This window comes from Clostridium sp. 1001283B150225_161107_B6 (assembly GCF_015556325.1).
In the GTDB taxonomy this organism is placed as follows: domain Bacteria; phylum Bacillota; class Clostridia; order Lachnospirales; family Lachnospiraceae; genus Enterocloster.
Genome location: NZ_JADNMD010000012.1, coordinates 115,343 through 173,013 on the forward strand (window position 1 = coordinate 115,343; position 57,671 = coordinate 173,013).

Annotated in this window: 46 protein-coding genes (2 of these 46 running past the window's edge); 39 read left to right on the top strand and 7 right to left on the bottom strand. The window is 52.3% G+C overall.

What is annotated here, in order from left to right; all coding sequences use genetic code 11:
• From I2H39_RS22650 to I2H39_RS22705, 12 genes are all read left to right on the top strand, one after another.
• A protein-coding gene (locus tag I2H39_RS22650) for a sugar ABC transporter ATP-binding protein (protein WP_195627590.1) crosses the window boundary here: on the top strand, positions 1-990 show its 3' portion. Its footprint begins 525 nt before the window's first position; the window shows 990 of its 1,515 coding nt (coding positions 526-1,515); the start codon falls outside the window, past its left edge; its stop codon occupies positions 988-990.
• On the top strand, positions 990-2,042 hold the full coding sequence (locus I2H39_RS22655) for an ABC transporter permease (protein ID WP_138310938.1): 1,053 nt from the start codon (positions 990-992) through the stop codon (positions 2,040-2,042). The genes I2H39_RS22650 and I2H39_RS22655 overlap by 1 nt, the downstream gene beginning before the upstream one ends.
• Complete coding sequence (locus I2H39_RS22660) at positions 2,042-3,067, top strand: sugar ABC transporter permease YjfF (protein WP_195627591.1); 1,026 nt, start codon at positions 2,042-2,044, stop codon at positions 3,065-3,067. The genes I2H39_RS22655 and I2H39_RS22660 overlap by 1 nt, the downstream gene beginning before the upstream one ends.
• Positions 3,068-3,493: 426 nt before the next feature.
• Positions 3,494-4,672: a multiple monosaccharide ABC transporter substrate-binding protein gene (gene chvE / locus I2H39_RS22665; RefSeq protein ID WP_138310940.1), complete on the top strand. Its 1,179-nt coding sequence runs from the start codon at positions 3,494-3,496 to the stop codon at positions 4,670-4,672.
• Positions 4,673-4,752: 80 nt separating this feature from the next.
• Complete coding sequence (mmsA, locus tag I2H39_RS22670) at positions 4,753-6,300, top strand: multiple monosaccharide ABC transporter ATP-binding protein (RefSeq protein ID WP_195627592.1); 1,548 nt, start codon at positions 4,753-4,755, stop codon at positions 6,298-6,300.
• A gap of 2 nt (positions 6,301-6,302) precedes the next feature.
• Positions 6,303-7,472 (top strand): multiple monosaccharide ABC transporter permease, encoded by a 1,170-nt coding sequence (mmsB, locus tag I2H39_RS22675; RefSeq protein WP_138310942.1) that lies wholly within the window; start codon positions 6,303-6,305, stop codon positions 7,470-7,472.
• 9 nt (positions 7,473-7,481) lie between these two features.
• Complete coding sequence (locus tag I2H39_RS22680; protein ID WP_138310943.1) at positions 7,482-8,588, top strand: GntR family transcriptional regulator; 1,107 nt, start codon at positions 7,482-7,484, stop codon at positions 8,586-8,588.
• Positions 8,588-8,872 (top strand): hypothetical protein, encoded by a 285-nt coding sequence (locus I2H39_RS22685; protein WP_138310944.1) that lies wholly within the window; start codon positions 8,588-8,590, stop codon positions 8,870-8,872. The genes I2H39_RS22680 and I2H39_RS22685 overlap by 1 nt, the downstream gene beginning before the upstream one ends.
• Before the next feature lie 24 nt (positions 8,873-8,896).
• On the top strand, positions 8,897-10,393 hold the full coding sequence (gene araA / locus I2H39_RS22690; protein ID WP_138310945.1) for an L-arabinose isomerase: 1,497 nt from the start codon (positions 8,897-8,899) through the stop codon (positions 10,391-10,393).
• 94 nt (positions 10,394-10,487) lie between these two features.
• Positions 10,488-12,098, top strand: a complete 1,611-nt coding sequence (locus I2H39_RS22695) for an FGGY-family carbohydrate kinase (protein WP_138310946.1) — start codon at positions 10,488-10,490, stop codon at positions 12,096-12,098.
• Positions 12,099-12,144: 46 nt separating this feature from the next.
• On the top strand, positions 12,145-12,837 hold the full coding sequence (locus tag I2H39_RS22700; protein WP_195627593.1) for an L-ribulose-5-phosphate 4-epimerase: 693 nt from the start codon (positions 12,145-12,147) through the stop codon (positions 12,835-12,837).
• Positions 12,838-13,066: 229 nt separating this feature from the next.
• Positions 13,067-13,420 carry an MGMT family protein gene (locus I2H39_RS22705; RefSeq protein ID WP_195627594.1) on the top strand — a complete coding sequence of 118 codons (354 nt, stop codon included), beginning with the start codon at positions 13,067-13,069 and terminating at the stop codon, positions 13,418-13,420.
• Here I2H39_RS22705 and I2H39_RS22710 read toward each other — a convergent pair.
• A complete protein-coding gene (locus I2H39_RS22710; protein WP_195627595.1) occupies positions 13,383-13,949 on the bottom strand; it encodes a PadR family transcriptional regulator in 567 nt (188 codons plus the stop codon). The two genes, I2H39_RS22705 and I2H39_RS22710, sit on opposite strands and share 38 nt — an antisense overlap.
• A gap of 123 nt (positions 13,950-14,072) precedes the next feature.
• Between I2H39_RS22710 and I2H39_RS22715 the strand changes: the two genes are divergently transcribed.
• The 6 genes from I2H39_RS22715 (at position 14,073) to I2H39_RS22740 (ending at position 22,543) form a co-directional block, all read left to right on the top strand.
• On the top strand, positions 14,073-15,416 hold the full coding sequence (locus I2H39_RS22715; protein ID WP_195627596.1) for an MATE family efflux transporter: 1,344 nt from the start codon (positions 14,073-14,075) through the stop codon (positions 15,414-15,416).
• A 477-nt stretch (positions 15,417-15,893) separates the two neighbouring features.
• Positions 15,894-16,595, top strand: a complete 702-nt coding sequence (locus tag I2H39_RS22720) for an ABC transporter ATP-binding protein (protein ID WP_138311551.1) — start codon at positions 15,894-15,896, stop codon at positions 16,593-16,595.
• A 2-nt stretch (positions 16,596-16,597) separates the two neighbouring features.
• Positions 16,598-18,967: a hypothetical protein gene (locus I2H39_RS22725; protein WP_195627597.1), complete on the top strand. Its 2,370-nt coding sequence runs from the start codon at positions 16,598-16,600 to the stop codon at positions 18,965-18,967.
• Positions 18,964-20,337: an ABC transporter permease gene (locus I2H39_RS22730; protein ID WP_195627598.1), complete on the top strand. Its 1,374-nt coding sequence runs from the start codon at positions 18,964-18,966 to the stop codon at positions 20,335-20,337. The genes I2H39_RS22725 and I2H39_RS22730 overlap by 4 nt, the downstream gene beginning before the upstream one ends.
• Positions 20,338-20,499: 162 nt before the next feature.
• Entirely contained in the window at positions 20,500-21,210 is a 711-nt protein-coding gene (locus I2H39_RS22735) for a response regulator transcription factor (protein ID WP_195627629.1), read from the top strand.
• On the top strand, positions 21,203-22,543 hold the full coding sequence (locus tag I2H39_RS22740) for a HAMP domain-containing sensor histidine kinase (protein ID WP_195627599.1): 1,341 nt from the start codon (positions 21,203-21,205) through the stop codon (positions 22,541-22,543). The genes I2H39_RS22735 and I2H39_RS22740 overlap by 8 nt, the downstream gene beginning before the upstream one ends.
• A gap of 56 nt (positions 22,544-22,599) precedes the next feature.
• Here the strand turns inward: I2H39_RS22740 and I2H39_RS22745 are convergent, their stop codons facing one another.
• The 3 genes from I2H39_RS22745 to I2H39_RS22755 all read right to left on the bottom strand — a co-directional run bounded on the left by I2H39_RS22745 (position 22,600) and on the right by I2H39_RS22755 (position 25,901).
• A complete protein-coding gene (locus tag I2H39_RS22745) occupies positions 22,600-23,802 on the bottom strand; it encodes an MFS transporter (RefSeq protein ID WP_195627600.1) in 1,203 nt (400 codons plus the stop codon).
• 360 nt (positions 23,803-24,162) lie between these two features.
• Positions 24,163-25,230 (bottom strand): HAMP domain-containing sensor histidine kinase, encoded by a 1,068-nt coding sequence (locus I2H39_RS22750; protein WP_195627601.1) that lies wholly within the window; start codon positions 25,228-25,230, stop codon positions 24,163-24,165.
• Positions 25,227-25,901, bottom strand: coding sequence for a response regulator transcription factor (locus I2H39_RS22755; protein WP_195627602.1), 675 nt, complete (start codon positions 25,899-25,901; stop codon positions 25,227-25,229). Before I2H39_RS22755 ends, I2H39_RS22750 begins: the two co-directional genes overlap by 4 nt.
• Before the next feature lie 288 nt (positions 25,902-26,189).
• Between I2H39_RS22755 and I2H39_RS22760 the strand changes: the two genes are divergently transcribed.
• The 4 genes from I2H39_RS22760 to I2H39_RS22775 all read left to right on the top strand — a co-directional run bounded on the left by I2H39_RS22760 (position 26,190) and on the right by I2H39_RS22775 (position 32,791).
• Positions 26,190-27,305, top strand: coding sequence for an efflux RND transporter periplasmic adaptor subunit (locus tag I2H39_RS22760; protein WP_138311538.1), 1,116 nt, complete (start codon positions 26,190-26,192; stop codon positions 27,303-27,305).
• 3 nt (positions 27,306-27,308) lie between these two features.
• Positions 27,309-30,314, top strand: coding sequence for an efflux RND transporter permease subunit (locus tag I2H39_RS22765; RefSeq protein ID WP_195627603.1), 3,006 nt, complete (start codon positions 27,309-27,311; stop codon positions 30,312-30,314).
• Between the two features lie 18 nt (positions 30,315-30,332).
• Positions 30,333-31,493 carry a TolC family protein gene (locus I2H39_RS22770; RefSeq protein WP_195627604.1) on the top strand — a complete coding sequence of 387 codons (1,161 nt, stop codon included), beginning with the start codon at positions 30,333-30,335 and terminating at the stop codon, positions 31,491-31,493.
• A gap of 77 nt (positions 31,494-31,570) precedes the next feature.
• Positions 31,571-32,791 (top strand): TolC family protein, encoded by a 1,221-nt coding sequence (locus I2H39_RS22775; RefSeq protein WP_195627605.1) that lies wholly within the window; start codon positions 31,571-31,573, stop codon positions 32,789-32,791.
• Positions 32,792-32,824: 33 nt separating this feature from the next.
• Here the strand turns inward: I2H39_RS22775 and I2H39_RS22780 are convergent, their stop codons facing one another.
• The gene (locus I2H39_RS22780) at positions 32,825-34,702 is read right to left on the bottom strand and encodes a sensor histidine kinase (protein WP_138311534.1); all 1,878 of its coding nucleotides are present in this window, start codon (positions 34,700-34,702) and stop codon (positions 32,825-32,827) included.
• Positions 34,699-36,255, bottom strand: coding sequence for a response regulator (locus I2H39_RS22785; RefSeq protein WP_195627606.1), 1,557 nt, complete (start codon positions 36,253-36,255; stop codon positions 34,699-34,701). The genes I2H39_RS22780 and I2H39_RS22785 overlap by 4 nt, the downstream gene beginning before the upstream one ends.
• 161 nt (positions 36,256-36,416) lie before the next feature.
• Between I2H39_RS22785 and I2H39_RS22790 the strand changes: the two genes are divergently transcribed.
• Together I2H39_RS22790 and I2H39_RS22795 are read left to right on the top strand one after the other, a co-directional pair.
• Positions 36,417-37,445 carry a substrate-binding domain-containing protein gene (locus I2H39_RS22790; protein WP_227146058.1) on the top strand — a complete coding sequence of 343 codons (1,029 nt, stop codon included), beginning with the start codon at positions 36,417-36,419 and terminating at the stop codon, positions 37,443-37,445.
• A gap of 210 nt (positions 37,446-37,655) precedes the next feature.
• Positions 37,656-37,883: an HPr family phosphocarrier protein gene (locus I2H39_RS22795; RefSeq protein ID WP_002565147.1), complete on the top strand. Its 228-nt coding sequence runs from the start codon at positions 37,656-37,658 to the stop codon at positions 37,881-37,883.
• A gap of 99 nt (positions 37,884-37,982) precedes the next feature.
• Here I2H39_RS22795 and I2H39_RS22800 read toward each other — a convergent pair whose 3' ends face one another.
• Entirely contained in the window at positions 37,983-38,642 is a 660-nt protein-coding gene (locus I2H39_RS22800) for a GntR family transcriptional regulator (RefSeq protein WP_138311532.1), read from the bottom strand.
• A 398-nt stretch (positions 38,643-39,040) separates the two neighbouring features.
• Here I2H39_RS22800 and I2H39_RS22805 point away from each other — a divergent pair, with 398 nt between their 5' ends.
• The 15 genes from I2H39_RS22805 to I2H39_RS22875 form a co-directional block, all read left to right on the top strand.
• Positions 39,041-40,441 carry an alpha-glucosidase/alpha-galactosidase gene (locus I2H39_RS22805; RefSeq protein WP_195627607.1) on the top strand — a complete coding sequence of 467 codons (1,401 nt, stop codon included), beginning with the start codon at positions 39,041-39,043 and terminating at the stop codon, positions 40,439-40,441.
• Between the two features lie 17 nt (positions 40,442-40,458).
• Positions 40,459-41,355, top strand: a complete 897-nt coding sequence (locus tag I2H39_RS22810) for a sugar ABC transporter permease (RefSeq protein ID WP_138311530.1) — start codon at positions 40,459-40,461, stop codon at positions 41,353-41,355.
• A gap of 4 nt (positions 41,356-41,359) precedes the next feature.
• Positions 41,360-42,208 carry a carbohydrate ABC transporter permease gene (locus I2H39_RS22815; protein ID WP_138311529.1) on the top strand — a complete coding sequence of 283 codons (849 nt, stop codon included), beginning with the start codon at positions 41,360-41,362 and terminating at the stop codon, positions 42,206-42,208.
• A gap of 34 nt (positions 42,209-42,242) precedes the next feature.
• Positions 42,243-43,661 carry an ABC transporter substrate-binding protein gene (locus I2H39_RS22820; RefSeq protein ID WP_138311528.1) on the top strand — a complete coding sequence of 473 codons (1,419 nt, stop codon included), beginning with the start codon at positions 42,243-42,245 and terminating at the stop codon, positions 43,659-43,661.
• Between the two features lie 79 nt (positions 43,662-43,740).
• Positions 43,741-44,835, top strand: a complete 1,095-nt coding sequence (locus I2H39_RS22825; RefSeq protein ID WP_138311527.1) for a mandelate racemase/muconate lactonizing enzyme family protein — start codon at positions 43,741-43,743, stop codon at positions 44,833-44,835.
• Positions 44,836-44,855: 20 nt separating this feature from the next.
• On the top strand, positions 44,856-46,154 hold the full coding sequence (locus tag I2H39_RS22830) for a 3-isopropylmalate dehydratase large subunit (protein WP_195627608.1): 1,299 nt from the start codon (positions 44,856-44,858) through the stop codon (positions 46,152-46,154).
• A gap of 4 nt (positions 46,155-46,158) precedes the next feature.
• A complete protein-coding gene (locus I2H39_RS22835) occupies positions 46,159-46,674 on the top strand; it encodes a 3-isopropylmalate dehydratase small subunit (protein WP_138311525.1) in 516 nt (171 codons plus the stop codon).
• Positions 46,664-49,090, top strand: coding sequence for a nickel-dependent lactate racemase (gene larA, locus I2H39_RS22840; protein ID WP_195627609.1), 2,427 nt, complete (start codon positions 46,664-46,666; stop codon positions 49,088-49,090). Before I2H39_RS22835 ends, larA begins: the two co-directional genes overlap by 11 nt.
• Before the next feature lie 231 nt (positions 49,091-49,321).
• Positions 49,322-50,074, top strand: coding sequence for a GntR family transcriptional regulator (locus tag I2H39_RS22845; RefSeq protein WP_138311523.1), 753 nt, complete (start codon positions 49,322-49,324; stop codon positions 50,072-50,074).
• 196 nt (positions 50,075-50,270) lie between these two features.
• Positions 50,271-51,605, top strand: coding sequence for an NCS2 family permease (locus tag I2H39_RS22850; RefSeq protein ID WP_195627610.1), 1,335 nt, complete (start codon positions 50,271-50,273; stop codon positions 51,603-51,605).
• 49 nt (positions 51,606-51,654) lie between these two features.
• Positions 51,655-53,412, top strand: a complete 1,758-nt coding sequence (locus I2H39_RS22855) for an adenine deaminase C-terminal domain-containing protein (RefSeq protein WP_195627611.1) — start codon at positions 51,655-51,657, stop codon at positions 53,410-53,412.
• Positions 53,413-53,619: 207 nt separating this feature from the next.
• Positions 53,620-54,807, top strand: coding sequence for an SLC13 family permease (locus tag I2H39_RS22860; protein WP_195627630.1), 1,188 nt, complete (start codon positions 53,620-53,622; stop codon positions 54,805-54,807).
• A 121-nt stretch (positions 54,808-54,928) separates the two neighbouring features.
• The gene (gene amrA, locus I2H39_RS22865; RefSeq protein ID WP_195627612.1) at positions 54,929-56,335 is read left to right on the top strand and encodes an AmmeMemoRadiSam system protein A; all 1,407 of its coding nucleotides are present in this window, start codon (positions 54,929-54,931) and stop codon (positions 56,333-56,335) included.
• Positions 56,332-57,159 carry an AmmeMemoRadiSam system radical SAM enzyme gene (gene amrS / locus I2H39_RS22870; RefSeq protein ID WP_195627613.1) on the top strand — a complete coding sequence of 276 codons (828 nt, stop codon included), beginning with the start codon at positions 56,332-56,334 and terminating at the stop codon, positions 57,157-57,159. Before amrA ends, amrS begins: the two co-directional genes overlap by 4 nt.
• A gap of 87 nt (positions 57,160-57,246) precedes the next feature.
• Positions 57,247-57,671 carry the beginning of a collagen-like protein gene (locus I2H39_RS22875; RefSeq protein WP_195627614.1) on the top strand. It continues 1,051 nt past the right edge of the window, so only the first 425 of its 1,476 coding nucleotides appear in the window; its start codon is at positions 57,247-57,249; its stop codon lies beyond the right edge, outside the window.

The following is a 57,671-nucleotide window of genomic DNA, read 5'->3' on the forward strand; positions in this document are numbered from 1 at the left end:
GACGACGGTGAGGTGGAGAAGCTGTTTGTGCTGATGCGGCAGCTTAAGGCCAAGGGAATCGGAATCATTTTCGTTACCCACTTCCTGGAGCAGGTATATGCTGTCTGCGACCGGATTACGGTTCTCAGAAACGGCGCCCTGGTAGGGGAATTTAAGGTGGAGGAGCTGCCGAGGGTGCAGCTGGTGGCCAGGATGATGGGCAAGGATTTCGATGATTTGGCAGCCATCAAGAAGGAAGGCGTGTCCACGGTCAAGGAGGATGTCATCATAAGCGCCAAAGGGCTGGGGCACAAGGGTACCATCAAACCCTTCAGCCTGGATATCCATAAAGGCGAGGTCATCGGCCTTACAGGGCTTCTGGGCTCAGGCCGTTCTGAGCTGGTCCGCGCCATATACGGCGCCGATAAGCCGGACAGCGGCGAGCTGGAGGTAAAGGGAAAGAAGCTAAAGGTCAATGCGCCCATTGACGCCATGATGGAAGGCATGGCTTACCTGCCTGAAAACCGTAAGGAGGAGGGCATCATCGCAGACCTGTCCGTGAGGGAGAACATCATCATTGCCCTCCAGGCCAAGAAGGGCATGTTCAAGCTTATGAGCAGGAAGGAACAGGAGGAATTCACGGACAAATACATCGACATCCTTCAAATCAAAACAGCGGACAGGGAAACTCCCATCAAACAGCTCTCCGGCGGCAACCAGCAGAAGGTGATTCTGGGGCGCTGGCTGCTGACTAATCCGGATTTCCTGATACTGGATGAGCCCACAAGGGGAATCGATATCGGTACCAAGACAGAGATTCAGAAGCTGGTGCTGAAGCTTGCAGAGGACGGCATGTCCGTGGTGTTTATTTCATCGGAGATTGAGGAGATGCTGCGCACCTGCAGCCGCATGGCGGTCATGCGTGACGGCGAGAAGGTGGGAGAACTTAAGGAAACCGAGCTGAGCCAGGATTCCATCATGAAAGCAATTGCGGGAGGAGGGGAAGAATAATGGGAAAACTTAAAAAGCTGACAGGTTACAGGCTGTTTCTCCCGCTGTCCTGTCTTATCATAGTACTGTTAATCAATCTGATTACCACACCCACGTTTTTTAGAATAACCATCAATAACGGCGTCCTCTACGGGTATATCATCGATGTCATCAACCGGGCCAGCGAGCTGGTGGTGCTGGCCGTGGGCATGACTCTGGTGGTGTCCGCCTCCGCCGGAACCGATATTTCCGTGGGCGCTGTCATGGCGGTGGCTGCCGCAGTGTGCACCAGGGTCCTGGCAGGCGGCGAGGTGTCTGTCAATGAATATGCCAATCCCTACATCCTGGCCGTGCTGGCGGCCCTGGCAGTGGCGGTGGTGTGCGGCGGCTTTAACGGGCTGCTGGTTGCCAAGCTTAAGATACAGCCCATGGTGGCAACCCTGATTCTGTTTACCGCAGGCAGGGGCATCTCCCAGCTGGTGACAAACGGTCAGATTACCTACATCCGCGTGGACGGATATAAGCTGCTGGGCAACAACATACCGGGAATACCCATTCCCACCCCCATCTTTGTGGCTGTAATTGTGGTGGTCCTCACCTATGTGCTGCTGAAGAAAACAGCCATGGGCATGTACATCCAGTCCGTGGGCATCAATGAGAGGGCGTCCCGCCTGGTGGGCCTTAAATCAGTGAAAATTATCTGGCTGGCCTATGCATTCTGCGGACTGTGCGCGGGAATCGCCGGACTGGTGGCGTCTTCCCGTATCTATTCCGCGGACGCCAACAACATTGGCCTCAACATGGAGCTGGATGCCATTGCGGCAGTGGCCTTAGGCGGCAACTCCCTGGGCGGCGGCCGGTTCTCCCTGCTGGGCTCTGTAATTGGCGCCTATACCATCCAGGCACTGACCACAACCCTCTATGCCATGAGCGTGCCTGCGGACCAGATTCCGGTATACAAGGCCATTGTGGTTATCCTGATTGTAGCTGTACAGTCGGATGAGCTTAAGAAGTTCAGAAAGCGTCTGGCTGCCAGGCACACATCCAAAAACGTGGAAGGAGGAGTGGCATAATGAAAAACAGAAGTGAAAAGAAAAAGCTGGACGGCAACTCCTTCCTGCTGGCTGTCACCATCATATTATTCTTTGTGATGTACATAGTGGGCATCATCATGTTCGGCGGAAGGGGATTTGCAAAGGTACAGAACTTCCTGAACCTGTTTATATCCAACGCCGGCCTGATTGTGGTGGCAACGGGCATGACCATTGTCATGATTACAGGCGGCATCGACATTTCCGTTGGCTCCGTGGTGGCCATGGTGTGCATGATGCTGGCCTGGATGATGGAAAGGGGAAACATCGGCGCATTTCCCGCCATCTTTATCGTGCTGGTTACCGGGTGCATATTTGGTCTGGTACAGGGATTTCTGGTGTCTTACCTTAAGATACAGCCCTTTATCGTGACCCTGGCAGGCATGTTTTTTGCGAGAGGCATGACATCTATTATCAGCCAGGAGATGATTAGCATTACCAACAAGACATTTACCGGTATTGCCACCTTTAAGATGTACCTGCCCTTTGGCGGCTATCTGAATAAAAAGGGGGTCATGATTTACCCTTACGTATACCCAAGCGTTATCATTGCCCTTGTGGTTCTGGCCATTATTTTCGTGGTCCTTAAGTATACCAAGTTCGGCCGTTCTATTTACGCCATCGGCGGAAACGAGCAGTCTGCCCTGCTGCTGGGCCTGAATGTAAGGCGAATCAAGCTTCAGGCGTATGTGCTGGACGGATTTCTGGCAGGGCTGGGCGGACTTTTGTTCTGCATGAACACATGCTCCGGCTTCGTGGAGCAGGCCAAAGGATTTGAGATGGACGCCATCGCTTCCTCCGTTATCGGCGGAACCCTTCTGACAGGCGGCGTGGGAAATGTCATCGGAAGCCTTTTCGGCGTTCTGATTAAGGGCACCATTGAATCCTTCATCACCTTCCAGGGTACGCTGTCCTCCTGGTGGGTGAGAATCACCATTGCAGCCCTTCTGTGCTTCTTTATCGTACTTCAGAGCCTGATAGCAGCCCTGAAGAGAAAGAATAAGTAATGACGGCTGAAAATGTAACAAATCATTGAATGTAACAAATCATCGTGCCAGCAAGCGGGCCGTCGGCTTGCTGGCATTTTTTTGCATTGGGGGTTGGTATTTCGGATATATTCACATGGGAAAAAGAAGGTTTCTGGTCGAAAATGGGTAAAATGTTGCATAAGTTGTACGTACAAGAATAAAAAATATAAAAAAGTAATAAATACCTATTGACAAATGAAGAACAAAAATGTATAGTGTATTTAAAGAAAAACGTAAGAAAAATTGACGAAACCCACAACACAAACTGGATAAAAACTGCGAAACTGCAAATTAATCCAAAATGACCGGATGAAACAGGACAAGGCTTAGCTGAATTAACGAAAGTACAAGCTTGCAAACATGTATGCAAGTTGTATGTATAAATTAAACCATGGGAGGTAACATATGAAACGAAAAATTTTAAGCATGATTCTGGGGACGGCAATCGCGGCTTCACTGTTAACAGGATGCGGCGGCTCACAGCAGACATCAGTAACCACAGCGGCAGGGGACACCACCGCGGCAGCGGCAGATTCCACCGCAGCAGCTGATGCGGCTACCGAGGCAGCCAAGGCAGCAACCGGCGAGGGCCAGAAGGTAGGCGTGGCCATGCCGACACAGTCATCCGAGCGCTGGATTAACGATGGCGCCAACATGAAGAAGCAGCTGGAAGCCCTTGGATACGAAGTAGACCTTCAGTATGCAGAGGATGATGTACAGATGCAGGTTTCCCAGATTGAGAACATGATTGCATCCGGCGTCAACTGCCTGGTAATCGCATCCATCGATTCCTCCGCACTTGTAAACGTTGAGGAGCAGGCCAAGAGCGCAGGCATCCCAATCATTGCTTATGACCGTCTTCTGATGGACACCGACGCGGTTTCCTACTATGCAACCTTTGACAACAAGGGCGTTGGTACCGCAATCGGCAACTACATAAAGGAAGCCAAGGACTTAGATGCAGCCAAGGCAGCCGGAGAGTCCTACACCATCGAGTTCTTTATGGGCTCACCGGATGACAACAACGCGCTGTTCCTGTACAACGGACTGATGGAAGTCCTTCAGCCATACCTGGATGACGGAACACTGGTATGCAAGTCCGGACGTACATCCTTCGAGGATACATGTATCCTGAGATGGTCCCAGGAAACAGCCCAGCAGAACTGTGAGAACTATCTGACCGGATTCTATGCAGACGAGAAGCTGGACATCTGCGCAAGCGCATTTGACGGTTTCGCATACGGCTGTAAGGCAGCGCTGGAAGGCGCCGGCTACAAGGTTGGCGAGGACTGGCCTCTGATTACAGGACAGGATGCAGAGCTGATGGCAGTTAAGAACATCATTTCCGGTTACCAGACAGCAACCATCTACAAAGATACACGTCTTCTGGCTGAGAAGTGCGTAACCATGGTACAGGCTGTTCTGGAAGGCGCTGAGCCTGAAATCAACGATACCGAACAGTACAACAACGGCAAGGTTGTGGTTCCTGCTTACCTGTGCACACCGGTGGCAGTAGACAAGGACAACTATAAGGAAATTATCGTGGACGGCGGCTACTACACAGAGGAGCAGCTGGCACAGTAAAGATGATTCGGGCGGCGGCATGGGTGCCGCCGTCCGATTGCGCTTTTACAGAGTATCTTTCAAGAAAAGGAGTTGAAAAGATGTCCGATTATATTTTGGAGATGAACCACATCACGAAGGAATTCTCGGGCGTGAAAGCCTTGGACGATGTCAATATCAAGGTAAAACGCGGTGAGATTCATGCGCTGTGCGGTGAGAACGGGGCTGGAAAGTCCACCCTGATGAATGTGCTGTCCGGCGTTTACCCCTTTGGTTCATACAGCGGGGATATCGTGTATAACGGCAATGTGTGTCAGTTCCACAGCATCAAGCAGTCTGAGGCCAAGGGCATTGTTATCATTCACCAGGAGCTGGCCTTAAGCCCATACATGTCGGTGGCTGAGAACGTGTTCCTGGGAAATGAGCAGAAGGCGGCCAAGGGAATCATCGACTGGACCCTGACCCATAAAAAGGCCCAGGAAATGCTTGAAAAGGTTGGACTGGGCGGAGAAAACCTGAATGCGCCCATCAGCAGCCTGGGCGTTGGAAAGCAGCAGCTGATTGAGATTGCCAAGGCCATGGCCAAGAAGGTGGAGCTGCTGATTCTGGATGAGCCAACGGCCGCACTCAACGATGAGGAGAGCCGCCGGCTTCTGGACATCATGCTGGACCTCAAATCACATGGAATCACCAGTATCATCATTTCCCATAAGCTGAACGAAATCAGTTACGTGGCAGATTCCATTACGGTTATCCGGGATGGAAAGACCATTGAGACTCTGGAGAAGGGCAGGGATGATTTTACGGAAGACCGCATCATCAAAGGCATGGTGGGCCGTGAGCTGACCAACCGTTACCCGGAACGGCACTGTGAAATTGGTGATACGATTTTCGAGATAAAAAACTGGAATGTGTACCATCCCGACGATGCCCAGAGACAGATTATCAAGGACGTTTCCCTTCATGTGCGCAAAGGCGAGGTAGTTGGCCTGGCAGGACTGATGGGCGCGGGCCGTACCGAACTGGCCATGAGCGTATTCGGCAGGTCCTACGGACAGAAAATCAGCGGCACCATTAAGATAAACGGAAGAGAAATACATATTAAGGATGTTAAGGACGCCATCAACAATAAGCTGGCGTACGTGTCCGAGGACAGGAAGAATTACGGACTTGTTCTTATCAAGGATATCAAGTGGAACATGACCCTGTCCGCCATGCGGAATTTCTTTTCCAAAAACGGCGTTCTCAATGAAAATGATGAAATTCTGGCTGCAGAGGATTACAAGAAGAAAATCAACATCAAGTCTAATTCCATTAACCAGACCGTGGGCTCCCTTTCAGGCGGCAACCAGCAGAAGGTGGTTCTTGCCAAGTGGATGCTGACACAGCCGGATGTGCTGATTCTGGATGAGCCTACCAGAGGTATCGACGTAGGCGCCAAGTATGAGATTTACTGCGTTATCAATGACCTGGCAAAGGCGGGCAAGGCAGTAATCGTCATCTCCTCTGAGATGCAGGAGGTAATCGGTACCTGTGACCGCGTATACGTTATCAACGAGGGACGGATTGCAGGAGAACTGACCAGGGAAGAGGTCACCCAGGAACGAATCATGAAGTGTATTATGGCGGATAATGGAAAGGAAGCGTAGAGATGGATAAGAAGAAAACAGTTAATATTGATATGAAGCAGTATGGCATGGTGCTTGCTTTAATCGCAGTGTTCTTGATTTTCGCAGTCATGACCGGCGGAAAGAACATGTCGCCGGCCAACATCAACAACCTAATCATGCAGAACGGATACGTGGTTATCCTGGCAGTCGGTATGCTGTTATGCTGTCTGACCGGCAACATTGACCTGGGCGTCGGCTCCATCGTGGCCCTGTGCGGCGCAACCGTGGGTATCCTGATGATTGACTACCACACCAACATGTGGGTGGCTATCCTGGCTGCCCTGGCAGTAGGCGCCCTGGCCGGTATGTTCGTAGGCCTGTTCGTATCCAAGCTGAGCATCCCGCCTTTCATCGTGACCCTGGCAACCATGCTTATGGGACGCGGACTTACATACACCCTGTTAAAGGCGCAGACAAAGGGACCTCTTCCCACCAATTATACCTATATCGGCGCAGGCTTCCTGCCCACCATGAAGATTCCCTTTGGAAACGGCACTCTGGACCTGATTTCCATTATTGTGGCAGGCGTAGCCACGGTGCTGGTGGTCATGGCGGAGCTTAAGAGCCTCAACACCAAGAAGAAATACGGTTTTCCAACCAATCCGTTATGGCAGACCATTGTAAAGGAAGCTGTCATACTGATGATTGTATGGTTCTTCTTCTACAAGCTGTCACGCTACAACGGCATCCCCTTTGTATTGGTTATCATGGGCGTACTGGTGGGCCTGTATCATTTCATCACCAGCAAGACCGTTGCAGGACGCCAGATTTACGCCCTGGGCGGCAATGCCAAGGCGGCAAAGCTTTCCGGTATCAACACAGAGAAGGTATTCTTCTGGGTTTACACCAACATGGGTATCCTGAGCGCCATTGCAGGTATTGTGCTTTCCGCACGTAATGCGTCCGCAACCCCCAAGGCCGGCGACGGTTTCGAGATGGATGCCATTGCCTCCTGCTACATCGGCGGCGCAGCTACCAGCGGCGGTATCGGTACTATTATCGGAGCCGTAGTAGGTGCTTTCATTATGGGTATCCTGAACAACGGTATGTCCCTCTACGGATGGTCCACCGACATCCAGAAAATCGTAAAAGGCGCTGTACTTTTAGGCGCTGTTACGGTAGACTTATTATCAAAGAGGAAAAAAGGATAGGTTTTGATTATGAGTACACAGGAGCTGAAATATAGAGCAGTTTATAACTGGGTGTTGGACAACATTAACAGCGGAGCTTTGAAGGTAGGCGAAAAGCTGCCTTCGGAGAATGAACTCAGCGAGCGTTTCGGGCTGAGCCGCCAGACGGTACGCCATGCCGTGGATATCCTGGAGCAGCAGAAGCTGGTATTAAGGGTTCGGGGCAGCGGTACCTATGTGGGCGGCAACGGCAAGGCGGAACGCCAGGAACGTTACATGAACATCGCTGTAATCAGTACCTATGTGGACAGCTATATTTTCCCTCCTGTGGTGAGAGGAATCGAGAGAGTGCTCTCCAGAAAAGGTTATACCACCCAGATTGCCTTTACCGGCAACCGGGTGAGCAGGGAACAGGACATACTGAATAATCTTATTGATAAAGACATCATAGACGGACTGATTGTGGAGCCGGCCAAAAGCGCTCTTCCCAATCCAAACCTGCATTACTACCAGGAACTCAAGGAACGGGGGATTCCGATTCTGTTCTTTAACAGCCGGTACCCGGAGCTGGAGCTGCCATGCGTGTCCATGAACGATGAGCAGGTGGGAAAAAAGGCAGTGGAATATCTGATTAAGAACGGCCACAGGAGCATCGGAGGCGTGTTTAAAAGCGACGACGGACAGGGCCATTTGAGGTACAAGGGGTTCCTGTCCGGTATGCTGGAGGCAGGCATCAAGGTTAAGGATGCCAATGTGGTATGGCTGGACACGGAAGATTTCCTGGACCTGGACCAGTGGTCGGATTATCTGTTCCGCAGGCTGGAAAGCTGCACGGGCGTGGTATGCTACAACGATGAAGTGGCATACGTGCTGTCCGGGCTCTGCGAGAAGCGGGGAATTGCCATCCCGGACCAGCTGTCCATTGTCAGCATTGACAACTCGGACCTGGCAACCCTGGCCGGCGTGAAGCTGACCTCCTTCCCCCACCCCATGGAGGCGCTGGGCAGAAAAGCAGCAGAGAACATGATAGGTATGATTGAGAATCCCTACTTTGACGGTAATTATCTGTTTGACTCGGATATCATTGAGCGGGATTCGGTAAAGGTCCTGGAGGGGCCCCATAAGGAGGAATTATAATGGGTGCAAAGAAAGACAAAAATGCCGAAAAACCGGCTCAGATAACCGTAATACTGCGTCTGGCTGCAGGAGGCTACCTGGTATACCTGGCCTTTGGTCTGCTGCAGGAGTATTTGAAGCCTGCCGGCGGAGGCAGGATGGTACAGATTGGCTGTGCGGTATTCTTTGGCATAGCAGGCGCATTCCTGGCCGGCTGGTCCCTTAAGAAATTCATAAAAGGCGAGTATGTTAAATACGGCGAGATTCCGGATGATGACGAGGAAGAGCAGACGGATGATATTTAGCAGCATTTAAGGAGGATGAGAGATATGATAGCAGTAAAGAATTATAAGTTCTGGTTCTGTACAGGTTCACAGGACCTCTACGGAGATGAGTGTCTGGCACATGTGGCGGAGCATTCCAGAATCATTGTGGACAGTCTTAATAAATCAGGCATCCTGCCCTATGAGGTGGTGTGGAAACCCACGCTGATTACCAATGAGCTGATACGCAGGACCTTCAATGAGGCCAATGCGGATGACGCGTGCGCAGGCGTTATCACCTGGATGCATACATTTTCCCCTGCCAAGTCCTGGATTCTGGGACTGCAGGAATACAGAAAGCCTCTTATGCATTTCCATACACAGTTTAACCAGGAGATTCCCTACGATACCATTGACATGGATTTCATGAATGAGAACCAGTCCGCTCACGGGGACAGGGAATACGGCCACATGGTGACCCGCATGGGCATTGAGAGAAAGGTCATAGTGGGACACTGGAGCGATGAAAAAGTAGTGGGCCGCATTGCCGGCTGGATGCGCACCGCGGTGGGCATCATGGAGAGCAGCCATGTACGGGTGGCAAGATTCGCGGACAACATGAGGAATGTGGCTGTCACCGAGGGAGACAAGGTGGAGGCCCAGATGAAATTTGGCTGGGAAGTGGACGCTTATCCGGTCAATGAGCTGGCTGAGTATGTGAAGGCTGTGCCCAAGGGAGATATTACGGCCCTGGTAGACGAATACTACAGCAGGTACACCATCCTGACAGAGGGCAGGGACCCGGAGGAGTTTAAGCGCCATGTGGCGGTACAGGCCCAGATTGAGGCTGGCCTTGAGAAGTTCCTGCTGGACAAGGATTACCACGCCATTGTTACCCATTTTGGGGATTTGGGAGAGCTGCAGCAGCTGCCCGGCCTGGCTATCCAGCGCCTCATGGAAAAGGGATACGGATTCGGGGCAGAGGGAGACTGGAAGACGGCAGCCATGGTAAGACTGATGAAAATCATGACCCAGGGCGTGAAGGATGCCAAAGGAACCTCGTTTATGGAAGATTATACATATAACCTGGTGCCGGGCAGGGAGGGAATCCTGGAAGCCCACATGCTGGAGGTGTGCCCCACCATTGCAGACGGGGAAATCAGCATCAAGGCATGCCCGCTGTCCATGGGCGACAGGGAAGACCCGGCCAGGCTGGTATTCACATCCAAGACAGGCCATGGAATCGCCACATCCTTAGTGGACCTGGGCACAAGATTCCGTCTGATTATCAACGATGTGGAGTGCAGGAAAACAGAAAAGCCCATGCCTAAGCTTCCTGTGGCAACTGCATTCTGGACACCGGAACCCAATCTGGCAACCGGGGCAGAGGCGTGGATTCTGGCAGGCGGCGCGCACCACACCGCATTCTCCTATGACCTGACGGCAGAGCAGATGGGAGACTGGGCGGACGCCATGGGCATAGAGACAGTCTATATTGACAAGGATACCAGCATCCGCGGGCTTAAGAACGAGCTTCGCTGGAACGCGGCTGCTTACAGGTAGGATTAGGAACAGGATATATGGGGCGGACCCTGGGGGCATGTGTTCAACGTGTTCTTAACGGCCCGCTCCTTAATGAGCAAGTGGAGGGGAATTCATGAGTTTAGATATAAATAGCATAAGAGAACAGATTGAGCATGGAAATACTTCCCTGGGCATAGAGCTGGGCTCCACCAGGATTAAGGCGGTCCTCATCGGCGGGGACCACACACCCATTGCCTCCGGCAGTCATGACTGGGAAAACAGGTACGTGGACCATATCTGGACCTATACCCTGGAGGACATCTGGAACGGCATCCGGGACTGCTACGGTAAGATGGCTGAGGATGTACAGAAAACATACGGCATTACCCTGACCACCATTGGTTCCATTGGTTTTTCAGCCATGATGCACGGCTATATGGCATTTGACAAGAACGGAGAGCTTCTGGTGCCCTTCCGCACCTGGAGAAATACCATTACAGGACCTGCCGCTGAAAAGCTGACAGAGGTATTCCGGTACAATATACCCCAGAGATGGAGCATTGCCCACCTGTACCAGGCCATTCTCAATAAGGAAGAGCATGTGAAGGATATAGATTATCTTATCACGCTGGAGGGCTATGTGCACTGGAAACTGACCGGCAGACGCGTCCTCGGCATCGGCGACGTGGCAGGCATGTTTCCGGTGGATATCCATGCCAGGGATTTTGACCAGAAGCGTGTGGAGCAGTTTGATGAACTGGTGGCAGGGGAGAATTTCCCGTGGAAGCTGCGGGATATCCTGCCCAAGGCCCTGGTGGCGGGAGAGGATGCAGGCGTCCTGACCGAAGAAGGCGCAAAGCTGCTGGATGTGTCCGGAAACCTGAAAGCAGGCATTCCCATGTGTCCGCCTGAGGGCGACGCGGGCACCGGCATGGCGGCCACCAACAGCGTGGCTGTCCGCACCGGCAATGTGTCCGCGGGTACCAGCGTGTTTGCCATGGTGGTACTGGAGAAGGAGCTGGAGCATGTGTATCCGGAGATTGACCTGGTGACCACTCCGGCAGGCGACATGGTTGCCATGGTGCACTGCAACAACTGTACATCGGACCTGAATGCATGGGTGAACCTGTTTAAGGAGTTTACAGAGGCAATGGGCGTGAAGGCGGACATGAACCAGCTTTACGGTACCCTTTACAACAAGGCCCTGGAGGGCGACCCTGACTGCGGCGGTCTGCTGGCCTACAATTATTTCTCAGGGGAGCACATTACCCACTTTGAGGAAGGCCGTCCCCTGTTTGTGCGCACGCCGGACAGCCGGTTTAGCCTGGCGAATTTCATGAGGGTGCACCTGTACACCTCCTTAGGCGCCCTTAAGACAGGCATGGATATCCTGCTTAAGCAGGAGCATGTGAAGGTGGACAGCCTTCTGGGCCATGGCGGCCTCTTTAAGACAAAGGGCGTGGGCCAGAGAATCCTGGCGGGAGCCATGAACGCGCCGGTTTCTGTCATGGAGACAGCCGGGGAAGGAGGAGCCTGGGGCATTGCCCTGCTGGCCGCCTATATGAGGTGCAGGGAAGAGGGCGAAACCCTGGACGCTTACCTGGCAGACAAGGTCTTTGCAGGAGACAAGGGAACCAGAATGGAGCCTGTGAAGGAGGATGTGGAAGGATTCGAGGCATTCATGAAGCGGTATGCAGAGGGCCTTGCCATTGAGAAGGCTGCTGTGGAGCATATGAAGGATTAAGCTGTGAGCATAGAAGGATTAACAGGAACGGGAGCGGATACAGACTATGTTAGAAGAACTGAAACAAAAGGTATATGAAGCCAATATGGAGCTGCCCCGCAGGGGCCTCATCACCTACACATGGGGTAATGTCAGCGGCATTGACCGGGAAACGGGATTGTTTGTCATAAAACCCAGCGGCGTGGATTACGATGTATTGAAGCCATCTGATATGGTGGTTATGGATCTGGAGGGCAATAAGGTGGAGGGGGAGATGAATCCTTCCTCTGACACAGCCACCCATGTGGAGCTGTACAATGCATTTAAGGAGATAGGCGGTATTGTCCATACCCATTCCCCTCATGCAACGGCCTGGGCGCAGGCGGGCAGGGCCCTTCCCTGCTATGGCACCACCCATGCAGACTATTTTTACGGTGAGATTCCCTGTGCCAGAAACCTGACGGCAGAGGAAATCGAGGATGGCTATGAGAAAAATACGGGAAGGGTCATCATAGAGACATTCCAGGGTAAAAATCCGGTTTATATTCCGGCTGTTCTGTGCAAGAACCACGGTCCCTTTACCTGGGGAAAGGATGCGGCTGAGGCTGTCCACAATGCGGTTGTGCTGGAGGAGATTGCCAGGATGAATTTCATGACGGAACTTATCAATCCCCAGGCAGGGCCAGCTCCCCAGTGTATGCAGGATAAGCATTTCATGCGCAAGCATGGGCCGAATGCTTATTATGGACAGGGAAAGTAAATGATACCGGCTGACGCCTGGCTGTTTAGCAGGCAGATGAATGTGCGAAATATAGTAAGAAGGCCCGCAGAGGCAGTCCCCGGGTTCCGGGGATTTGTCCTGCGGGCCTTCTTTGTTGTTTGCCGGGTCTGTTAAAACAGCACCCGCCATGGTACAATGTTGATATGTTTTTATAATGAGGAGTCTGATGGCGGGCTTACAGAATGTCTGTTGCAGGAGGATGGAAAAGATGGATTTTTATAAAAGGGTTGGGATTGCGGTGAGGGCGGTGCCGGAAGGAAAGGTGGCCACCTATGGTCAAATCGCCCTGCTCTGCGGAAAACCGAAAAATGCAAGGCAGGTGGGATACGCGCTGAACCGCGGACTGGCTGGAGAAGTTCCGGCCCACCGTGTGGTCAACGGACAGGGATATCTGACCGGCGCAGCGTCCTTTGAACACCCGGACCTGCAGAGAATGCTTCTGGAGGAGGAAGAGGTCCTGGTATCGGCAAAAGGACGTGTGGACATGAAACGGGATGGCTGGAGGAATACGCTGGAGGACGCCCTCAGGCTGAAGGAGATGTTTGCTCGGGAAGGGATATGAATTCCGGCAAAGTACTTCTCAGGGAGGCAATCCATGATTCAATTGCCTGGGCCAGGATGAACTGCTGCTGCAGTACTGCCTTTCCTGTCTCAGGAATCTCCGGCAAATGTTCCTTCAGCGATATGTTCTCTTCCAGGTATGTCTTTAAAATGTTTACGTTCTGTTCAATTCTGTCCAGGCAGGATGCCTGCTTTTCCGGGGGCAGGCTTGACAGATTCACAATGACGGCATTGAAATCCAGAAAGATGTGGATGGGTTTGGACGCAAGTTCCAGCATCAGGCTTTCAAATGCCTGTTCACCGGTTTCTGTCAGGGAATAGACCGCTTTTTCGGGCATTTTTCCTTCTTTTATCATATTGCTTTTAATGTATCCTTTTTCTTCCAGCTGGATTACCTTTTTATAGATGGATGGGGTACTGATTTTTACCCATTTCGAGATATTCCGGTATTCTACTAATTTCTGAATATCATAGGCACTCAGGGATTCTTTTTTTAAAATACCCAGCACAATTAAATCTATGGTTGCCATGACGACCTCCTTTTTTCTCTTGACAAATACTATAATTTATAGTAGTATGTGCCCTATGGCCAAATTGCTATAAATTATAGTACTATATTTTACAACTTGTGTCAAGTGAAAGGAGAGTACAAGATGGAAGGACGTAATAAGAAAATGGAGCTGCTGGGAAGCGCGCCCATACCAAGGGCGCTGTTAGCCATGGGACTTCCCACCATGGTTGGAATGATGATTAATGCGCTGTATAACCTGGTGGACGCATATTTTGTGGGAGGACTTGGAACCAGCCAGATGGGAGCGATTTCAGTGGCATTTCCACTGGGGCAGGCAGTGGTTGGATTGGGCCTGCTCTTTGGAAACGGCGCAGCATCCTATATCTCACGGCTGTTAGGCAGCGGGGACCGGGAGACTGCTGACAGGGTGGCAGCCACTGCCCTGTACAGCAGCATGTTGGTCGGCGGGGCGGTTATTGTCTGCGCAGTGGTTTTTTTGAAGCCAATCTTAAGATGCCTGGGGGCAACGGACAGTATCCTTCCCTATGCCGTTACATATGCAGGGATTTATGTGGTATCATCCATATTTAATGTGTTTAATGTCGCCATGAATAATATTGTAACCAGCGAGGGCGCTGCCAGGACAACCATGTGCGTCCTGCTGACAGGGGCTGCCCTGAATATAATTCTGGACCCTGTTTTTATCTATGTCCTGAATCTGGGAGTGGCCGGAGCAGCCATTGCAACGGCTATCTCACAGGCAGTCTCCACTCTGGTCTACCTGTATTACATCATCTGTAAAAGAAGTATCTTTTGTTTCAGCTTCAGAAAGTGCTGTTTTTCCAAAGAGATTATGTCTGAGATACTGAAAATAGGTATTCCTACCCTGGCCTTCCAGCTGCTGACCAGCCTGTCCATCACTATGATTAATATGGAGGCAAAGCAGTACGGGGATTCTGTGATTGCCGGAATGGGCGCTGTCACCAGGGTGATTTCCCTGGGAAGTCTGATGGTGTTTGGATTTATCAAAGGTTTTCAGCCCATTGCAGGTTATAATTACGGTGCGGGAAACTATAAGCGCCTTCATGAGGCAATCAGGACATCCGTGGTGTGGTCCACCCTGTTCTGCGGTGTATTCGGATTGACCATGGCTGTTTTCTCCGGACCTGTTGTTTCGCGGTTTACAAAGGATGATATGGAGATGATACGCACAGGGCAGAGGGCTCTCAGGGCCAACGGATTATCCTTTCTGCTGTTTGGATTCTACACCGTGTATTCTTCCCTGTTCCTGGCCCTGGGAAAGGCCGGGGAGGGATTTTTTCTTGGAGCCTGCAGGCAGGGAATCTGTTTTGTTCCCATTATCCTGGTTCTTCCGGCTCTGTGGGGATTAAACGGCATTCTGTATGCGCAGCCGGCGGCGGATATTATTTCCGCAATTGCAGCCCTGTATATGGCAATCCGTCTGAATCGGAATATAAGAGGATGAACAGGGCTGTTTGGGGGTGAGCAGTGATACAGCAGGATGAAACAGGAGAGTAAGAAATGAACCCTGAAAAGGAGAGGAGCCGGCGCGATGGGAGTCGTGCCGGCTGAGTATGAAAAAGCTATATATTGTATTAATAGGATGTTTTGTTTATCTATAATTCAAGTATAGGGTTCAGTTATGTCAAAAGTTTGAGCAGCCTATTAATAAAATATGAAAATATTTAATAATTACTTATGAGAATCTTATTTTTGGCAGCAGTAATTCTGAGGCCGTGCCCAATGGACCTTAAATCCGGCGGCACGGCCTTTTCCGTCTGCAGGCCGCAGTCTGCCGTCCATTGATATGGAACCATTATAGAAAAGAGCCATCCAAAAATACAGGCAAGAGGGAAATTAAGATTTCTTAAGATTTATATGAGGTAATTTCCATGGGATTATTTTCTATGATAGAGCCCATGAAAAGAGGAGTGACAAGATGATGGAGCATGGAAAACCGATTATATATGTTAAAAATGTACGGAAGGTTTACCGGATGGGGGATGAGGAAGTGGTAGCCCTCAAACGGATTAATCTGAAGATTTATAAAGGCGAGGTCTGCTGTATTTTCGGCACGTCCGGTTCTGGCAAGAGTACGCTTTTGAATCAGCTGGCCGGGATGGAAAAGCCCACGGACGGACAGGTGTTTATCCGGGGAAAAAGTATTTCCCGGATGAGCGAGGAGGAGCTGGCTGCCTTCCGGCAGGAGCACATGAGCTTTATCTTTCAGTCCTATAATCTGCTGCCGTCCATGACAGCGGTTGAAAATGTGGCCATGCCCCTGATGTTTAAGGGGATGGAACGGAAGAAGCGGGAGGCCATGGCAGAAGAACTGCTGAAACGCGTAGGGCTTTCACACCGGCTTCACCACTATCCCTCACAGATGTCAGGCGGACAGCAGCAGCGGGCCGGGATTGCCCGGGCATTTGTGTCCAGGCCTGAGGTGGTGTTTGCAGATGAACCTACCGGTAATCTGGATACAAAAACAACAGCGGAAATCATGGACATGGTCATGGGATTTGCCAGAAGGTTCAACCAGACCATCATACTGGTAACTCATGACCCGGGCATGTCCAGGTATGCAGACCGAATCGTGACGCTGGTGGACGGAATCATAACGGGAGACGAAAGGAAAGGACGGTAAGGATGGAGATAGCGGGAAGGATAAAAAGGGCGGCAGCCGTGATGATTTCAGTTATTATGATAATTGGACTGTGCGGCAGCGCCATGGCAGAGGAGGCAGGCAGTCCGGCGGCGCAGGAACATATTGCCGCCGCAGGGACGGATGGTGAAACCGGTCCTGCCGGGACAGAAGGTGCCGGGGCCGGGGCAGAAGGTGCCGGGGCCGGGACAGAAGATGCCGGGGCTGGGGCATCTGAAACAGGAACAGTACAGCCAGGCAGAGACATGGAAAGTTCCGGCTCTGATTCCGGCAATGCAGTGCAGGGGGGAGAAAGTCAGGGCAGCGAAGGAAACGGCAGCCTGTGGGTGAGTGAATATGAGATTTTTGCCCTGGGCGGTTCAAAAGACGCCCTGGATGTGCTGCGCAAAGGACGTCAGGCAAAGGTGGTGGTCAATGTAAGAAGCAATGGGGTCAGGACAAGTGAGGTGGGGAGACGGGGCATAACCGTAACAAAACTGAGTGACAGTTTCCGGAATGGGGAAAATCCAAAGGTAAAGATTACATCGGATAAGGAGGATGGCCTGGAGTTTACCGTGACATTTTCCAAGCTTACCTATACGGGCAGGGGGGATGCCCTGAGACTGAAGGTGGGATTTAAGAGTTCGGGAATTCCTCCTGAACAGCTGGAGGTGAACATTTCGGAATGCGAGGAGTCGGCTCCCAGGGAAAATGGGGATACGGGAAGCACCACGGGACAGCCCATCATAAGAGTCAGAAGAATCTCACCGCAGAATCCGGTGGGGCCCGGGGACCATTTCACGCTGGAAGTGGAGCTTGAGAACACCAGCAGGGATGCGGATATTGAGGATATGGTGGTCAATGTGACACCGGGAGGTTCCCTGTTCATAGGAGATGACACCAACGCAAGAATCATTAACCGTCTGGATACCGGGAGAACCGGACAGGTCAAATTCAACCTGATTGCAGGACAGGATATTTCCGGCCCCAGCCAGCTCATTGATTTGGAATTAAAATATAACTATTATTCAGGCGGACAGCTGACATCAGCCACCTCTTCCCAGAAGGTGCTTCTGCCTGTAAAAGGAGGAACCGCCGCGGGCCAGCCGGTTCTGCGCATAGACAGAGGACCTATGGGGCCGGTCAATTCCGGCCAGCCGTTTCAGATTCTTTTAAAACTGGAAAATACGGACACGGTCAAAGGAATCAGGAATCTCACGGCCACCTTTGAGCCCAATGACCAGATATCCCTTCTGGAAGCAACGGACACCCGGCAGATTGGGGAGATAGGGGCAGGCCAGTCCGTGGATGTGCCGGTGAACCTTAAAGCAGGAGCAGAGCTGTCGGCTGCGGCATCCCAGCTTCTGGGGGTCACATTAAAATTTGACTACGATACAGATAAGGGAACGGTCCAGGGCACCTATTCAGAGCGTATTGTGGTGCCCACCAATGGCAAGGCGGCCACACCGGGAGCCCCCACGCCCAATATCATACTCACCAATTATACATATGGCGATAAAGTCTCAGCGGGACAGGTGTTCCATCTGAGCATGGAGTTTATGAATACCAGTCAGGTATCGCCCATTGAAAATGTAGTCATTTCCCTGGAAACAGGAGAGGGATTATCCATCAACTCGTCATCCAACACATTTTACGTTCCAAAGATGGGACCCGGGGAGAAAAAAGCGCAGCAGGTGGATGTCCAGGCATTATTCCAGACAAAGGATTCCAAGGTACAGTCCCCGAAAATAACCATATCCTGCAAATACGAGTATATTGATAAGACAGAGAGAAAACAGTCCACTGCCGCCGAGACCATTGCAGTACCTGTTTACCAGCCTGACCGGTTCCATGTGAGTCCTCCTTCTTTTGTGGAGGAAATACGTCAGAATGAAGAAACCACCATCTCACTTCCCTATGTGAATAAGGGGAGAGGACAGGTCTACAATGTGGAGGCAAGTCTGGAAGGCGATATCCAGGTGATTGACAGAAGCCTGAACCTGGGGAATTTTGATGCCGGAAAAAGCGGGACCATTGACTTTATAGCAACCCCGAAAAAGACAGGAACCTTTGAGGGCAAGGTAAAGGTGACATATGAGGATGAGTCCATGGAGATACGGACTATGGAGATTCCTGTGACATTCCAGGTGAAAGAAGGCGCTGCCGAGGAACTGGCAGGTGCGGATATAATGGACGGGGAAACGGATGGAGGAAGGAAAATGGACTGGAAGCTGCCGGCAGGTATGCTTACCGCCGTATTGCTGGCAGGAGTCCTGTGGATAAAGAAAAAGAAAGTCGGGAGATTAGATGTTCAAAGGGAAAATCCCGGTCAGAATGGCTGGGATGAGCTGGAAGAAGAGGATGATGAATCATGAAAACAAAGGATTTATTTACCATATGTATCCAAAATCTGACCCGTCACAAGAGCAGGACATTTCTCACTGTATTGGGAGTTATCATCGGCTGCTGTTCCGTGGTCATTATGATATCCATTGGAATTGGAATGAAGGAGGCCCAGAAGAGCATGCTGGCCCAGATGGGAGACCTGACCATCATCAATGTTTATGCGGCCGGCAAAGGGAGCCGTTCGGCAAAGCTGGATAACCAGGCAATCCGGCGTTTAAAGGAAATGGAGTCAGTGGAAGCAGTGACGCCAAGGCTTACGGCGGAAAACATCCCCATCACCCTGTATGCAGGACGGAACCGCCGCTACAAGTCAACCTACACCAGCATAGTAGGGATTGACATAAAGGCGGCCCAGGCCATGGGATACAGGCTGACAGACGGGGCATGGGATAAGGCGGGAAGAGACAGTGTCTTTGTGGGGGAGAATTTTGCTTATATGTTTGAGGACACCAAGAGGCCCCCGGGCAGGAATACGGTGGACATGTACAGCGGATATGATAATCTGGATAAAAACGGAATGCCTGTGAAGCCCCCGCCTTATTTTGATTCCATGAAAGAATCTTATACATTGGATATCAGCAGTGATAAGGAAGACGACAGGAAAATCACCCGCCGGCTGGAAGCCGCAGGAAGGATGAAGGAGGATTACGGAAAAGGCGAGGAGACATCCATGGGCCTTGTGATGGACCTGGAAATGCTTAAGACTCTGCTGGACCAGCAGGCAAAGCTTAACGGAAAAAAACCGGAGTGGAAAAAGGGGTATTCAGGCGCCCTGGTCAAGGTAAAGGATATGAACCGGGTGGCGGAGGCGGAGGCGGAAATAAAGCGTATGGGATTCCGGACCAGTTCCATGGAAACCATCCGCAAGCCCATGGAACAGGAGGCCAGACAGAAGCAGATGATGCTGGGCGGCCTGGGTGCCATTTCCCTGTTCGTCGCTGCCCTGGGAATCACCAATACCATGATTATGTCTATATCTGAACGGACCAGGGAAATAGGCGTCATGAAGTCACTGGGGTGTTTTGTCAGGGACATAAGGAGAATATTCCTGCTGGAAGCAGGCTGTATCGGGCTTTTTGGGGGAGTGGCAGGTACTGTGTTCAGCTACGCCATATCATTTATCATGAATATGACCTCCAAAGGCATGTCATCCTCTTCCATGGTCATGGGAGTCATGGACACGGACATGGCGGACACGCCCTCCGGATTATCTGTGATACCGTGGTGGCTTTCCCTGTTTGCGGTCCTGTTTTCCATAGCAGTGGGCGTGGGGGCCGGGTATTATCCGGCCAGCAAAGCAGTGAAGATTTCAGCGCTGGAGGCAATCAAACATGACTGACAGGAAAGGGCGTCAGGAAAGGGCAGCAAAAAAGATGAAAGAAAATAGTTAAATGTATCCGTTTATTCTGGTGGAAGAGATGGTATGTCTGAGCTATAATGGAAGATAGCTTTACATGGCTGATACATCCCATGTGAAAAGATGTACGGTAAAAGCGTGATTATGGAGAGAGGTGTCAGGTTGGACAAACGGAAGATATTATTTGCAGATGATGACCCCGAAATACGGGAGGTAGTGAGAATCCTGCTGGAGAGTGAGGGGTACCAGGTTGTGGAAGCAGAGAACGGGGAGCAGGCGGCATCCATGGCAGACGGCACATTCGATTTAATCATACTGGACGTGATGATGCCGGGCCGCAATGGGTTCTCAGCCTGTGCAGAGATACGCAGAAAGTTAAACACTCCCATCCTGTTCCTTACGGCCCGCACCCAGGATTCCGATAAGACAATGGGATTCGGGGCAGGGGGTGACGACTATCTGGCAAAGCCATTTTCCTACGCAGAGCTGGCTGCCAGGGTAAAAGCCATGATACGCCGGTATCATGTGTACAAGGGAAAAGAGGGGGACGGAGCGGAGACGATAGCCATACAGGACCTTGTCATTCAGAAAACATTCAACGAGGTCATGAAAAACGGAGGGGAGATTTTTCTCACAGACCTGGAATACCGTATCCTTTTGCTGCTTGCGTCCAACCGGGGCAAACTGTTTACCATTGAGAATATCTATGAGAGCGTGTGGGGGGAGGCGTACTTTTACAGCGCCAATAATACGGTGATGGTCCATATCAGAAATCTCCGAAGAAAGCTGGAGACAGACCCAAAGAATCCCAAATATATTGTAAATGTATGGGGAAAGGGGTACCGGATTGAATAGAAGAAGGAGTATCAGCAGACTGGGAACAGAGCTTGCACTGGCAGCAGTGGCATCTGCCCTTGTGTCCCTGGCTCTCTATATGGCCCTTAACACCTTGTTTTTTAGCTTTCTGGACCAGGTGGTTTACAGCGAAGAGAGAATGAACCTGAGGGAGCAGGCAGGCGTGGAACGGCTTCAGGCTTATGTGACGGAAAACAGGCTGTCCGTGCATGACAGTAAGATGCTGGATAAGTGGGCCTCAGGGGAAAAGAATCTTCTCATATCCATTTATAAAGACGGCAGATTTCAGTACAGTAATGATGCCAAGGTGATGGTGATGGTTCCTGACATGGATGAATGGGAGGATACCGCGTGGCTCTATGAGGTGAAATTTGCAGACGGAACAGCCCAGGCAGGAATCAGCTATTATATGGAGTACGGTTACTATACTGCTGCCAGCGTGCTGGGCGGTGTGATATCCATGGCAGTCTTTGCCCTTGTACTGGTCATGCTGATTCGCGGAAAAATCAGATATATAGATTTAATGGAACAGGAGATACAGATACTGAAGGGCGGGGACCTGGATTACCGGATTACGGTGAAGGGAAAGGATGAGCTTGCCTCCCTTGCATGGGAGATTGATGCCATGCGCTGTGCCATCAAAGAACGGCAGAAGAAGGAGGAGGAAGCAGGAAAGGCAAACCGTGAACTGGTCACAGCCATGTCCCATGACCTGCGGACCCCCCTGACCAGCCTGTTGGGTTATGTGGACATACTTCAGATGGAAAAGGAGGAAGACAGGGGACGGCAGAGAAGGTATCTGAATTCCATCCGGGATAAAGCATACCAGATAAAGGAGCTTTCGGATAAATTGTTTGAGTATTTCATTGTATATGGAAGAGAACGGGAGGAGCTGGAGGCAGAGGAGGTCAATGGGGCTGAGTTCCTGGGACAAATCGTGGAGGAGAGCCTTTTTGACATGGAAAGCGAGGGGTTTGACATCAGGCGCAGCTCCGATGAAATCAACTGCAGGCTTTGGGCGGACATCAATCTGTGCCGCCGGGTATTCGGAAACATCTTTTCCAATCTTTTAAAATATGCGGACAGGGACCGCCCGGTAACCGTGTCCTACCGGCAGCGGGCGGATTGTCTCGTCATCTGCATTGGCAATTACGCGGCAGAGAATGCGGAGGCAAAGGAGAGCAGCGGAATCGGCCTTAAGACCTGCGCTAAAATCATGGAGGCCCACGGAGGAAGCTTTTTCAGCGGACAGGAGGGTGATTTCTTCCGGACGCAGATAAGCTTTCCGCTAGGGTGTGCAGATGGAGGAAATGAGTTTTCTGACAGGCCATAGTACGGCGTTGTGTAAGACAGCAGGTGCCATATCACGGTTAACTGTACAATGCTGTACTAATCATTTCCTGAAAGGCCGCATACAGCCACAACCGCCAGGATACCGATTCCAGCCACCAAAAACCACATATTTACCCCGAAAATCTGGGCCACAGGGCTGGATATAAGGAGGCCCACAGGCATGGCCAGGGACATGATGCTTCCCAAAAGGGAGAAGGCCCGCCCCTGGGCTTCGGCAGGTATGGTTTCCTGCAGATAGGCTATGAATGGTATATTGTAAACACTGCCTGAGCCGCCCATGAACATGCAGGTCACTGCAAAGACGTACCAGGCCCGCATATCAGGGGGCAGGATGCCGCAGATAAAACAGGTGATGCCGCTTCCTGCCAGTCCAAGGTAGGAGGCTTTCAGTTTATTATTTACTTTTCCCAAGCTGCCGAATATCATGGCGGATACCATCATGCCAAAGGCATAGAGGAATTCCACTGCGCTGCCATGCCATGCGCTGGCCTTAAAATAAGTGCTGGACATCAGGGGGTAATAGGAGGCCAGGGGCAGGTAGAACACCATGGTAATGGCTGCGGCCGCAGTCAGTTTCATCAGTCTTCGGTCACTCATGCAGATACCCAGGCCCTCCTTCATCTCACGGATTAAATGAGGGGGTCCCTGATGGCTGTGTTCCGGCTCCGGTATGGTTACTGCTGCCATGGTAAGGCTGGCAGCTGCTGCACCGATAAAATCAGTCAGCAGGATGACGGGAAGAGGCAGCGCGGCATACATGGCGGCTCCTATGACAGGTCCCAGCATAAAAGCGCCGGACTGCATGAACTGGTTCCACCCATTGGCCCGGACCAGTTTGTCCGGAGGCACCAGCTGGGGTACGATGGACTGAATGGCAGGCGTATGGAATACGCCTCCCACGGCCCGTATGCCCAGAACCGCGCAGGCAGACCAGTACGGGGGATGGCCCAGCCACAGGAGGACGGCAAAGACCACGGCTGTCAGGCCGATGAACATATCCGCAGCAATGGCCACATATTTACGCTTCAGGCGGTCAATCCACACTCCGGCAAAAGGACCAAGAAAGATTTGGGGCAGAAATGCCACCAGGCCGGATAATGCCATCATTAAAGGGGAGCCGGTTTCGCTGGCCAGCCACCAAATCAGCGCAAACTGGACAGCGGAGCTTCCGATAAGGGAAACAGTCTGGCCCGCTGCAATGGTCAGGAACTTTTGTTTCCATTTTGAATAGTCATTCATATGAAAGTATCCTTTCTGTATTAAATCAGTTTCAAACACCTAAAAAGGCAGATAAAACCAATATGGTCTTATCTGCCTTGCCTGCATACGGAAAGAAAACTGTCCCCGGGGTCAGCGGCGGACAATTCACATAATATACGAAATGATATCAGGCGTATCTGCATCTCATCCGTAAAACAGGCACAACAAAAAAACCATGTAAGGTTTTATTTACTTGCTGCTTATCTTAAACGAATGGATAAATACATCAAACGCCCTCCTCTTTGTAAAGTACAGTTATCATATCAGAAAATGCGGGATATGTCAAAAGGAATTGATTCCAGGTAAATGTATCCGGGGTGATAATACCCCAGAACAGACTTACAGGCTGGAAGGTGAGGGTTCAATGGGAAGGTCTACCGTGAAGGTGGTGCCGATGCCAGCCTCGCTGATGACCTGGATGCTGCCCTTGTGGAGGTGGATGATTTTTTCCACCACAGTCAGGCCGATACCGTTCCCTTCCGTTGTATGGGAACTGTCACCCTGGTAGAACCGGTCAAATATATGGTCTTTTGTCTCTTCATCCATACCGCATCCATTATCCATAATCTGGAAAACAATCTGGTCCTTTATCCGGTGCAGCTTCAGCTTTATTTTTCCGTTTTGCGGGGAAAATTTGACGGCATTGTCAATCAGGTTAATCCATACCTGGTTCAGAAGCGCCTTGTTTCCATGGTATTCCAGTTCATCCAAGTCAATAATCAGTTCTAGTTCCTTTTTCTGCCATTTTGATTCCAGCAGCAGGATGGACTGGCGTATTTCTTCCGACAGGTCAAAGGTTTCCATATCGGACAGGATGCTCATTTTCTCTATCTTGGACAGGTTCAGCACGTTGGTGGAGAGCTGGGACAGGCGGTTGGATTCGTTTATAATAATATCCAGATATTCGTCCCGTTCCTCCTTGGTGAGACTGTCATTTTTCAGTATCTTGGCAAAGCCCCTCAGGGATACGATGGGGGTTTTGAATTCGTGGGAAAAATCATTAATGAAGTCTGAGCGCAGCAGCTCCGTATTCTCCAGCTCCTGGGCCATGCGGTTAAAGCTTTCGGACAGCCGTTCAAATTCCCGGTTCAGCTCCAGATGGATGCGTACCTTGAAGTTGCCGTCCGCCAGCTGGTTGATGGCTTCAATCAGGTCCCGGATGGGTTTGAGGGGGATGCGGCTCAGGAGCAGGGTGAGTCCGGCACCCACCACGGCGCTGAGCACGGCCAGTAAGGGGATGGGGCGCCAGAACTGGGGAATGGGGATGTCAGCCTGGTAGAAAATCCTCCAGTATAAATACATTAAAAATCCCTGCAGGGTCATGACCGTGAGCATGATTAGGAAAATCCCTGCAGTCAGGATGAGGGTCATGGTACCCAGCGGCTTGCGGCCGTTTTTGTGTCTCATAGGTTTTTCACCGCCTTATAGCCCAGGCCGCGTATGGTTTCAATTGTAAACTCAGGATAGTCCTCAAAACGCTTCCGCAGCCGGTTTATGTGTACATTGATGGTATTGTCGTCTGATTGGGACTCCATGCCCCATATCTCATCCATGAGCTGGATTCGGGTAAATATCTTGCCGGGATAGGACAGGAGCTTGTAGAGAAGATAAAATTCCTTGCGGGGCAGGGTCTGGCTCTCATTCCCCCGGCTTACGGTCAGGGAATCGTAGTCCAGGCACACATCTCCCATGGTGATGCGCCGTTCGCTTACAATCTGGGCCCTGCGAAGCAATGCACGGATGCGCAGAATCATTTCCTCCTCATCCACGGGCTTTGTCATATAATCATCTGTTCCCACGATGAAGCCCTTCCGCTTGTCCTCAGGCAGCAGCTTGGCAGTGACCATGAGGATGGGCAGGGTGTAATCCGTTGCCCTCAGCTGCCTGGTGAGCTCATAGCCGTCCATGCCGGGCATCATGATGTCCAGGATTACCAGGTCCACATGATGGGTATCTAATAATTTCAAGGCCTCCAGGCCGTCGCATGCCAGGATGGGATGGTATCCGTGTTCCTTCAGCACAGCCTCCATCAGCCTTCGGGTGTTCCTGTCATCTTCCGCAACCAGTATCTGAAACATGTTCCGTTACCTCCCTCTTACACTTCATTATACATATATAACACCTTTTTATAAAGTAAACATAAACGAATTGTCAGGAAATCGAAGAATATTCATTTTTTAATCAAGAGATTGGCTTATTAGAAGTTTTATGAATCAGAACTAAAAGGCAGACACACAGTAAAGTCACAAAAAATTCACAGAATAAGGCGAAATAAATGGCTCACAGGCTGGTTTTGTTAATGTTGAATTAATCTTCAACCTTTAATATTAGGAATCAGTTGAGTAAACCAGCAAAGGAGATTGGATATGAGCAAAAGCAGAAAAATCAAGATTGGCATTGCGGCCGGAATCATCGTCATACTGGCTGCGGCCTTGATTGCTATGAAAGGCGGAAATAAATCAAAGGGCGGAATGCCTATGGGACAGGAGGCTTCGGTCACAGTGGTGAGGGCGGAGCAGCCGTCCATAGGAGATATCATTCTTACCACAGGGCTTACCGGCACAGTGGAGCCCTCTGACGTGGTTCATATCTATGCAAAAGCAGCAGGAGATGTAACGGCAGTGTATGTGAAGGCAGGGGACGTGGTGACACAGGGCCAGGTCCTGTTTGAGATTGATACGGAGCAGGTGGAGACAGCTAAGAACTCCATGGATTCTGCTTCCGTATCCCTTTCAGAGGCCCAGAGCAACCTGAGAAGGATGCAGATTCTCTACAGCGGCGGGGATTTGTCAGAGCAGGAATACGAGCAGTATGTCAATGCGGTGAAATCTGCGCAGCTCCAGTATGAGTCCGCCAAGCTGGCCTACGAACGGCAGGTGCAGTACAGTTCCATCACCTCTCCCATTAACGGAAAGATTGAAAGCTTTGACGTGGAGGTCTATGACAGGGTGAGCCAGTCCCAGGATTTGTGCGTGATTGCCGGAGAGGGTGAGAATATAGTTTCCTTCTACGTGACCCAGCGCATGATGCAGAATGCCAATGTGGGCGATGAGCTGGAAATCCAGAAGAACGGTACTACATACAAAGCATATATCAGTGAAATCAATTCCATGGTAGATGCAGACACAGGGCTGTTTAAGGTAAAGGCCCAGATTGAAAACACCCAGGAAATCGCAGCAGGGAGCACGGTAAAATTAAACCTTGTAACGGAACGCGCATTGGATACAATGGTGGTACCCATTGATGCCATCTATTACAGCGGGGGCAATGCCTATGTTTATCTGTACCAGGACGGCGCCGCTGCCATGGCCCAGGTGGAAGTGGGGCTGGAAGACGAAGAGCATGCCCAGATTCTTTCCGGCCTGTCAGCCGGCGACATGGTGGTGAGCACATGGAGTTCCAACCTGTATGAAGGGGCAAAAATCCGTTTAAGGGATGAAGACAGCAAAGATACGCAGTCACAGGCAGAACAGGAGGCATAAACCATGGGATTGACAAAGTTTGTATTAAAACGTCCGGTGGCGACGGTCATGGCACTGCTTTGCCTTTTGGTATTCGGTATATCTTCCGTATTCAATGCCACGCTGGAGCAGATGCCGGACACGGACCAGCCAATGCTGATTATCATAGCCTCTTATTCCGGCGCAGGTCCTGAGGACATTGATGAACTGGTGACCCAGCCCATAGAAGACCAGGTGGGAACCATAGAGGGCGTAAAAAGCATGAGCTCCACCTCCAGCGAGAACAGGGCCATGATTATGCTGGAATATGATTACGGAACCGATATGGACGACGCATACAATGATTTATCCCAGAGTCTGGACGCACTGAGCCGTCAGCTTCCTGACGATGCGGAAACCTCTGTCATGGAGATGAATAACAATGCGGGCACCACCATGATGCTTTCCATATCCAATCCCTCCCAGGAGGATTTGTACGACTATGTGGACCAGACCGTGGTGCCCCTGCTGGAGCAGATTTCCTCTGTGGCGGAGGTGGAGGCCATGGGCGGAAAGTCGGAATACTATAAAATCGAGCTTCAGTCCGATGAGATGGCCCAGTATCAGGTGACTATGAACGACGTGTCCACAGCCATGAGTACGGCCAATCTTTCCTATCCTTCCGGCGATGCCGTATCCGGAAAGCTGGAGCTTTCTGTCTCCACCTCCCTGGAGCATGAGACCATAGAGGCCCTGAAGGAAGTCCCCATCACCACCTCCAGCGGAAAGATTGTATATCTGGAGGACATTGCCAGGGTTTATGAGGCAGAAGAGAGCAGGGGAGGCATTTCCCGCTATAACGGCGAGGACACCATCTCTATTTCCATTACCAAACAGCAGAGCAGTACTGCTATGGATGTGTCATCCGGGGTGCAGGAGGTCATAGAGAGCCTGGAGGCGAATGATGAGAATCTGAATATCCGGATAGTCAGGGACAGTGCGGACAGCATTCTCAGTTCCCTTAAGGATGTGGCCCTTACCCTGGTGCTGGCAGCTGTTATTTCCATGATTATCATATTCATTTTCTTTGGAGATTATAAGGCCTCCCTGATAGTGGGAAGCTCCATACCCACCTCTATCCTGGTATCCCTGATTCTGATGACGGGCGCTGGCTTTTCCCTGAACATCATTACCATGAGCGGTCTGGTGCTGGGCGTAGGCATGATGGTGGATAACTCCATTGTTGTGCTGGAGAGCTGCTTCAGGGCCATAGAGACAGAGGAGGACAAGGGGCTGCTGGGATATGCCAGGGCTTCCCTGTCCGGCACCAACATTGTGCTGCAGTCTATCCTTGGTTCCACGGCCACCACCTGCGTGGTTTTCCTTCCCCTGGTATTCCTGCAGGGAATGTCGGGGCAGATGTTCGGCTCCATGGGATATGTCATCGTATTCTGTATGTGCGCTTCCTTCCTGTCGGCCATTACCATTGTCCCCCTTACCTATATGGCCTATAAACCGCAGGAGAGGATGCAGGCGCCCATGTCCCGGCCCATGGAGCGGATACAGAACGGATACCGCCGCATCATGCCCGGACTTTTAAACCACAAGGCCGTCATCATGATTGCATCTGTAATCCTTGTGATTGCAGCCTATTTTCTGGCCAGCGGGATGGAAACCGAGCTTATGACTGCGGATGATACGGGAACGGTCAGCGTTTCCATAGAAACAAGGCCGGGCCTGCTGTCGGAAAATGCCGACGCCATGCTGACCCGTGCAGAGGAGATTGTCAAAGGACATCCGGATGTGGAATCCTACATGCTGCGCTACAACAATGACAGCGGTACCATAACAGCCTATCTGAGGGATAACAGGGAGATGAGTACCGATGAGGTGGTGGAGCAGTGGGAAACAGAGATGGCGGACCTGGATAACTGCACCGTGACAGTGGATGCATCCTCATCCATGAGCTTCATGAGCAGGAGCAGGGAATATGAAGTCATTCTCAACGGCACGGATTACGATGAACTTCAGGAAGTCAGCAATAAGATTGTGGCGGAGATGACGGCCAGGGACGATGTAAAGAACGTCCATTCCAGTATAGAAAATACAGCGCCTGTGGTCACTGTAAAGGTGGACCCGGTACTGGCGGCGGCAGAGGGGCTTACGGCATCCCAGATTGGTTCCCAGGTAAAACAGATGATGGACGGCGAGGAAGTGACCACCCTGGATGTGGATGGCAGGGAAGTCAGCGTGATGGCGGAATATCCGGAGGATGAGTACCGGACTGTCAGCCAGATGAAGGATATCATACTCTCCAAGCCTTCCGGGGGTTATGTGGGCCTGACGGATGTGGCGGAGATTTATTTTAAGGACAGCCCGGCTTCCATTTCCAAGACGGATAAGGCATATGAGATAACCATTACAGCAGATTATACAGGGGGAAATGTCCAGTCAGCCATAGACAGCGAGGTCATAAGCCCTAACTTAAGCGGCACCATAAAGAAAGGCGTAAACTCCATGAACCGTATGATGCAGGAGGAATTTGCAGCCTTGTACCAGGCCATTGCCGTTGCTGTATTCCTGGTATTCGTGGTGCTGTCGGCTCAGTTTGAGTCCCCCAAGTTTTCCTTTATGGTAATGACTACCATACCCTTCAGCCTTATAGGCTCCTTTGGCCTTTTGCAGATTACGGGAGTCAGCATCAGCATGACTTCCATACTGGGATTCCTGATTCTGGTTGGAACAGTTGTAAACAACGGTATCCTGTACGTGGATACGGTGAACCAGTACCGCATGACCATGGATTTAAAAACAGCCCTGATTGAGGCGGGAGCCACACGTTTAAGGCCCATCATGATGACCAGCCTTACCACCATACTGTCCATGATTCCCATGGCCCTGGCCATAGGCGACAGCGGTTCCACCACCCAGGGCCTGGCCATTGTCAACATCGGCGGGCTCAGCGTGGGCGTGGCAGTGGCCCTGTTTATCCTGCCGATTTACTATGCATTGATGAACGGTGATAAGAAGCGTGTGGTGCTGGATATCTAAGAAAGAGGTGTCAATTAAATGAGATATGGAAAGATAGGGGCCGGGTGCCTGGCCGCGGCATTGTGCCTTGGCGCCATGCCGGTGCAGGCGTGGGCCGGTACCCCGGAGTTTGCCTATACCGCAGAGCAGTGGGCTTCCCTCAGGGATAACCAGCTGGAATTTACGGAGATAGCTGACCTGATTCATGTATACAATAACACGGTGATTCAGAACCAGCTGGAGTATGAGGATTTCCGGGGAGAGGATGCGGATGATATTGCGGATGATTACTATGATGCTGCCGATGATATATACGGCAGCCTGGAATATCCGGATTCGTCGGATTCAGACTATGCCAGCCGCCTGTCCTCCTATTTGAGCAGCCAGATTCAGGCGGATAACCTGCGGGAGCAGGGAGATGACAATGTGGAGGACGGGGATATCAAGAAGCTGGGATACGACCAGACTGAGGCAGGTCTGGTGAAGGAAGCCCAGGAGCTGATGATAAGCTACTGGAGCCAGACATACAGCCTGGAGAGCCTGGAACAGAATAAGATACAGGCCCAGTCATCCTATGACCAGACGCTTACCCGCCTGAACGCCGGTATGTCAACCCAGGCCCAGGTACTGTCTGCCCAGGAAGCCGTCACATCAGCGGATGCCTCCCTGCTGTCGGCCCGGAGCAGTCTGGGACAGACAAAAGAAAATCTCTGTCTCATGCTGGGATGGACCTACGGCGCCCAGGTGGATATAGGAGATGTGCCGGAGCCGGATTTGGAGGGAATGTCAGACATCAGCCTGGAGGAGGATGTATCCAGGGGAGTGGAAAATAATTACAGCCTGAGGATACTGGAAAAGAAAATAGCCAATGCAAAAAGCGGCACCAACAAGTCCAGCCTGGAGCAGAGTTTAAAGAGCCAGAAGGAGACAGCTGCTTCCAGTATAAAGAATGCGTATGAGAGCATGATGATATCCAAATCCGACTACGAGCAGGCTCTTAAGGCGTATGAGATTGAGGCGGCAGCCATGGAGACAGCAGAGCGCAAGATGGCGGCCGGGACCATGACAAGAAACAATTATGTTACGCAGCAGTCCTCCTTCGCAGCTGCCCAGGTCAATGTGCGGACACAGAAGCTGGCCCTTCTCAAGGCACAGCTGGATTACCGGTGGTCGGTGGACGGACTGGCATCCGTGTCGTAGAGAGAGGGAGATTTGTAGGCAGCTGAGAAACAGGTAAGGCGCAGGAACATGTCAGATGGAACAGAGGTGAGACAGAAATGAAGAACCGAAGTAATGAAGAGAGCAGCATGGATAAGAGCAGCAGGAATAAGGGAAACAGGGCGCAGATGTTCCTTTTAGCCGCGGTCCTGTGCCTGTGGGGAACAGGCATGCGGGCTGTCTATGCTGCCCAGGATACAGTCCAGGCTGCGGCCCAGGATACAGTCCAGGCCGCAGCCCTGGATAACACAGAAAATACAGCCGATGTCATACACATAGAATACAGCAACCTGAGAGAACTGCTGAAACAGGGAAACCTGTCCTTAAAAGAGAGCATAGAGGATTATGAGGACAATGTAAACGCCTATCAGGAAATATGGGATACCCTTAAGCGGGAGCAGGACAACATGGAGGATAAGGCAGAGGATATGGATGATGAGGACAGCCAGACAGCCGGAGTTTACGCCTCCAATGCAGCCATGTTAAAATCCTTGGCCAGCCGTATATACAGCCAGCTGGATACCATGACCAGCGAAAAGAGCACACGGAGCCTGGAGAAGTCTGCGGACACATTTACCATGACAGCCCAGACCCTGATGAATTCCTACAACCAGATGGTGCAGAACGTGGAATATCAGGAAAAGAGGGCGGAATCCCTGCAGGCAGCCTGGGAGGCCATGGCGAGAAAGCAGGCAGCCGGTTCCGCCACCCAGGCCCAGCTAAAGGAAGCACAGAAAAGCCTGGACACGGCCAGGAATTCCCTGGAATCCCTCAATCTCCAGGCCAGGGAGCTGAGGCAGCAGCTGCTTACCATGCTGGGACTTGAAGCCAGCAGCCAGGCGGTCATAGGGACCATACCGGAACCGGATATGGCAGCCATTGAAGCTGTGGATTATGAAAGCGATAAAGTCAGGGCCATGGGAAATGACAAGAGTGTGCAGAACGCCCGTCACACCTCAGCCAGCAGCACCACTGAAATCAACATCAGGTTTAAGCTGGTGGATGAAGCGGAGGGGACAAAGGAGGCGGCGTTCCTGGCTTCCTACCAGGAATTACAGGCCAGGAAGACTGCCTATGAGGCGGCCCTCACTGCGTTCCGGAGCGCGCAGCTGTCCTATGAAGGACTCCAGAGAAAACAGCAGGCAGGACTGCTGACCAACACGGAATACCTGGAGGGCCAGGCATCCTATCTGGAGAAAAAGGCGGCAAAAGAAACCGCCTCCATGAATCTGGTGGCGGCCTATGAATCTTATTGCTGGGATGTAAAAGGTATCAGTTAAATGGATTGGATAAAAATGCGTACTCTCCGGGCATCAGCCGGACGTGATATGCCTGGCCGGAATCCGCACCGTTACCTCCGTGCCCCTGCCCAGGGTGCTGGTAAAGGAAAGGCCGTAGGCTTCGCCATACAGGCTTTTCAGTCTCAGGTTGGTATTATAGACACCGATGTGGCCGGAGAAGGCAGTGTGTCTGGGGCTGGCGGTGGAGCCGGTACCTGCATTCACGTCATCCTTTAATGTATCAAGCGTTTCAGGCGGTATGCCTGCCCCGTCGTCAGAGATGATGAATACAATGTCATCCCCCTCTGGCCAGCCGGTGAGCAGGATGCTGCCTTTTTTTTCTTCCTTCATCATGATGCCGTGAAGAAAAGCGTTTTCCACGATGGGCTGGAAGGTGAGCTTGGGTATGGTGTACTCGCACAGCTCTTCCGGCACATCCACCACAAAGGCCACGCAGTTGTCATACCGCATGTTCTGGAGACGGACGTAAAGGCTTACATGCTCCAGCTCCTTCTCGATGGAGTTCATCAGCTCCTTGCGGCTCAGGGTCAGCTTATAGAAGCGGGACAGGGTCTGGACCGCCTCCGTGACCTTCTCGCTCTGTCCGGTCTGGGACAGCCAGTTAATCATATCCAGGGTATTATATAGAAAATGCGGATTAATCTGGGCCTGGAGGGCGCGGAATTCCGCCATCCGAAGCTCCTCCGAGGCCTTTTTCTGGCTGTCCATCAGGGAGATGATTTCCTCTGTCATATAGTTGTAGGTATCGGAAAGCACGCCAATCTCATCGCAGCCAGTGTCAGCCATATCCATGGGCTGGGGCGGTCCCTTCCTCACAGTCTCCATCTGCAGGGCCACGCCTATAATGCGGTCCGCAATGGAGCCTGACAGCCGGAAGGCCGTGTACAGGGCCAGGGCAGTGAACAGCAGGTAAATCAGGGCAAAATGCATCATCAGCGCCTTGCCTGCATCACCGATATGGAGGGCGGGAATGATGGACATCATATACCAGTCCGTGTCTGCAATGGGAAAATAGGCCACATAGGCAGAGCCGTCCAGATAGGATACAAGGGAAAAGGTTTTTTCCTTTCCCACCCGCAGCACCAGGTCTGAGCGGGGAATAAAGTATTTACCTGCCAGCCCCATGTCTGAGGCGGATACAATGACATCCCGCTCATTTACAAGGAAGGCAGCCTCGTCCGTGACCGTGGCGTCATTGCGCAGCACCATGTCAAAGGCGGGCCTGGACAGGTACAGGGCCACATAGGCAGAGGCGTTTTCAATGTCGGACACAGTGCCGTCGTCATGGATATACGGAATTCGGGTGATGTAGGCCAGTTTTCCGTTTTTCTCTGTCTCGTCCGGAGTCAGGTACAGCTCCGGGCACAGCATGCGGGCCTGCTCCGTGGTGCTGTAGATGCCGTACCAGTAGCTGCTGCTGATTGAGGACACCGGATTAAACAGGGCGTTGCCTATTTTGTTGTACTGCATCAGGTCGCCATACACGCTGTCATCATAATATATCTTCACATCCGTAATCATGGAATGGTCCGTGATGCTCTGGACCAGGTGGAACAGGCTGTTCATCCGGGAGGTGGAGATATCCAGGGTACCGGCCTCTGACCTGGGGACATGGAACAGGTCCTGTACCATCATGGCGCTGGTGATGGTGTCCGAGGCGTGGCCCACATGGGATATGAGAGTCTCAATGGAGGTCACGGTCTGGGCGGACAGGGCCTGCTCAGAACGGATGCTGTCATCCATGACAATGCCGTAAATGCGCAGGTAAAGAAAGCCTGACAATACGGCGGTGGGCAGCAGTACCAGGATAATGTGTGATATGACAAGCTTTGTTTTCAGCCGCATGTCATAGGTATAATGATAAATCAGCTTTGCCAATGGGTTTTTCATGCAAGCATTTTCTCCCTGTATTCAGAAGGGGACAGGCCCACGATTTTCTTAAAGGTTTTGCTGTAGTAATTGCCGTCGCTGTACCCAACCTTGGAGGAGATGTCGGCAATCTTGTACCTGGGGTCGCTTAAGAACTGTTTGGACATCTTGATGCGGTAGTCCGTCAGGTACTGGTTCAGGGTCTGGCCTGTCTCATTTTTAAAAATCGTGCACACGTAGCTGGAGGAGAGGCGGACGTATTCGCTGACATCCGGTACGGACAGGGAAGGGTTGGCGTAATTCTTATGGATGTATTCCTTAATCTGGAATACAACCGGATTTCCCACGCTGTTTCCCCGCAGGCGCTCAAAGAACAGCCGTACTTTTGCGGCCAGCAGGTCATTAAGCTCCCTGAGAATGGTGCAGTTCATGACTCCCTCCCAGATGGATTCGGAATCCAGCCCTTCCTTCTGCCACAGGGAGATATAGCTTCCCAGGCCGTGCTCGTCCAGCTTGCTGAAATACTTGTAGTAGATATCCTTTACCTGGCTGGGGCCGATTATGTCGTTTGGCACAAAGGATACATACAGCCGCCTGACAATGTCCAGGGCTTCCTCCTCCTGCTTTTCAGACAGGGCCATGGAAAATTCCAGAAGAAGGTCTGCGGGCGGCCGGAATACGGCTGTTTCCATGTTGTGGCTCAGGATGAATCCGTAGTCATGGAAAAATGCCTCGTTCAAATGTTCCCTGGCTTCCTGAAAGGAAATATAGGCGCGCTCCATACCGCTTACAACCGGTCCGAGGGATATAAAGAAGGGGCAGACCTCTATAAGCTTTTGGGCCAGAAGACTTGCGCAGTCGTACAGGGTCTTGTCCATGGGCCGCTCCGGGGAGTAAAGGAAGACAATAATGCGGTGGTCCCCCCTGAGGACATAGGCCTGGGATATGCCTATGGACGTGAGATAATCCACAAAATAATCCCTGATACCGTCCATGGGCTCCTCAGGCAGTGCGGACAGGGGAGTGACACAGTCAATAATGATGCAGCAGAAAAAGGTGGTATGGGTAATGGGAAGGCCCAGGTCAGTTACCAGCTGGCCTGCCTTTGCCAGATTCTCTTCTCCCGGCTGGGACAGCAGGAGGCAAAGGTGGCCCAGCTGTTCCTTTTCCTGAAGCCTGGCCGCTGCCTGGCTCATTTTCTCGTTCCTGCTGTTGTCCACTGCCTCTTTGACGGCTGCGGTCAGCTCATCCATGTCAAGGGGCTTTTCCACATACCCCAGGGCCTTCAGCTTGATGGCTGCTTTCAGGTATTCCTTATCTGAATAAGCGCTCATAAAGATGATGGAGGTTCCGGGCAGCTCCTTTAAAATCCGCTCCGCCATCTGGACCCCGTTCATCCTGGGCATCCGCACGTCTGTGAGCACGATGTCCGGATGCTCCTCCAGGGCAGTCTTAAGGCCGTGAATGCCGTCATCCTCCAGCAGCACCTGGCTGATGCCAAGGCATTCCGGATTCAGGCTGTCCCGGATTCCTTCACGGGTCAGTTTCTCATCGTCAACAATCAGTAGTTTCATCTATTATCATCCATCCTTTTCTAAAAGGCAGTGATTTGTATACAATAATCAATACCGATACAACTATTGTATCAAGAAATCATAAATTTGCAACGGAAATGGACAAAATACGACATTAGGTATATACTGGGAAAAAACAGAAGGAAGGCAGGGACAGCACGGTGAAAGGAAGAAATTGGGTTTGGATGGCAGGAGCGGCCATGATGGCAGGGGTGTTGTTTCTGTTTTCCTGCCAGAGCAGCCAGTTTAACAGGGGTAAATATGCCATTATCATGAAATCCAAGAACAACTGGTACAATGAGCTGGCCAGTGAGGGCTTTAAGCAGGCAGTGGAGGATGCAGGCGAAAACTGCATTGTCCTGTATCCGGACCATCCCTCTGCCCAGGAACAGATACGTCTGATACAGAACCTGATTGACGAGAAAGTGGAGGCCATTGCTGTGGCTGCCAACGATGAATATGCACTGACACCTGTTCTGAATCTTGCCAGGGAAAAGGGAATCTCCGTTATCACCCTGGATGCGGATGTGGAGGCGGGAAGCCGCAGCATATACATAAGCCCGGTGGATGCAAGGGAGCTGGGAAAGGAACTGGTCCGGGAGGTGGACAATATCTGCGGCCACAGAGGCCAGTGGGGCATCCTGTCTGCCGGAAGCCGCTCCGCCAACCAGAATGAATGGATTTTTATGATGAAGCAGGAGCTTCAGAACCTGAAGTACCGGGACCTGCGGCTGGTGGATATTGCCTACGGGGAAGGGGAATATGAAAAGGCGGCTGAGAAAGCGGAGCAGATGCTGGATGCCTATCCGGACCTGAGGGTAATGTGCTGCCTGTCCACGGAAGGTATCAAGGCAGCCGCCGATGTGGTGAAGGAACGGGGGCGGGCGTCGGAGGTAAAGGTCATCGGTCTGGGGCTTCCGGACCAGATGGAGGCATATGTGGGCAGCGCTGCTGAGGATGTCTGTCCGGTGCTATACATATGGAATCCCGTGGACCTGGGCAGGGTGGCAGGATATGTGTGCCTGGAGCTGGCCGGAGGCCGTATAGAGGAGAGGGGGGACCAGGAGCTGGTTCTGGGAGGCGTGACATATTCCATGGATTACGGCCGGGACGGCGGGCTGGAGGTCATAGCCGGAGAGCCGATAAAGGTGGATTCGGAGAATATTGGTTACTGGAAGGACCAGATATAAAGGATAACAGGATAATATTTGAAAATATTCCATGAGATAGAAAAATATTACCATGGAAATCCATTGCCTGAACGTGGTATGATAAGTATGTCGGAAGACAAACAAAAGATAAGGTTAGCAGGCATTGTCAGGTACGGACTTACCAGTAAGTACCATCCCCCAAGTATCTGGCAGTGATACTAAATAAAATACCATACGGAGGTGAACAACATGAAACGTATCCTTGTTAAGTTTGACCAGGCAGACCAGATTATTAATTTCGTAAGAATCATGAACCGTTTTGAGTGTGATGCAGATGTGAAATGCGGAAGCCGTATGGTTGACGCAAAGTCTATTGTAGGCGTATTATCACTGGCAAAGTCCAAAACCGTAGAACTGATTCTTCACACAGATGACTGTGACCAGCTGATGGAGGAAATTGCTCCGTTTGCAGCATAGTCAGACAATTGATACACTTTCCTTAAATTCTACATGAACAAAGAACCGGGCCTGCAGCACCAGAGTTGCTGTGGCCCGGTTCTTTTGCGTCCCTCTTTCCTACTTGGTTTCCTTTAAGGAGAAGCTGTCAATGATGTTGTTCATGCTCCGCTCAATGTGGTGCTCCATCTCCTTGCGCACCAGATAAGGGTTGCAGGACTGGATGTATTCCAGGATGTTCCTGTGCTCCCGGATGGAGAGAAGCTGGTGGTCCTTGGCGGAAACGGTTTTTCCGAAGGAACTTCCATTCCACAGAGAGGAAAGGGTGGAATACATCTTACTGTTGTCAGCCGCTTTCCATATGGCAGTGTGCAGGTTCTGGTTGTAGGACTGATACTCGTCATCTGAGAAATCTTCTCCCAGGCCTTCAATGTGGACCTGGGATTCCATCAGTTCCGATACGTCAAAATGTCTCAGGGTGGCCCTGACAGCGGCCTCACCCTCTAATAAAGACCTCATTTCAAAATGCTCACGGATTGTTTTGGTGGTGATTCCCTTTACAATGGCACCTTTATTCATTCTCAGCAGAATCAGATTTTCAGAAGAAAGAATCTGAAATGCTTCACGGACCGGTGTCCTGCTGACACCCAGGTTATTGGCTATGTCTGTAAGGGACAATTCCTCCCCTTCTTTAAACTCGCCTGACAGAATCGCCTTGCGAAGAATGGAAGCGATTCGGATGCGCGTGGGCATTATTTCCAGCGAATCCAGCTTTTTCATTTGTTTCACCCGCTTTTCTTAGAATAAGGCTATTTTAGCATACAAAGCCAAAAGAGTCAAAACCTAGTTATGGGATGGAATGAAAATATGCACATAAAAATTTGTTACAATAGACTAAAAATAAAAATATTATACAAATGTTGTTGAAATTTCATCGGAAGTATGATAAAACTACAGTAAATCGTATACGATATACGATATTCAGAATGCAACTTAACGAGACATCGCTAAGTGCCAGTGACATGTATCGCACGTAGGGAGCCAGAATACGGTCTCCAAGTGCTCATAACAGGCCACTGCACTAAGCTCGAAAGGACCTCGCTAAGTGCCAGTGACATGTATCGCACGTAGGAGACCAAAGGACGGTCTCCAAGTGCTCATAACAAGGAGGGTATGGAATGAAGTGGACCAATCATCATGTATCGGATATCAAGATGGCTTACATAGGAGGCGGCTCCAAGGCATGGGCGTGGAAGCTGATGGCGGACCTGGCCCTGGAGCCGGCTCTGGACGGAACGGTCTGGCTCTATGATATCGATGCCAGGGCAGCTGAGGAAAACCAGATTATCGGCAATCAGCTGAAGGGAAGAAGGGAGGCCAGTGGTCAGTGGGATTACAGGGTGGCCTACTCCTTAAAGGAGGCCCTGGAGGGAGCTGACTTTGTGGTGATATCCATTCTTCCGGGTACCTTTGAGGAGATGCGTTCCGACGTACACCTGCCCGAACGGCTGGGCATCTATCAGTCGGTGGGGGACACGGCAGGCCCCGGCGGCATGGTCCGCGCCCTGCGTACCCTGCCCATGTACGAGGAGATTGCATTGGCTGTCAGGGACATTTGTCCCAAGGCATGGGTCATCAGCTATACCAACCCCATGAGCCTGTGCGTGGCCAGCCTCTATAAGACCTTCCCCGGAATCAAGGCCTTTGGCTGCTGCCATGAGGTCTTCGGCACCCAGAAAGTGCTGGCCGCCATTGCTGCCGGAGAACTGGGGACAGGCCCCATTGACCGCAGGGACATCCATGTGAATGTATTGGGAATCAACCACTTTACCTGGTTTGACGCTGCATCCTATGAGGGAGTTGACCTGTTTCCTGTCTACAGGGAGTATATAAGGACTCATTTTGAGGAAGGGTATGACGACCCTGACCGCTCATGGGAAGAATCTACCTTTAACTGCCGCCACAGGGTAAAGTTTGACTTATTTAACCGCTACGGCCTCATTGCTGCGGCAGGGGACCGGCATCTGGCGGAATTCATGCCGGGCAGCTCCTATCTCAACGACCCGGAGACAGTTACGTCATGGAAGTTCGGCCTGACCACCGTGGATTTCAGAATCCATCAGATGGAGGAGCGCCTGGCCAGGAGAAAGCGTCTCATGGAGGGTGAGGAACAGATGGAAATTGTTCCGTCAGGAGAGGAGGGCGTACAGCAGATTAAGGCCCTGGTGGGACTGGACCGGATGGTGAGCAATGTGAATATGCCAAACAGCTTCCTGCAGATTCCAAACCTTCCAAAGGAGGCCGTGGTGGAGACAAATGCAGTGTTCTCCCGGGACAGCATCAAGGCGCTGGCAGCCGGTCCCCTTCCGGAGTCCTTAAGGGAACTGATACTTCCCCATGTAGAGAATCACGGATATATACTGGAAGCAGCAGATACATATGACCGGGACCTGGTGGTAAAGGCATTTATGAACGACCCGCTGGTGAAGTACAAATGCCGGGACGAGGGAGCGGTACGGAAACTGGCAGATGACATGATTAAGAATACAGAACATTACCTTCCGGATGGATGGAAATAAACGTATGGGGGAAAAGAATGAAGAAAAAGAAGAAAGGATTCTGGAAACGCAATATAGGACTGGTCTTTGTCATGCCCTGGCTGGTGGGACTGCTGGTATTTAAGCTGTATCCCTTTGCTGCCTCCTTTATTTACAGTTTCCATTCCTATAATCTGTTCAAGACAGCCTCCTTCACAGGGCTGGAAAATTACAAATACATCCTGGGGGACAAGCTGATTATCAAGGCATTCATACAGACCTTTAAGTATGCGTTCCTGACCGTGCCCTTAGAGCTTATGTTCGCCCTGTTCATTGCCTATATACTCAATGATAAGATAAGAGGACTTAACTTTTTCAGGACCATTTACTACATTCCCTCCATACTGGGCGGCTCCGTGTCCATTGCTGTGCTGTGGAAGTTCCTGTTTAAGACAGAGGGCCTTGTAAACATCATGCTGGGGTCACTGGGGATTCCCGCCTTTAACTGGCTGGGAAATCCCGACGGGGCGTTCCTTGTAATCGTGCTCCTGCGTGTATGGCAGTTCGGTTCGCCCATGGTCATTTTCCTGGCAGCCCTGAAGGGAGTGCAGGGAGACCTTTACGAGGCAGCAGCCATTGACGGGGCAGGAAAATGGAAGCAGTTCTTCAAAATCACGGTTCCGCTTATCACGCCGGTCATATTTTATAACTTTGTGACCCAGCTGTGCCATAAATTCCAGGAATTCAACGGCCCTTTCATCGTGACCCAGGGAGGTCCGCTGCGTTCCACAACTTTAGTTTCACTGCTGGTCTATAACGAAGCTTTTAAGCGGAATGAGATGGGACTGGCCAGCGCCATTGCATGGCTATTGTTCCTGGTAATCATGACCTTTACGGCGGTGGCATTCATCAGCCAGAAGTATTGGGTTTACTATGCGGATGAGGATGGGAGGTAAGCATATGAACAGAAAAGAAAAAGCGCGGCTTAACCTGTTTTTGCGGTATCTCCTTTTGATTGGCCTGGGAATCGTGATGATATATCCCCTGTGCTGGATGATTGGTGCGTCCTTTAAGACAAATTCAGAGCTGTTTTCCAGTGCGGGAATCATTCCGCTGGCGCCCACGCTGGACGGATACAAAAACGGGTTTAAGGGCTACGAGGGCATGAACCTGCTGCATTTCATGGGAAATACATACAAGTTCGTGCTGCCGAAGGTGGTGTTCACCGTTGTATCTGCGGTGATTACATCCTATGGCTTTGCCAGGTTCCAGTTTATCGGCAAGAAGCTGCTGTTTGTGCTTCTGCTCTCCACCCTGTTTCTGCCCCAGGTAGTATTGAACGTGCCCCAGTATATCCTGTTTAACGAAGTGGGATGGCTGAATTCCTATCTGCCCATTGTGATTCCGTCCATGCTGGCAGGGGACACCTTCTTTGTATACATGCTGATACAGTTTTTAAGAGGCATTCCCAGGGAGCTGGAGGAAGCAGCGGAGATTGACGGGTGTAACGTGGTGGAGAGACTGTGGTACGTGATTGTTCCCATGTTAAAGCCATCCATTGTTTCCTGCGCCCTGTTCCAGTTCATGTGGGCTTCCAACGATTTCATGGGGCCGCTTATCTATATTAATTCAGTGCGGAAATATCCGGTATCCATATTTTTGAGGATGTCCATGGATACAGAAACCGGATTTGACTGGAACCGGATTCTGGCAATGTCGCTGCTGGCAATCGTTCCGTCCCTGGCCGTGTTCTTTATGGCACAGGATTCCTTTGTGGACGGCATTGCAGCAGGCGGTGTAAAGGGATAATTAAAAAAATTATATTATAAATGGGAGGTTACACATGAGAAAACGAGGAAAACAACTGGTTAGTCTGATTTTGGCAGGCGTCATGGCAGGGTCCCTGGCGGGATGTATGCCCACACAGTCAAAGGAGACTGAGGCTGCTCCTGCACAGACACAGGAAACCAAGGCCGAAGGCGGCACAGAGGCGGCCGGGGCGGGTACGGAGGCGGCCGGCACTGAGGCAGCGGCATCTGCCGGCATGGAAGTGAATACGGCGGACCCCATCACCCTGCGTTTCAACTGGTGGGGCGGGGATTCGCGCCATGAGAAGACCCTTAAGGCCATCGAGGCGTTTGAGGCAAAATATCCCAATATTTCGGTGGAGGCAGAGTACGAGGCATTCAGCGGGCATGAGGAGAAGATATCCCTGGCCTTAAACGCAGGCTCTGCTGCGGATGTGATTCAGCTGAACATGGACTGGGTATTTGCATATTCCCCGAACGGAGACACGTTTTACGACCTGAATAAGGTTTCCAATATTATCGACCTGTCCAATTACGATGATTCCGACAAGGCCTTCTACACCATAAACGGGTCCCTGGAGGCCCTGCCCATTGCCAACACGGGCCGCGGCTTTATCTGGAACAAGACCACCTATGACAAGGTTGGGGCAAAGATTCCCACCACCCTGGAAGAGCTGTACGAGGCAGGGGAAAAATTCGCGGCCTATGAGGACGGTTCCTACTATCCCTTTGCCTGTGCTGATTATGTAAAAGTGCATCTGATGATTTATTATCTCCAGTGCAAATACGGCAGGGACTGGATTAAGGACAATACCCTTCAGTATTCCAAGGAAGAAATCACGGAAGGCCTGGATTTCATCAAGGAGCTGGAAGACAAGCACGTTATCCCCAATTCCGAGAAGCTGGCAGGAGAAGGCACCTCTGAGCTTCTGGAGACAAGCGAGAGCTGGATAAACGGCCATTACGGCGGCGCCATGTGCTGGGATACCAATATTGCCAAGTACGTGGATGCTGTGACGGACGGAGAAATCGTGGTGGGCGACATGATTAACATGGGCGAATACCACGGCGGCCCCATCAAGGCGTCCCAGGTCATTGCAATCACCTCCACCTCAGAGCATCCCGCAGAAGCAGCAGCCCTGATACAGTTCCTGTTCGGGGACGAAGAAGGCGCCACCATACTTGGGGACAGCCGCGGCATCCCGTGCAACAAGAATGCGGTTAAATATGTTGAGACCGAGGGCAGCCTGGTGGCTGAAATGAATGAGAAACTGATGGCATGGTCTGCCTTCAAGCTGGATATATTCACGGAGCGGGCAGCACTAAAGGCGCCTGACGGTGTGTATACCCTGGCAATCCAGTCTCTGAGCTATGGGGAAGAGGACGCTGCTGCCTGTGCAGATATGCTGATTGACGGAATCAACCGGGAAGTAGAGACAGCAACTGCCCAGTAAAGGCAGAAGGAAACAGGAGGATAATGCCGCAGAATGGGGTTATGCATTTTGCGGCATTCCTTTTTAAAAAGGACAGTGTATGAAGATAACAGATGTAAGACAGGAATATTTCAGGTGGGAGAAAAGCCGGCCCATCTCCAATGGAATGCACACCTACACCCACTGCGGCCTGGCAGTCATTACAGTGGAGACGGACCAGGGAATCAGGGGATACGGCCTTTCCGGGCCGGTACTGGGCATGAATCCGTTTATGATGGCAGGGGAGCTAAAGGATAGGATAATCGGACAGGACCCCATGCGCACGGAGTGGCTCTGGGACAGGCTCTATGTCCCTAAGCTGACAGGGCGTAAAGGCATCAGCACCAGAACAATCAGCGGCATGGACATGGCGCTTTGGGACATCAAAGCCAAGTCGCTGGGGCTGCCCCTGTACAGGCTGCTGGGGGAATACAGAAAAAGCGTGCCTGTTTACATTGCCGGCGGATATTATGAGCCGGGAAAGGGCCTGGAGGACCTTCAGCGGGAGATGGAGGGATATATGAACCAGGGCGCTGCCGGCGTCAAGATGAAGGTGGGGGCCCTGAGCATCCGGGAGGATGCCGCCAGGGTAAAGGCTGTGCGGGAAGCCATAGGGCCGCAGGCCCTGCTCATGCTGGACGCCAACTGCGGATATTCCAGCCACAGGGCAATCCAGTTTGCCAGGCAGGTGGAGGAATATGATATCTACTGTCTGGAGGAACCTGTGGCGCCCCATGATTATGACGGGATGAAGAAAGTTGCGGAAAAGACAGTCATTCCCCTTGCCTCCGGCGAGAATGAGTACACCAGATGGGGGTTCAGGGAACTGATTGACACAGGAGCTGTCCCAATCCTGAACCCGGCGCCCTTTCTCATGGGCGGCGTCACGGAGTTTCTAAAGACAGCTGCCCTGTCCCAGGCCCACTGCCTGGAGCTGGCGCCCCATGGGGACCAGACCATCAATGTTTCCCTGGGGGCGGCCGTGGGCAATGTGTCTTATATTGAGTACTATCCTCCGGAATACGACCAGGTGTGGCATGAGGCATTCAGCCATTCCCTGGAGATAGACAGGGAGGGAAGGCTGCAGCCCCCGGAACGGCCGGGAATCGGCTTTGAGCCGGATTACCGCGTGTTGGACAGATTCAGAATCATATAAGCAGGACAGGAGAAAAGGATATGCATGCAATAGAGAAGATATTGGCAAGGCACAGCGGCCGTGACCGGGTGGTAAGCGGGGAGATTATAACGGCTGACATTGATTTTGCGGAGATTAACGACCTGTATCTCCAGACCGTCTATTCCTTCCGGGAGATGGGAGGGAAAACCGTATGGGACAGGGACAAGGCCGCCTTTGTATTTGACCACTATGCGCCCTCGCCCACCATTGAGGCGTCCCAGAATCACAGGGAGATGCGCCTGTTCAGGCAGGAGCAGGGGCTTACCCATCATTTTGACATCAATGCGGGAATCTGCCACCAGGTTATGCCGGAGGCGGGCCTGGTATATCCCGGCATGATTCTGGTGGCAACGGATTCCCATACCACCACCCACGGCGCATTCGGCTGCCTGGGAACCGGCATTGGGGCCACGGATATGGCTACGGTACTGATAACCGGAAAGCTTTGGTTCAGGGTGCCGGAAATCATACGGATTCACCTGGAAGGAATGCCCGGAAACCATGTGCTTCCCAAGGATGTGATTTTATATATCATAGGAAAAATGAAGGCAGACGGGGCTGTGTATAAGGCGGTTGAGTTCACCGGGGACTATGTGGAACAGCTGGATGTGGCAGGGCGTATGGTGCTCTGCAACATGGCGGTGGAGATGGGGGCAAAGACAGCTTACATGCAGCCCAACCAGGCCGTGCTTGACTATGTGGCCCGCAGGACCAGCCGCCCGTTTACAGTGGAGCGCACGGACAGGGATTTTGAATATGGGGAGACATATGTCTTTGATATAAGCGGGCTGAAACCGCAGGTTTCCATGCCCTCCAGCGTGGACAACGTGGGCGCGGTGGACCAGGCCGGCGGGGTGCGTATCGACCAGGCCTTTTTGGGTGCCTGCACCGGCGGACGCGTGGAGGATATTGGGGAGGCGGTCCGCATCCTGAAGGGGCGCAGGATTGCTCCCCATGTCCGTCTGGTGGTGATTCCGGCATCCGCTGAAGTATTTAAGGAATGCATTGCAAACGGATACCTGGATGCCCTCATAGACGCTGGCGCCACCATATCTGCGCCAGGGTGCGGCCCCTGTCTCAGCGCCCACCAGGGGGTCCTGGCTGCCGGCGAGGTGTGCGTCACTACTTCCAACCGGAATTTTCCGGGAAGGATGGGAAGCAGGGATTCCGGTATTTATCTGGCGTCACCGGCCACCGTGGCCATGTCTGCGCTGACCGGGTATCTGACAGACCCGTCCGCGGGGATGCCGGGAGAAACGGACGGACAGGAAACAGCAGAGACAGGGAAAGGGGAGTGAGGATATGAAGGAAGAATTTACAGGCCAGGCCCTGGCGCTGGGGAAAAACATTGACACGGACCAGATTTATCCGGGCCGTTACCTGGCTCTCACCAATCCCGAGGAAATCGGCAGCCATTGCCTGGAAGGCGTGGATGAAGAAATTGCCGGACATTTTCCAAAGGGCGGAATGATAGTGGCAGGCACTAATTTTGGATGCGGCTCCAGCAGGGAGCATGCAGCCATTGCCCTCATTCATATGGGGGCAGGGGCAGTGGTGGCTGAATCCTTTGCAAGGATTTTTTACCGGAATGCCATTAATCTGGGACTTCCCCTGCTGGTGTGCAAGGGCATCGGGGGAAAGGTGGAAAGCGGCCAGAACCTGAAACTCAACATGAGGACAGGAGAACTTACAAACCTGGATACCGGGGAAATGTTCCAGTGTGAGAAAATCGGGGAATACGCAATGTCCATTCTGGAAGCAGGAGGCATAAAGCCCCTGTTTATCAGGCGGATGAAAGAGGAGGGCCATGACAGCTGAACGTTATATCAGGCAGTACACGGAAGAGTTTATGAAACTGGACCGGAGGTTCTGGAACTATGAGGACGGCTGCGTCCTTACGGCTCTGGAGGCCATGTACAAGGCCACCGGCAGGAAACGCTATGCCCAGGCAGTCAGGATATTTCTGGACCGGTACATATGCAGCGACGGCAGGATAAAGTGGTATGACAGTGAGGAATACAGTCTGGATAAGATACCGTCTGGCCGCGCCCTGCTCTTTCTGTACCGTGAGACAGGAGAGGAAAAGTACCGTCTGGCAGCAAAGCAGCTGATGGAACAGCTGCGGCATCAGCCCAGGACAGAATCCGGCAGCTTCTGGCATAAGAAGATATATCCGCGTCAAATCTGGCTGGACGGCCTTTATATGGCAGCACCCTTTTATCTTCAGTATGAAATGGAGCTGGGAGACAGAAGGAACTGCGGCGACGTCATGAAACAGTTTGAAAATGCCAGGCGGTTTCTGTACGATGAAGGGACCGGCCTGTACATCCATGCATACGATGAAGGAAAATGCCAGTTCTGGGCAGACCCTGAGACGGGAAGGTCCCCTAATTTCTGGTCAAGGGCAGAGGGATGGTATCTGATGGCCCTGGCAGACTGCTGTTCCATATTGCCTGAAGGGACGAAAGAATGGAAGTATCTGGCCGGTTTGTGGAAGGAGGCCATGGATGGAATGCTCCGGTACCAGGACCGGGAAACAGGGCTGTTTTTCCAGCTGACGGCTCTGGGAGAGATACCGGGCAATTACCTGGAGACATCCGCTTCCGCCATGGTGGCCTATTCTATCTATAAGGGATATGAGACGGGGGTACTGGACAGGGGGACAGCGGACCGGGCGGACCTTATCATGATGGCCCTGGAGACGGAAAAGCTGAAGGTGAGAGAGGGTATTCTCCACCTGGACGGAACCTGTGCGGGCGCTGGTCTGGGACCGGCCGGCCGGCCGGAGCGGGATGGGAGCATCGGGTATTATCTGGGGGAGCCGGTTGTCTCAGACGAGCAGAAGGGAGCGGCTGCCTTTATGCTGGCTTACAGCCAGTGGATAGCCGGGGGAAGGAATTCCCTGGATACGGAGGAAACGTGTGTGGTAAAAATAAATGATGTGTATGAACTGCGGCACCGGGCAGTGGAGCAGATAGAACTTGGCTACGGAAAAGGTACGGAAAAGGTGGACATACCCAGGGATTCCATTGCCCATATCCTGGTCCCCCATAAAAAGGAGGAAAGCCGCCCTGAGGCGGATATCATTGAACAGGCCCTGGATTCGCCCTTGGGCACAAAGCGGCTTGAAATACTGGCAGCCGGGAAAAAGGATGTGGTCATTGTCACCAGCGACATTACGCGCCCCATGCCGTCCTGGAAGGTTCTTCCCCATGTACTCAAACGGCTGGAAAAGGCCGGGGTCAGCCGCAGCCAGGTGACGGTGGTGTTCGCAGTGGGCACCCACAGGAGACAGACCCAGGAGGAGATGCGGCATCTGGCCGGGGATGATATTTACAATACCTGCAGGTGCATGGATTCGTCCGAATGCAGCTTCATCCATATGGGGGAGACAAAGGCCGGGACGCCGGTGGACATAGCGGACAAGGTGGCGCAGGCTGATTTGAGGATATGTCTGGGCAATATTGAGTACCATTTCTTTGCCGGTTACTCCGGCGGTGCAAAGGCAATCATGCCGGGGGTTTCCACCATGGAGGCCATCCGTAAAAACCACAGCAGGATGATTCATCCCATGGCAAAGGCAGGAACCCTTGCAGGGAATCCGGTGCGGGAGGACCTGGAAGAGGCGGCCGGAATCTGCGGCGTGGATTTCCTGCTGAATGTGGTGCTGGATGAACATAAAAATGTAATCCACGCAGCGGCAGGTGATTTAAAGGAGGCTCACAGGCAGGGATGCAGGTTCCTGGACGGTTTTTACCGGACGGAAATCAATGAGCTGGCAGACATTGTGATTGTCTCCCAGGGCGGGGCGCCGAAGGACCTGAACCTGTATCAGACCCAGAAAGCCCTGGCCAATGCGGAGCAGGCCGTGCGCCCGGGGGGAATCATAATTCTGGCCGGCGCCTGCCCGGAAGGATTGGGAGGAGCTGTGTTTGAGCAGTGGATGCTGGAGGCAGAGGACCTGGACAGCATACTGGAACGCATACAGAAGGATTTCCGGATTGGCGGACACAAGGCTGCCTCCTTTGCCAGGGCGTTAAAGCGGGCCAGGATATTCCTGGTATCGGGAATTGAACCAAAATTGGTCCGCGATATTTTCATGGAGCCCTTTGACCATGTGCAGGAGGCCTATGATGCGGCTGTAAAGGAAATCGGGCCGGGGGCAAGAGTGATTGTGATGCCCTATGGAGGCTCCACTTTGCCGGTACTGGCTGGAAACAGGATGCCGAATTGATGTAAAAGGCTGATGAACGGTCTGAATGAAAGCAGGCAGGGGGATTTGAAACAAAATGCCCTTGCCTGCTTTTGTGTAATCTATCGAAGTTGGGAACGAAATTTCGTATAAAGTATCCATAGGCAAGGAAAAACATATATGATACACTGAGTGAAAGGTATTACCATAATACTAAGATAAGCTGAAGAAAAAAACATGAAAACGGGAAAGAAGATGGAAAGGATGCATGATATGTCATCGATAGCCCCTATCCGTAAAAAAACATTAAGTGACGCCGTGAAGGAGTCACTGCGGAAACTGATATCGGACCAGGCCTTTCATGAGGCAGGAAAGCTGCCGCCGGAGGAGGAACTGGCCAGGCAGCTTGCTGTCAGCCGCATTACCATACGCAAGGCCCTCACAGATTTGGAACAGGAGGGACTGCTTCTGCGTCTTCACGGCAGGGGAACATTTGTGAACCCTGCTGCCAGGCAGGTGAAGGTAAATCTGTCCAGTATGCTGGAATTCGGCTCCGTCATCAGCGGCAACGGCTACCGTCCTGAGTGCAGGCTGGTTTCCGTGGAAGAGGAGAGGATTCCGGCTGCCTATGGGGAACAGCTTGGCGCCGGGAAGGAAGGCCGCGGCATACGGGTGGAAAAGCTTTATATGGCAGACGGCGTTCCCGCCATTGTCAGCATAGGGCGGGTTCCCCTCCGCCTGTTTTCCCAGGTGCCCGGCCGGACAGCCTGGCAGGAACGGTCCAACTTTGAGGTGATTCAGGAATATACCGGGCGTATGGTGGTCCGGGACTGGGTGGAAATCAGCTCCCTGTCAGAGAAGGAGGCCGAAGATATGCTGGGACATCCATGTCCTCTTAATGCAGCTTCCGTGCTGATGATCCAGGCAGTGGGATATGACCGGAACAGCGAGCCCGTTATACACGGCGTGGCTCTCTATGATACCAACCATATCCGTTTCAACCTGCTGCGCCATGCAGAGGGGTGACAGCGCGGGGATTAGGAAGGGACAGGGAGATGGAAAATAGGGAAATGAGGAAAAACATGCCCTATGAAAGGTATTACCATAATATCATATGACTGTAATGGAAGAGGGCCTGCGCATGGACCCCGGCGCAGATTGCGGTATAGTTTAGTTTGTCCTAACGTTAAATCTAATAAATAAAAATACAAAGGAGGAAGCTATGAACACATTGGAAACATTTTTTAAAATCAGGGAGCGGGGCTCCAGCGTGAGGACCGAGGTTCTGGCCGGCATGACGACCTTTGCCACCATGGCCTACATCATTATCCTGCAGCCGGTGAACATGCGGGATACGGGGATGGATACAGTGGGAATCCTGATTGCCACGGCATTGGTTTCAGCTCTTATCACCATGCTGATGGGGGTGGCGGCCAACATGCCCATTGCGCTGGCGCCGGGGATTGCGTCCGGTATCGTGCTGACCTATTCCATCGTGGCGCCGGGGCTGGCTACCTGGCAGGTGGGCCTGGGCATGTCCATGATTTCAGCAATCCTGTTCCTGGTGCTGAGCCTGTTTAAGATACGGGAAAAGATAGTGGAGCTGATACCGAAAAACATTAAGATTGGCATTAGTGCGGGCCTGGGGATTTTCATCATCCGCACGGCCCTGGTTAATTCGGGGCTGGTGAACCCGGACTTCAGAGGATTCGGTGATTTCTCCGCCCCTTCTGTGCTGCTGTCGGCTGTCAGCATTGTCATATGCTTTATCCTGTATTTCCTCCGCGTCAAGACAGGAGGACGGGAGTACAGAATCAGAAGCTCCCTGCTGATTGCCATTATTGTCACCACCGTGGCCGGCATTCCCATGGGAGTGGTCCGGGTACCCTCATCCATCTTTACATCGGGAGGTCTTTCCTCTCTTGGGAATATTGCTTTTAAAGCAGACGTAGCTGGCGCTTTAAGGCCGGAGTACATTGCTTTTGTCCTGGCTTTCTTTGTAAGTGATTTTTTTGGTACGCTGGCCACTGCCCTGGGCCTGGGACAACAGATGGGGATGCTGGATGAAAACGGGAATTTTCCTATTATCGGAAAGATTTTTCTGGTGGACGCCATAGGGTCTGTGGTGGGAACCTGTATGGGAGTGACCGTGGTCACAAGCTATGTGGAAAGCGCCTCCGGTATTGAGGTGGGAGGGAGGACCGGACTGGCCTCTGTGGTTACCGGGGTGTTTTTCCTGCTGGCCGTGTTGTTTGCCCCCCTGTTTTTGATGATACCTGCCGCAGCCACCACACCGGTGCTGCTCATTATCGGATTTGTCATGATGCAGGGGCTTAAATCCATTGATTTTGAAATTGAGGAATGGGTCCCGGTAGGGATGCTGATTATTTCCACTCTGTTTTACGGGATATCCCAGGGCATTGGTATCGGCCTGCTGACTTACTGCTGCGTGAAAAGCGCGTATTACCTGTTTACGGATGAACGGGGAAGGGATAAGCTTCCGTCTCTTTTTACCATTTTGTTTACCCTGCTGACCTGCATCCAGTTCTTTATCTAGTGTTTCCGGCTGTTTGGAGCACTGCCTGTTTCCGAAAGGAGGAAATGATATGAAAATAGCAGCATGGATGGACCGTGGGAAAATGGTCAGGGCAGCCATGGGAAGGATTCCCTGTGACCTGACTGTCTGTAATATACGGCTTGTCAACATGTTTTCCGGGGAGGTTTATCCTGCCCAGGTGGATATACTGGACGGCATCATTGTTCGGGTGCGGACAGAGGGGGAGTGTCCGGCATTGCCCCCGGAGCGGTTTTTTGACGGAGGAGGGCGCTATCTGATTCCCGGTTTTATTGACTCCCACCTCCATGTGGAAAGCACCATGATGATTCCGGAAAATTTTGCAAGGGCCGTGCTTCCCTGGGGAACCACCACCATTGTCATGGACCCCCATGAGATTGCCAACGTAATGGGCATCCAGGGCGTCAGCTTCATGCTGGACAATGCAAAGAAAACCCCTCTGCGCCAGTTTGCCCTGGCACCCTCCTGCGTGCCCTCCGTACCCGGGGTGGAGAACAGCGGGGCTGTGTTTGGCGAGGAGGAAATCGCCCGGCTTCTGGACATGCCGGATGTGCTGGGGATTGCGGAAATCATGAACTATGTGGATGTATGCCAGGGGGACGCAAGGATGAGTCTCATTATTGCCCAGGGCCTGAAGCGGAATCTGTATCTGCAGGGCCATGCGCCCCGTCTGGAGGGAAATGCCCTTGCAGCCTATCTGCTGGCAGGACCGGAAAGTGACCACGAATGCCGCAGCGCCCGGGAGTGCGGGGAGAAAGTCCGCCAGGGCATGCATGTGAATCTTAAGACCAGTTCTCTTTCCAACCATCTGCCGGATGCGCTGGAAGGAATCAGGGAGCATCGCTGGCATGACAGCGTATCCCTGTGCACGGATGATGTCCATGCAGGGGTGATTTACAGCGAAGGCCATCTGAACCGGGTGGTTGGAAAGGCCATAGAATATGGGGCCCATCCATTGGATGCCATCCGTTACGCCAGCTATAACGCTGCCAGGGAGTACGGGTTTGAAGACCTTGGAGCCATTGCTCCGGGGTATGTGGCGGACATGCAGCTGGTGGATGCCCTGGACGGCCAAAGGCCCAGCCATGTATTCTGCCGGGGGCAGCTGGTTGCTGAGAATGGAAGATATCTGGGAAGTCCCTGCGGCGGCGGACTCAGGTTTGCCAATACCATGAAGCTGTCCTGCCTGTCCGGTGCCGGGGATTTCAGGCTGAAAGCGCCTGCTTTGCCGGGGAAGACGCTGGTGGTTTACAGTAAATATGACGGGCCCTTTAATAAAGCCTTCTATGAGTCGCTGCCTGTTGAGGACGGATACATTTCCGTCAGGCACGATTCCGGCCTGGCCATGGCCTGCGTGTGCAACCGGTATGGACTGGACCAGAGAACCATTGTCCCTATCCGGGATTTTGGAATCACGGAAGGCGCCATTGCCACCACCGTGTCCCATGACTGCCATAACCTGACCATGATATACCGGGACCCGGAGGATGCGTGGATTGCGGCAAAGACCTTAAAGGAGAGCGGTGGGGGCATAGCCGTGGTATTGAACGGAAGGGTACTGGCAAGTCTGGCCCTGCCGGTTGGCGGGCTGATGTCTAATCTGCCCATTGAAAGCCTTGCACCGCAGGTGGAGCGGGTGGAGAAGGCAGTGTATGACCTGTGCGCGGGAAAAAGCTCGCTGCTAAAAATGTCCACCTTTGCCCTGGCTGCCCTGCCGGGCGCCATCATGACGGATAGAGGCGTACTGGACGGGGAATCCCAGACATTTATGCCTGTTTTCCTGGCATGAATGCTCCGCTGAGTTTGCACAATCACATGCCGGCCGTTTTAGGTCCGGCTTTTTTCCATGCCATGATACAATCAGCGGTACGGTAAAACAGCGGGCTGAAAAACATCTGTATTTGTACAGATTTTGTATTGATTCCGGGGCTTTCCGATGGTATAGTAGGCTGTCGTGGGATTATGAACGTAAAGCGGGGGTTGAGAGATGATAGAGATGAAAAGGATAAAAAGATTTATTAAGAGGGAGACTGTCCTGAGCGGAGCTTCCATATTGGCGCTTTTGTCTGCCCTGGTCATAAGGCCGGACAGGGAATATGCATCCTATATTGATTACAGCACAATCAGTCTCCTGTTCTGCCTGATGACCGTGATGGCAGGACTTCAAAGCCTGGGCGTGTTTAAGAAAACAGGAGAGCGGCTGCTGGGATATGTAAAAGGGCCGGGGGCTGTGTCGTCCGTGCTGGTATTTCTCTGTTTTTTCTTCAGCATGGCTATTACCAATGATGTGGCGCTGATTACTTTTGTGCCCTTTGCCATCACGGTTCTTAAAATGGCGGGAATGGAGCCGCTGGTGCTGCCCGTGGTGGTGCTTCAGACCATTGCAGCCAACCTGGGCAGCATGCTGACGCCGGTGGGAAATCCACAGAACCTGTATCTGTATTCAAAAGCCGGTTTAAGTGCAGGCCAGTTCCTGAATCTGATGGCCCCCTATACAGCGGCATCCTTTGTAATGCTGGGGCTATGCCTGGCCGTGGTGGGATTGAGAAACAGAATGCCGGGAAAAGAGGCGGACGGCAGGGGACAGGGCCCCATGGTCAGCGGTTTTCCCGGACTTTCCGAGGAAGCAGTGAGTATGGACGGGGCCGGAACGGGGATTCAATTGGGGCGTCTGGGGCTGTATCTGTTCCTCTTTTTGCTATGCCTGGGCTGTGTGGCCCATATTTTTCCCTGGCCGGTCCTGCTGGCTGTTGTAATTGCAGCGGCATGGTTTGCCGACAGGGGCCTGTTTCTGGCAGTGGATTATTCCCTTCTCCTGACCTTCTGCGCCTTTTTCATATTCATCGGCAATATGGGAAGGGTACCGGCTTTCTGCCGGTTCCTGGACCACATTCTGGGAGGCAGGGAAATCATTACCTGTGTGGGGGCCAGCCAGATTATCAGCAATGTGCCTGCCGCACTGCTGCTGTCCGGATTTTCACAGGATTACAGGGCGCTGATTGTGGGAACGAATCTGGGAGGGCTTGGGACCCTCATCGCATCCATGGCCAGCCTTATTTCGTATAAATATATTGCCCGCATGTATCCCATGGAAAAGGGACGGTATCTGGGTTGGTTCACAGGGGTCAGCCTGCTGTTCCTGGCAGTGCTGCTTGTACTGGCTTTGTGGGTTATCCCCTTTTAAAATGGGATTACCGATGCTATACTAAAATCAGAACTGGTAATAGAGCGTGCCGGTGTCAGAAATGATTTTTATGGCACGTCCCGGGCCGGTGAAGCGTGCCGGACAGAAAAGGAGAAGTATTATGGCTGTGATTGCAGGAATCATGGTGCCCCATCCGCCTCTCATCGTGCCGGATGTGGGCAGGGGGCAGGAGGTTCTGATTAAGGAAACCATTGAAGCATACCGGAAGGCTGCCAGGATGGCGTCAGAGCTGGAACCGGAGACCATTGTGGTGATTTCACCTCATGCAGTGATGTATGGGGACTATTTCCATGTATCACCGGGAAAGGGGGCCAGAGGGGATTTCGGGCCGTTTATGGCTCCTCAGGCTTCGGCAAAAGTCATGTATGATGAGGCCTTTGTAAGGGAGCTGGAACAACTCTGTGAGGAGGCGGATTTTCCCATGGGCACAGAGGGGGAGAAGGAGAAGGAGCTGGACCACGGAACGCTGGTTCCCCTGTTTTTTATCAACCAGTATTACAGGGATTATAAGCTGGTGCGTATCGGCGGCTCCGGACTGCCCTTTGCGGACCATTACCGGGCAGGGCAGTATATTGCCAGGGCAGCGGAAAGTCTGGGGCGCAGCGTATTCATTGTGGCCAGCGGGGATTTGTCCCATAAGCTGAGAGGGGACGGGCCTTATGGCTACAGCGTCCAGGGACCGGAATATGATGAGCGGATTATGGACGTCATGGGAAAAGGCGCATTTGGGGAGCTTCTGACATTTCCGGAAGACTTCTGTGAAAAGGCGGGGGAATGCGGCCACCGCAGTTTTACCATGATGGCCGGTGCCATGGATGGAAAGGCGGTTGTGTCCAGGCGTCTGACTTATGAGGGTCCCTTTGGAGTGGGATACGGCATTTGTACGTTCCGTGTAACAGGGGAGGACGAAGGCCGCAGATTCCTGGAAGCATATGAGAGATGCCAGAAGGAAGCGTGTAAAAGACGGCAGATGGCAGAGGACGATTATGTATCCCTTGCCCGCAGGTCACTGGAGTATTATGTATATGAGGGGAGGATGATTCCCTTTGCCGGGACAGAGGCAGGGCTGCCGGAAGAAATGCTCCGGACCAGGGCAGGCGTTTTTGTATCCATCCATAAGGGAGGCGCTTTGCGGGGATGCATTGGGACCATATCGCCGGTATGCAGGAACATTGCCGAAGAAATCATTCAGAATGCGGTGAGCGCAGGTATTCATGACCCCAGGTTCCCGGCTGTCAGGGAAGAAGAGCTGCCCTTATTGGAATACAGTGTGGATGTGCTGGGGGAAACAGAGCCGGTTCAGGGTGAGGACCAGCTGGACCCCAGGCGTTACGGGGTTATTGTCACCAGGGGCAGGAAGCGGGGGCTTCTGCTTCCCAATCTGGAGGGAGTGGACACGGTGAAGGAGCAGGTGTCCATTGCCAAACGCAAGGCGGGAATCCGTGAGGAGGAAACAGGTGTGGAGCTGGAGCGGTTTGAGGTAATCCGCCATGGTGCAAAGTCATGAGGGCTGTGTGCGGGGGATGTATGAACCGGTGCAGCCTGGAAGATGGGCAGACCGGTATCTGCAGGGCCAGGAAGAATACCGGGGGAGCGGTGATTTCTGTTAATTACGGGAAAATTACGTCCATGGCACTGGACCCCATAGAGAAAAAGCCGCTGAAGCGGTTCATGCCTGGTTCAGCCATATTGTCGGTGGGAAGCTTCGGGTGCAATCTGAGGTGTCCTTTCTGCCAGAATCACGAGATATCCATGGCAGGGGAGGCAGACGCCCATGCATTGTCCGTGAGTCCTGAGGAACTGGCGGGAAAGGCCCTGGAGCTGAGAAAAAGGGGGAATATAGGCATTGCCTTTACCTATAACGAACCACTGGTGGGCTGGGAGTATGTCAGGGACACAGGGCGCCTTGTGAGAAATGCAGGGATGAAAAATGTAATTGTCACCAACGGAAGCGTATCGGACCAGGTACTGGATGAAATCCTGCCGGTGGCAGATGCCATGAACATTGATTTAAAAGGTTTTACAGAGCATTATTACAGGAAACTGGGCGGAGACCTTGGGACTGTAAAGCATTTTATAGAGCGTGCCAGCCGTGCATGTCATGTAGAGCTGACCGTCCTTATTGTACCCGGGGAAAATGATTCAGAGAAGGAAATGAGGGAGATGGCGGGTTGGATATCATCCCTGAACTCCGGTATTCCTCTTCATGTCTCCAGGTTTTTCCCGCGCTGGCATATGGATGACAGACCTGCAACAGATGTGGCCAGGGTATATGCCCTGGTGCAGACCGCCAGGGAATATTTAAAGTATGTGTGGCCAGGAAACTGCTGATATAAAGACCCCGGAAACAGTGCGGTACAGATGCATATATTGATAGTAATGGATTTATACAGAATATATGCAGAAGGGGGAACCAAAATGTGGGATGGTAATCAGGAGGATTTCAGGGAGAGGGCCGGATGCTGGTATAAGGAGTGCTGCTGCTGTCCGGGACCTGCGGGACCGGCTGGTCCCAAAGGAGATACCGGCCCTGCTGGCCCAAGGGGTCCCATGGGAGCCCCGGGAATAAGCGGCGCTGCCGGACCTCAGGGCCCGCAGGGAATACCGGGAGAACGGGGCTTAACAGGTCCGCAGGGAGCCGCCGGCCCGCAGGGAAATCCGGGACCTGCCGGACCAAAAGGAGATACAGGCCCTGCCGGACCGAAGGGAGATACCGGTCTGCGCGGCACCATGGGGCCGGAAGGTCCCCGGGGGGAAACCGGTCCTCAGGGGCCGGCCGGTGCAGCCGGGCCCACAGGGGCGCAGGGCCCCATGGGAATTCAGGGGCCCCAGGGAAATCCGGG

Bases quoted from the DNA above. Each gene is read 5' to 3' on its own strand.
- I2H39_RS22695 (WP_138310946.1), top strand. From the start codon at position 10,488: ATGAGTTTAGATATAAATAGCATAAGAGAACAGATTGAGCATGGAAAT.
- I2H39_RS22825 (WP_138311527.1), top strand. From the start codon at position 43,741: ATGAAGATAACAGATGTAAGACAGGAATATTTCAGGTGGGAGAAAAGC.
- I2H39_RS22830 (WP_195627608.1), top strand. From the start codon at position 44,856: ATGCATGCAATAGAGAAGATATTGGCAAGGCACAGCGGCCGTGACCGG.
- I2H39_RS22795 (WP_002565147.1), top strand. From the start codon at position 37,656: ATGAAACGTATCCTTGTTAAGTTTGACCAGGCAGACCAGATTATTAAT.
- I2H39_RS22860 (WP_195627630.1), top strand. From the start codon at position 53,620: ATGAAAAGGATAAAAAGATTTATTAAGAGGGAGACTGTCCTGAGCGGA.
- mmsA (WP_195627592.1), top strand. From the start codon at position 4,753: ATGTCCGATTATATTTTGGAGATGAACCACATCACGAAGGAATTCTCG.
- I2H39_RS22805 (WP_195627607.1), top strand. From the start codon at position 39,041: ATGAAGTGGACCAATCATCATGTATCGGATATCAAGATGGCTTACATA.
- I2H39_RS22850 (WP_195627610.1), top strand. From the start codon at position 50,271: ATGAACACATTGGAAACATTTTTTAAAATCAGGGAGCGGGGCTCCAGC.
- I2H39_RS22660 (WP_195627591.1), top strand. From the start codon at position 2,042: ATGAAAAACAGAAGTGAAAAGAAAAAGCTGGACGGCAACTCCTTCCTG.
- amrS (WP_195627613.1), top strand. From the start codon at position 56,332: ATGAGGGCTGTGTGCGGGGGATGTATGAACCGGTGCAGCCTGGAAGAT.
- I2H39_RS22720 (WP_138311551.1), top strand. From the start codon at position 15,894: ATGGAGCATGGAAAACCGATTATATATGTTAAAAATGTACGGAAGGTT.
- I2H39_RS22780 (WP_138311534.1), bottom strand. From the start codon at position 34,702: ATGAAAAACCCATTGGCAAAGCTGATTTATCATTATACCTATGACATG.
- I2H39_RS22835 (WP_138311525.1), top strand. From the start codon at position 46,159: ATGAAGGAAGAATTTACAGGCCAGGCCCTGGCGCTGGGGAAAAACATT.
- I2H39_RS22680 (WP_138310943.1), top strand. From the start codon at position 7,482: ATGAGTACACAGGAGCTGAAATATAGAGCAGTTTATAACTGGGTGTTG.
- I2H39_RS22705 (WP_195627594.1), top strand. From the start codon at position 13,067: ATGGATTTTTATAAAAGGGTTGGGATTGCGGTGAGGGCGGTGCCGGAA.
- I2H39_RS22855 (WP_195627611.1), top strand. From the start codon at position 51,655: ATGAAAATAGCAGCATGGATGGACCGTGGGAAAATGGTCAGGGCAGCC.
- I2H39_RS22745 (WP_195627600.1), bottom strand. From the start codon at position 23,802: ATGAATGACTATTCAAAATGGAAACAAAAGTTCCTGACCATTGCAGCG.
- I2H39_RS22700 (WP_195627593.1), top strand. From the start codon at position 12,145: ATGTTAGAAGAACTGAAACAAAAGGTATATGAAGCCAATATGGAGCTG.
- mmsB (WP_138310942.1), top strand. From the start codon at position 6,303: ATGGATAAGAAGAAAACAGTTAATATTGATATGAAGCAGTATGGCATG.
- I2H39_RS22725 (WP_195627597.1), top strand. From the start codon at position 16,598: ATGGAGATAGCGGGAAGGATAAAAAGGGCGGCAGCCGTGATGATTTCA.
- I2H39_RS22765 (WP_195627603.1), top strand. From the start codon at position 27,309: ATGGGATTGACAAAGTTTGTATTAAAACGTCCGGTGGCGACGGTCATG.
- I2H39_RS22710 (WP_195627595.1), bottom strand. From the start codon at position 13,949: ATGGCAACCATAGATTTAATTGTGCTGGGTATTTTAAAAAAAGAATCC.
- I2H39_RS22755 (WP_195627602.1), bottom strand. From the start codon at position 25,901: ATGTTTCAGATACTGGTTGCGGAAGATGACAGGAACACCCGAAGGCTG.
- I2H39_RS22810 (WP_138311530.1), top strand. From the start codon at position 40,459: ATGAAGAAAAAGAAGAAAGGATTCTGGAAACGCAATATAGGACTGGTC.
- larA (WP_195627609.1), top strand. From the start codon at position 46,664: ATGACAGCTGAACGTTATATCAGGCAGTACACGGAAGAGTTTATGAAA.
- I2H39_RS22785 (WP_195627606.1), bottom strand. From the start codon at position 36,255: ATGAAACTACTGATTGTTGACGATGAGAAACTGACCCGTGAAGGAATC.
- amrA (WP_195627612.1), top strand. From the start codon at position 54,929: ATGGCTGTGATTGCAGGAATCATGGTGCCCCATCCGCCTCTCATCGTG.
- I2H39_RS22760 (WP_138311538.1), top strand. From the start codon at position 26,190: ATGAGCAAAAGCAGAAAAATCAAGATTGGCATTGCGGCCGGAATCATC.
- chvE (WP_138310940.1), top strand. From the start codon at position 3,494: ATGAAACGAAAAATTTTAAGCATGATTCTGGGGACGGCAATCGCGGCT.
- I2H39_RS22735 (WP_195627629.1), top strand. From the start codon at position 20,500: ATGGAGAGAGGTGTCAGGTTGGACAAACGGAAGATATTATTTGCAGAT.
- I2H39_RS22820 (WP_138311528.1), top strand. From the start codon at position 42,243: ATGAGAAAACGAGGAAAACAACTGGTTAGTCTGATTTTGGCAGGCGTC.
- I2H39_RS22800 (WP_138311532.1), bottom strand. From the start codon at position 38,642: ATGAAAAAGCTGGATTCGCTGGAAATAATGCCCACGCGCATCCGAATC.
- I2H39_RS22685 (WP_138310944.1), top strand. From the start codon at position 8,588: ATGGGTGCAAAGAAAGACAAAAATGCCGAAAAACCGGCTCAGATAACC.
- I2H39_RS22770 (WP_195627604.1), top strand. From the start codon at position 30,333: ATGAGATATGGAAAGATAGGGGCCGGGTGCCTGGCCGCGGCATTGTGC.
- I2H39_RS22815 (WP_138311529.1), top strand. From the start codon at position 41,360: ATGAACAGAAAAGAAAAAGCGCGGCTTAACCTGTTTTTGCGGTATCTC.
- I2H39_RS22655 (WP_138310938.1), top strand. From the start codon at position 990: ATGGGAAAACTTAAAAAGCTGACAGGTTACAGGCTGTTTCTCCCGCTG.
- I2H39_RS22715 (WP_195627596.1), top strand. From the start codon at position 14,073: ATGGAAGGACGTAATAAGAAAATGGAGCTGCTGGGAAGCGCGCCCATA.
- I2H39_RS22750 (WP_195627601.1), bottom strand. From the start codon at position 25,230: ATGAGACACAAAAACGGCCGCAAGCCGCTGGGTACCATGACCCTCATC.
- araA (WP_138310945.1), top strand. From the start codon at position 8,897: ATGATAGCAGTAAAGAATTATAAGTTCTGGTTCTGTACAGGTTCACAG.
- I2H39_RS22845 (WP_138311523.1), top strand. From the start codon at position 49,322: ATGTCATCGATAGCCCCTATCCGTAAAAAAACATTAAGTGACGCCGTG.
- I2H39_RS22775 (WP_195627605.1), top strand. From the start codon at position 31,571: ATGAAGAACCGAAGTAATGAAGAGAGCAGCATGGATAAGAGCAGCAGG.
- I2H39_RS22730 (WP_195627598.1), top strand. From the start codon at position 18,964: ATGAAAACAAAGGATTTATTTACCATATGTATCCAAAATCTGACCCGT.